The sequence below is a fragment of the Micromonospora sp. NPDC005215 genome (genome assembly GCF_040607915.1).
In the GTDB taxonomy this organism is placed as follows: Bacteria; Actinomycetota; Actinomycetes; order Mycobacteriales; family Micromonosporaceae; genus Micromonospora.
On the sequence record NZ_JBEXHQ010000019.1, the window covers coordinates 56,859 to 114,529 of the forward strand.

Consider the following 57,671-nt stretch of genomic DNA (forward strand, 5'->3'; position numbering starts at 1 on the left):
GTGCCGAAGAACCCGTCACCCTTACGGATCATGGCACCGTTCGAGATCTGGATTGCTGACGTGCCGGTCAAGGCCTCGTGGACTTCCCGGATGTCGCACATGGTGTCACGGATGCCAGCCACGATCGTGAACGGCTTGTCGCGTAGCTCGTACTTCACGGCCTTGTCCTCGAGCCGCTCCCGTAGCCTGGCTGCGGAATCGACAGCACCGCCGATCGCCGCGCCATTGACCACGATGTCGTCGTCGGCGCAGATGCGATAGCCGGCGGGCAGCGCAAGGAAACGGACGTCGATGTCAACGGCTGCGCTCCGGTACACCGTTCCGGGCACACCATGCTCGACGGGCAACGCGGCTGGATCGTCGCGCAGTTGGGCGATCGTCTTGTCGATCCAGGCGACGAGCGGGCGCATCCGTGGGGCGCGGTCCCACCTTCGGATCTCCACCATGATCGAGTGAGTGGTCAGCGTCAGCCGGGTGTTCAGGTCATCGACCAGCACGGCGTGGCGGCGCTGTTCCGCGGTCCAGTCCTCGCGCAGCGTCAGTGTCAGAACCTCCACCGCCCCCACGTAGGAGCCGTCGGCCGCGTAGAGGCGAAAGTCGGGACGGGTGCCGGTGCCCTCCTCGTAGCTCACCCGGTACCGGCGAGACAGCAGGTCGTGCACGAATAGCTCGTCGAGCGCGCTGTACAGCCGCGTGTCGTCCGGCGCCCGCAGCTCGGCGTGCAGCCGCCCATCCCGGTCCGGGAACCGTGAGTACATATCGTTGATGATGCGCCGCCCCTGCGCGGCCTGCGGCCGGGTGCACTCCAAGAACCAATTCACCGTCGGTTCCGCTGGGCTGATTCCACGCTCTCGAGTGATACGCGGCTCATCGAACACCCTGCCCATCATGGCCGCGACCCTAGTGGCCAATTGCTCTGCCGACCAAGCCAAATTGACGGCGCGTCACCTGCGGCGACGCTACCCATCTAGACGGCGGCTCGCCTGACTCATCAGAGCTGAGGACCTGAACGCTCGGTCACCTTCCTTCGCGCCTCGGTGCTCACGATGAGAAGCATGGGCAAGCCGGGCACAGGAACAAGGGAGAGGGGGAGGTGCGCAGCGAGTGCCTCACCCTTGCTTCCAGGCGGTCCACGAGACAACCCATTCCCGTACCGGCCGGACTGCGGGCAGTTGTTCTCGCCCCAGGAGCACTGCTTCGACAGCTTCGACGGCTGCCCGCTGTTCAGCTTCGCGGTCGCCGAGTGACTCGCACGCCACCATCAGCAGGTCGTCGTGTACGAAGGTCCGACACGGCTGGCCCGTCTGCTGCTTGATCAGCAATCGAATGGCTTTGCGCAGTGCAGAAAGTTGGTCGCCGGGCACCCGCCGTACCTCTGCGTACCCGTGCTGCCGTACCAGGTTGACGACCAGTTGCGCCACGACCGGCACTCGTTCATCGACCGCAGGCTCCGGGAACAGACGGTCCATCAACGCCAGACACCGTCGACACGTTGGCGCAAACGCCGGCTCCCGGTACCGGCTGACTTGTCCGCCATCACCGCCGGCCATCACCAACCAGGCCCGACCGCACGTCGTCGTCTGCGCCCAGACCGCTTCCTCAAGCGCGGCGAGGTCGTATCGTCGTTTGACCAGTTCCCGGTCGCTGTCCGCCTGGTAGAAGTGTGCCTCGGACAGGGCGCCGCGGCCTGCTTCAGGCGGGTTGTTACGGCGTACGAGGTGAACGGCCTCACCTCCACTGACCACGGCGAGGAGAAGCTGCGACGTTCCGGCCGTGATGACGTTCGGTCCGTGTAGCCCTTCAGGCATGCCAGCATCCCTCACGTCAGGAGGTGTATCGGACCGACCTACCGGTAACGGAGGCATCCTGCCAGACAGCAGCAGGCCCCAGGTGGGGCTGTCGACGCTGATGCGGTTGCGCTACGGCCGTTTGTCGGGATCGAGGGCGTGAATGAGATGTCCGATCCTTTGCTGGTCGGGTGCCGGCCAGTACAGGTAGCGCGGACCGAGGAAGCAATGGAAAGCCCGGCAGGCGAACAGCTCCTCGAACAGGTCAGCGGGCGTCGCGATGAGCAGACCAAACGGCCGCAACGCGTCCGTGGCTTTGAGGATCCCGACGTCGCGCGTCAAGAAGACGTTCGCGCCGACCTGGAGCGCGTCATGCACCAGCCGGCGGTCGTTTCCGGCTGGAACAGCCGTCAAGGCACGCCTCATCTCCCGCTCGGGCAGGACCAGCAGCCCTTCGCGGGAGGGGCGCTCCTCCGGTTCCCCCCAGCCCAAGAGTTGTAGCGCGGCGGTGAACTCCTCGAAGGCAAGCAGCCGCTGCACACGACGCTCCTGGGACAGAGTCTTCTTCGCATCGTCGACGGACGCCGCGAGCATGATGAAGCGAATGTCCCGAACCGCCCACAGGGCGAGAACAAGTTGCAGCGATTCCAGGTCTGTCGCGTAATCCTCGCCGGACACAAGACCAACGACGCTGTCGCCCGTCCAGATCCGATGCCCATACGTGAAATAATCGATCAACAGATTCGTGTCCCAGGCGACATGCAGGGGACCCCGCCCTCGTCGTCCCGTGAAGAGCCGCACATTGTCCTCGTACACGAAGTGCGGGCCCTCAGGAGGAGCAAACAGCGCGGCCCGTTCCAGCATCCGCGTCACCTCATCAGCGCCGACGGAGACCCGCAGCCGTCGGGCCATCTCGTTAGCCAGGTGGAAGCCCCACCTTTCGTCGTCGCGGTACGCGGCAGTGGCATCGACGTAGAGCAACACCACCTCATCGTCTCAAGCGCCCACCGCCGATCCAAGCCACTAACGTGCGGGCCGTAGGCGTGTCGGCAGTCGGGACGTTGTGTCGTCATGACACGACCTACCCGAGCCCTTGAGCGCCTCGTTCGTCCGCTCATCCCTGCTGCCTCGCCCGCGCGGCCGAGCCCACGACCGATGCCGATGCCAGTGCTACCCGCCCGCGTTTGCCCGCCGGCAATCATCGACGCCCCGGGGCTGCTGCTGTGGATGGCTCTCCCCGCTCGCTGCGGCCGGGTGAGCGCCCAGCACCTCCTGCACGCGATCGGCTGGGCACCGGGACATCGCCTCGACATCCAACTGTGCCACGGCATGCTCGTCATCACCTCCGCGCAGGACGACCGGTACCAGGTGGGCAACCGAGGCGAACTGCCCCTGCCGGCGAGCGCCCGGCAGATGTGCCGGATCGAGCCCGGCCAGCCTGTCCTCCTGGCCGCCTTCATCACGCATGACCTGCTCGTCGTTCATCCCGTCAGCACCGTCGCCCGCCTCCTCACCGACCTGCACCACCAGATGTCAGGGGGCGACAGTGACCGCTGACCCGTCTGCTGTCGCCGCCGCACACCAGGTCCTTGCCCACCTGGGCGTCACCGTGGCCGACCTCCAAGCCCACCCTTGCGCTCGGGCCGCCCTACCCACGGTCGCGGAGTACCTACCGCGCGTTCTCGCCGCAGCCGGGCCTGGAGCACGCCGCACGTACGGCACCTACTGGGAACGAATGGCCGCCACCTGGCCCGACCGACCGTTGGACGGCGTCGTCGCCAGCGACATCGAGGCCTTGAAACAACTGATGATGACCAGCGCGGTGTCGCGGCGCAACAGCCGCAACGGCCGGCACGCCGGCGAGCACGTCGTCGCCGCCGCCCGCGCCTTCTACACCCGGGCCATCGCCGATGGCCTGATCGACGCCTCCGCCAGCCCCGCCCACCGGGTCGCGAAACCCCGCCGCCTGCCCAGCACCCGCCGCGCCCTCACCACACACGAGCTGGAAGAAATCAATATCGAGGCTCGTACCAGCGGCAACGACGTCATCCTCGACGCACTGGTCCTGCGCCTGCACACCGAAACCGCCTGCCGCCGCGGCGGCGCACTGGCCCTGCGCCTGGTCGACCTGGACACCATCAACGGACTCGTCCGCCTGACCGAGAAGGGCGCCACCATCCGGTGGCAACCGATCACCCTCGACCTCGCCGAACACCTGTACGAACACGCCCGCGCCCGCGGCGCGGTCCTGCTCACCGACGCGCTCCTGCGCAACCGTGCCGGCCAACCGATCACGAGCCGCCGCTACGACCACCTGTGGAAACGCCTCGGCGAGCGCCTGCCGTGGGTCGCCGTGCACGGCGTATCCACACACTGGCTACGCCACACCACGCTCACCTGGGTGGAACGGCACTTCGGCTACGGCATCGCCCGCGCCTACGCCGGTCACACCGACAGCCCCGGATCCTCCACCACCACCTACATCAAGGCTGATCTGCACGACGTGGCCAACGCACTGTCGGCCATGACCGGCCAACCCCATCCGCTGGCCCGTCTGATAGATCGCGCCGACCGGTGTTCGCAGGCGAGCGGCGCCGTCTCACCCACGACCAAGTAAGGGATGGGGGCCGCGTGCGGCGCTCCGGGCCAGACGGCTCCGGGGTCACCGCACGCGGCGGGGCCCCGCGAGGCACGCTCAACTGAACACAGCGTCGAATCCCGCGGCTCCCCGCAGCGACGACGCACTTGGCCGCCGGCTGCTGTAGAAGCCATGGCGCGCAGTAGGAGTTTCCGTACCCGTTTCGGTCTTGCACCTGCACAGGTGCCTGCCGCAGCCCGCGACGTCGCTCGCCGTCAGGACCCCTGTGCCGATGGCACGGCTCGTCAAGGACCATGACGAAGGCGTGGGGACCTACTGGATGGTTCCCTGTTGCGAGATCATCCTTGCCGGCTAGGTCGGCAAGTGCGAGGGTCATAGGTGGGCTTCCCGGCGTCTACTATGCGCAAGGTGTAGCCCTGCAGGTGCAGGTTAGGTGACCGTCCTCAAAGGTTCAGAACGGGCGAGAGGGCTGCGGACGATGCATGTTGCGAGTCCTTATTCGACCAGCGGCGGGGGTGTGACATTCGAACATGATTACGGCGGCAGGCTGCTCGCGGATCTTCTCCTGGGTCGTCCTACTGCCGGGCTCGGTGACGGTTTTGTCGTCCAAGAGGTTTGGTTCCAGCAGGCAGCGACGAGTCCAGTCGATGACATCGTGGTTGTTGGTGCCTCATCAGCGGGACAGCGCATTCTGTCAATCGGAGTGCGCAGAAACCCGGTTTTCAAGCAGAGCGACCCGAAGCTGCTCCGGCTTGTTTCGCAGTACCTGCGAATGGTCGCAGAGTTCCGCCAGGAACTGGACAGCGGCGAACGCCGTCTAGGGCTCGCCGTCTCGGCGACGCAAAGTCATGTCGCCGATTTAGTCGACCTCGTAGGGGTGGCAAGAAGCCAGAATAGCCCTGCCCGTTTCCAAGAAGCGGTTTTGGCGCGCAGCAGGACGATGCGCGCTGAATTGCAAAGAGTTACGCACGTTGTCAACGCAGCAAGGCGACTCGATGCCGAGTCGGCCAAAATCTCTTCTGACGAACTTTCCTGGAGATTCCTTGCAGCGCTGCACGTTATTCGCGTCGATTTGGATGGTGAGGATTCAGGCGGTAAGGCGGATCTTGTGACTAGCCTTACCCAGCTGACCAACGACGCTGTTGTCGCTGACCATTTACGGCTGCATCTTAGTCGACTGGCTGCGACATTTGCGCAACGTGCCGGACGTGTCGACACTGCAGTTCTGAGCCGTGAACTCTACGGCCGGTTCGATCTAGGTCTACCGGTTTCCAGACGACGGCCGACGCCATACCGTGCGCTCTTCGAAGACTACGCAGCCCGCTGCCCCGAGCTGAAGGAGCGCGATAGTGAGTTCGCGCAGTTGGGAGAATTTGCCAACGAGAGCCGGGGATACCTCCATCTTCGAGCGGGTGCATGGGCAGGCAAGACGGCCTTGGTCAGCCATCTCGCCGTTGACCCGCCGCCGCTGGTAGACATTGTCGGATTCTTTATTTCACGTCGTGGTGGAACCGTAAGAGCAGGTCAATTCCTCCACGCCACCTGCTTGCAATTAGCAGCGCTGGTAGACGAGATTGCACCGGCGGAACCGAGTCGCGCCGACTTCCTCGACTTGTGGGCCCGTGCGGCGGCGGCAGCGCGGCGTCAGCAGCGGTCAGTACTGCTCATTGTCGATGGGCTAGACGAAGATGATGCACGTCAGCTGAACGAGCCGAGTATCGCCTCGCAGCTGCCGCATCGCATCGAGATGGGCGCGAGCGTCTTGGTTACCAGCCGCAGCAACACCGACCTTCCCTCGGATGTTGATGCTCATCATCCGCTCCGTACCTGCGAAGTCTGGAACCTCTATCCATCACCCGCCGCTGCGGCGATTCAAATCCAAGCTCAACACGAGCTCGATCACATCCTTGACGAAGATGAGTTGCGCAAGATCACAGCGGTCATCGCGGTCGCCCGCGGTGGACTGACGATCCGTGACCTGGGTGAAATCCTAGGGACGAGTACCGGCCGAGTGCGAGGTTTGGCCAAGGGCCGCCTCGCTCGCGTCCTCGATCGACGAGAAGATCGGCCGCGCTCAACGACGCACTACACTATCGCCCACGACACACTTGTCGAACTGCTACGCAACGAACTGACCAGTAACGAACTCGCGTCGGCTCGATCAATGATCGACCGATGGGCGCAGGGCTGGCAAGAAGACGGCTGGCCTGCGAATACCCCGGAATATCTTGTTGAGTCTTATCCGTCGATGCTCGCCGCCGAACGAGACGGCCGCACCCTGGCCTTGCTCGCGTCCGAGAGCAGACAAGCACTACTGAGCTGGCGGACCGGTGGCGAGACGGCCGCTCTCGCCGAGTTCGCGGATGCCGCCGCGCTGCTTGCTCAGGATTGCAATTCCGACTTGCAGCTTCTGGCACGAGTCTCAGTTCTGCGTCACAACATTCATGATCGAGCCGACGCGGTACCGTCGGAATACGTTTTGGCCCTCGCCCGGATCGGGCGGCTCAACCACGCCGTGCAGCTCGCCCGCACCATCCCGTATCCAAATCTCCGATCGCACGCACTCCTGCAGATCGCGCGGCACCTACTGCCCGACGCGCCAGGTCAAGCTGCCGCCGTAGCCGCGGAAGCCGAACACGTCCCGGGCCGCCTTGACTTCGATGACCTCGTAGAACGAGTGGGCGCAGCCGTCCTGCAGGCGCTTGCCGGGGACGACGCGGCAGCGGCCCGTGCACAGGCGGCGGCGGAGGCGCTGCTCGCCGAAGCCGAGGAGGGCGACGAATGGCGGCTCTCCGCGCTTAGCGCGAGCTTCGCCCGACTCGACCACGACATGGCACGACGACTGCTCGCCAAAGCGCTGGAGGTCACCGACGAACCTGACCACCTGCTCGCGTCGAGCGCAGACGTCCTGGTCCGCCTCGACGAACTCTTTCGATTAATCGAAAATCTGGAAGGCGCCGATCCAGCCACTCGCCTCGGCGCCGGACTCAACGCCTGCAGCGTTCTCTTGAAGGATGGCGAACGCTGCTTACCCGAGGACCTCACGTCAGCGCTCGGTCAAGCGGCAGCGACCATGGCCGCACAGCTTGCACGCTCCTCAATAGAGGACGTCGACGGCGAGGACTTGCAGCTCCTCGCCAAGTCGGCCCGCTACATAGATGCTCATACCGCCCAAGTCATCATCGATCTCGTAGCGCTGCGCCCCCAGGCGGACCGTGATGTGGTCGTCGCGCTCGCCGGTGCTTACGCCGCACATGGCGTGGACCCGCGTCAAGTCCCTGACCTGGCCCTCGACGATGACATGCTCGCCGAATCGGTCGAGATCGCCTGTCAGGTCGGCGTGCTCCGCCATGCCCCTGGTATGGCCTCAGAAATCAGCGATCCGCAGCTGCGTGTAGATGCCTTCGCGCAGTGCGCGCTCGCCATGCTTGACCGGGACGACGCGGATGGCGCCCGTCACATGCTCGATAGCCTGGCAGCCGCCCTTGCTGAGGTCCGAAGTAAAGCGCAACCTGTCCTCGTCGCTGCGCTATCTGCCGCCGCCCACGAGTGTGGGCAGGGACAAGTGTCGGAAGACCTTCACCTCCAGACCTCCTATCTCCTCCACTTCAGACGGTTTGATTGGGACTTGGCCTGGGGCACGCGATTTCTTGCGTCCTGCGCCTTGCGTCATCCGGCGGGCAAGTGGTTCGACTTCTTCGATGGGGTATCACCGCATGCGCGGTTCGAATCGATTCTGGCGGCAGCCCGACTACCAGCACCGCCATCCACACCGGCTCGTCTTCTTGATCATCTCGGTAGCTTGGTAGAACAGACGGAGAGCCCGCTTCACGCGGCGGAGTTTGCTGAGTTCGCTATCGAGGTCGGAGAGCCAGCGCGCGCGCTGGCAATTCTTGCTCACAACGCTGAGGAACCAGGTTCCCTAGCCGAGCGTGTAACCGTCGCCAAGTTCAAGGCGCTACTGGCACTGGGCATGAGCAGAAGCGACGCACTCAGTTTTTATGCCGACGCGGCTGGCCGAGAGGCTGATCTAGGCCCCATCCTCGCCGTCGCGATGGCCGATGCGGGCCTCGTTGCCGAGGCCGGGACTTGTGTCCGGCTGCTTTTGCAGACCGCTGACCCCGATGCCACGCGATCCGACGGCAGATGGCCGAACGCATGGCTAACGCTCGCCTGCCGGCAGGCGGGGCTCCGAAAAGAGGCAGAACTTCTCGGCGGAGGACTTACTGGAAAGCATCTTGTCATTGTTGACCGTGATTCTTGCGGCATGGAAGATTTACCGGCCATAGTCCGGCTAGGGCTTTGGGACACATTCGCGCGCGACCTGTTGGACGCGAACGCTGCCTTCGCCATGATACTGATGGAAGATCTGGTCGACGAGATGCTCAAGCAGGGTTTCGTAGACCAGGCGGTCGGGCTGCTGGAGCACCTGCATCACGGCGAGGGCAAAGCCGTGATGCTGGCTAAGTGCGCCGCCAGAGGCGTCGAACTAGTAAGGACACGTCAACTGGTGGCGCAGTCGATGAGCCTGGAGCTTGTGCCGGAAGTGATACTCCCCGCTATCCAGCTATGCCCAGATATTCTTTACGAGATGGCATCGCTACTGCTGGGGCGGCCGATACCGAAACCACGACTCGTACCGTCCGGAATCGATAGTACCTAAGCTTTGCCGGTAAGCGGATCCACGCCTTGGGGAGGCGGGCCGGCAGCAGTGGTCGGGTGGAGGTCGTGCACGTCGAGCCAGTTGAGCAGGCCGAACAGGGCGACCAAGCGGGCTGCTCCGTTGGTCAGCACGGCGACTCGTCGGACGCTGCCGAGTGGAACCTCTCCGGTCACCGCATGTCGAGCGGCGAACGGGCGCGGCTGACCGCCCGTGCGCGGTCTGGCGCCGCTGGCCTGACAGGGGCGCGACGCAAGGAGGCCGGGTTGCCATTGTAGGTGGGTGGTGAGATGCGGTCAGGTCAGGCTGTTGAGGAGTTGGCCGGCCACGGCGTTGCCTCGACCGTGGAGGCGGGCGAGGACTTGCCGTCCGTTGTCTGCGGTAGGGCCGGAGCCGCGCAGCGGGTTCGGGGTGCGAGTGGAGATGGTAACCAGGAACTCGATGACCGCGGTGTCCAACCGCTCGCTGGTGGGGTGAGAGGAACGTTCGTGATCGGCGAGCCAGCCGACGGCGTCGTGGACGAACCCTGCCGCGGCCGGCTCCCGGAAGAAGCGAACGGCCGCGTAGGCGAAGTCGTCGTGGCCCATGTGCTCGCCGAACCACGTCGACCACGCTGGCACGGCTGCGCGGAGGGCGGCTGTCTGCTGCTCGCTGACCGGCGAGTGCCCCCACTCGCTGAGGCCGGCGACGGCGAGCGCCAGGACGCCGGTGCCGGAGTAGCCCTGCCAGGTGTTGGCGGTGGTGGCGAATCCCAGCATGTTTGCAACCAGGGCGGGGAACGCTGCTGGACACGGGTCCTTCGTGCAGGCGGTTTTCCAGACCTGGCTGAGGTAGTTGCCCACCCAGGAGGAGGCGGTGGTCCCGAGGGCGAGGATCGGCTCCCAGACCGTACGGGCCTCTGCGGCGTCGGCGCTGATCGTGACGTCGGCGAGAAGCCCACTAGCGCGACGTTCCTCGTCGTAGGGGTAGTGGGAGGAACGAGTGGCGGCCTCTGTAGAGGTCAACCCCGAGGCGAGGAACGTCGCGAGGTCGGCGGCGAACTCAACCGCCCGGGCTCGCGTGCGCGTATCCGCCGCAGCAGTAAGGGCTGTGAAGTGCGGGCGGGAGGCGACGAGGTAGCCGAGGTCGAGGGTGCGCAGTGTGCGGGAGCGGGCGTCGCGGCCGTCGGGGAAGCTGGTCGCGGCGGTGGCGGTGATCCACTCCGCCAACCGGGGCACCTCGGCGGGCAGGCTGCCGTCGGCGAAGGCGTCGAATGCGGCCTCGGCGGCAGCCTCCAGCTCCGGGAGGCCGTCGATCGGGCCGTGGCCGGGCTCGTCGTCCTCTTGGCCCACGTCGAGTCCAGCGGCTTCCTCCGGGTCGGTGTCGAAGTCGAAGTCGAGGTCGGCTTCCTGAAAGTACGGGTCGATGTCGTAGTGCGACATCGACAGCCGCGCGCAGTGCAGCGTCAGGTGCTCAAGCCGGCGCAGGTCGTCGGCGAGGTGGGGGTGTGCGGCGGCGAGGCGCATCACGGTGGTGACGGTGAGGCGGCGGGCACCGAGCAGCAGCCGCGCGATGGCCGCGCGAACAGTGACGTCGTCGGGGGTCTCGGCCCACAGTGCGGTGAGCGCTTCGGCGCAGAAGACGTCCCATTCATCGTCGGAAGGGCTATCGGGGTATGCGTGGGACCACGTGGCGGCCGAGTCGGTGAGGGGACGCATGAGCACGGCCAGGCACCACTCATCGCGGTCGGGGTGGTTCCGCAGCCAGTCGCGGGCGCACAGCACCAGCCACGCCGCGTACCCGCACCGCAGGTCCTCCACACCGCTGATGGAGCTCGGCGACTCAGCATCCGGGACGAGAGCGTCGAGTTGGGGCTGGACGGTGGCCCACTGCTCCTCGAGCTCCGTGTCGCTGGGGCGGACATGGTCGGTGATGTTGCGGCGCATGGTGTAGGCGAACGTTAACCAGCCGCGATCGCGGTCGAGGTGGTCCCGCATCTCGCGGGCTTCTTCCTCAAGGGCCGCTGGCGGGTTGTACACGAGGTAGGTCCTTCCGTCCGTGGCGCGGACGGCGTGGTAGTTCGCAATGTCGGTCGCAGCGAGCATCACCCGCCACCGGTGTGCGTCTGTCGTGGCCCAGTGCTCTCGGGCGGTAGTGAGCTGCTCGGTGAGCCGGCCGGTGACGAATGCGCCCAGGTGCACCAGGTCCAGGAGCGGGATCTTGCGGTGGTCCATCGTGTGCCACGTGCGGGCTCGCTCAGCTCGGGTGGGTTCCATGACGAGCGGGAGCACGCTGAAGGAGCGCATGTGCACGCTCATCCGGTCGTCGTCGAGTAGGTCGGCGCTGGTGACCAGGGGAGCAAGCGGGCCTTCCAGCAGTGCAGGAGTGTGGCGGGCGATGTCGGCGAGCAGTCCCCACGTCGCGACCGATCGGCTGCCGGTGAGCTGGACGAGGAGCGCGGTGATGTCGCGGCCGTCGTCGAGGGCCTTGTAAAGGTGGGCCTCCAGGGCCATCATCGCCGCCGCCAAGATGTCCGGAACCCGGTGGCCACCGTGGCTCCAGGCCAGGACGGTGGCGTCACCGACCAGCGCGACAGGCGCGCCGTCGACGAGCAGCTCGAACGCCGGCCGCTCCTGCGTGGGTCCCTGGCCGCCTGACACCGGGGCGCTGCGGGTGCGTCTCCAATGGGCGGTCGCGTGCTCGACGAGGGCGAGCACCACGTCGACGCCCTGCGGTTCGGCGTTGACGAGCATCGCCCGGAACGGCCCGCACTCGGGGATCGGATCGAAGGAGCGCGGGGCGCTGAAGATGCCGAGGCCATCACGCAGCCGGTCATGGACGTAACGGCGGTGATGGCGGTCGGAGTCGACGGCAGCCCGCAGCACCAGGTCCCGGGCCATCTGCGCGGACGCCGGCAGCAACGGCATCACGGTGTCGACGTCCAGCAAGGCTGCACGGAGTCTCGTCTGGCCGCGACGCTGGCGGCCAATGACCCGGCCGCTGTGCTCAAGCCGGCTATCAACAGGGGGCAGCAGCATGTCGAGGAAGGTGGCGACGGCGTCGGGTTCGACCGCGCCGGCGGCGATGACGCACCGCCACAGCACCGGCTCGACCGTGTCGTCGAAAAAGCCTCCACCGTCGATGTGCGTGACGATGTGCCGTCCGACCGCCAGGCCGATCACGGCAGCCTGATCGCGGGCCGGCCACGTGTCGGGGGCGTGCCGCAGCCACAGGTCGGCGATCGCGGCGACCTCCGGGGCGGCCGAGGCGACTGCGGTCTCATGCTCCGCCGCCAGGACGCGTAGGACCGGCATCCACAGCGGCCATACCGGCAGCCGCGACTGGGCGGCGGCGTACACCGCTAGGTCTGGCTCGTCGGCGAGCACAGTGATCCAACCGGAGTCCGGCACGGTCGCGGAGAACCTGAACCTGCGCAGTAGCCGTGCCAGCAGAGCGCTGTCGGCGGCGAGGCGCGACCACAGCTCGCCCAGAAGCCGGTCGGCGTCGTGGGCGTAGAACACCGCGTCGAGGTACAAGTCCGCCACGAGCGGCTGGTCAGCGGCGTCCAGAGCAGACCGGTCGGCCTCCCACCGATCGACGCCCTGCTCGCGGAGCACGCCGGCGGCGTACAGGCGAATCGCTCGGTGCCACGACGGCAGCGCCGCCTTCTCCGCGATCACGCCGATGACGTCGTCACGGGAGCGCAGGTAATGCAACAGCGTCCAGTCGTCGAACAGATCGTGGGCGAAGGAAACCCGGCCGTCGACCTCGGCGAGGATCCCGTCGACGCGCAGCTGGTCGACCAGCCCAACGGCGTCGACCGGGAGGTCGTCCAGGGGAGTCTGGGCCCGCAGACGGTCGGCCTGCTCGACGGCGATCCGCCGCAGCAACGTCTGACGGGCGGCGCCGTTCGGGCCCGCTCCGGCCAACCGCTGCCACCACAAACCAGCGATCGACGGCTCGTCACGGATAGCGGCAACCGTAGCCCCGGGCACCCGCAGCACCAGGTCGAGGACCTTCGGGCGCCGGACGACACCACCGAGCCCACCAGCGACGATCACCGCGGCCAGGTCCGGGTGCCCGCGCAACACCAGATTGACGTCTGCGTCAGACAGGTCCCCCATCACGAGCGGGACGGCCTGCGGGCCGTTGGCCTGCACCAAGCGCTCCGACACTCGAGGGAACTCCGACTGCTGCGAGGTGATCAACAACCGGATCCGACCGCCGATGTCGGCCGAGAGGCGTGCCAGGGCGGCCGTCGCGGCGAACGGCTCGTCGGTGTAGACCCGGTCGAGGCCGTCAACGACGACGCGGACCTCCCCGGGGGCAAGCGTCAGGACTTCCTCCAGGCCCCGGGTCAGCCCGAGTCGCGCGCCGACGCCGGCCTCGAGGTCCGCGGCCGACAGCCAAACCGTCCGGTGCATGCCCGGAGCAGCCAGCCACCTCTTGGCCGCCACGGTCTTACCGCAGCCCGACGGCCCCGACAGCACGTTAACCGCCCCGGCCTTGGCGAGCACGGCGGTCACGTCCTCACGGACCAGGACCACGTCGTCGCCGAGCCGGTCCCGGACCCGGGCCATCATGCTGGTGGTGTGCGCGGTGAGAAGGCCCCAGTCCGGGGCTACATCCGGGCGCAGCTGGAACGCAAACTGCCCGCCCAGCCGGTCAGCCAAAAGCTGCCACGTGACTGCCCCGCCTTTGGGCCGCAGGTCAGCGACCACCTCGAGCAGCGCCGTCCACAGATCCACAGCCCTCCCGGCCTGCTGCGGGACGAGCGCGGCCCGGCACCAACGGATCGCGTCCGCGATCGCCTGGGAGGTAGGAGTGAGGAAATCTAGACGCAGAGGCAGAAGCAAGGCCAGCAGCCGGGCGGGAGAGGAGTCGACGTCGATCCCGTGCTGCTCGGCAAGCTCCGTCGGACACTTCGCCGACTCCCACAGCGAGCGCTTCGCCACGTTGAACGCGCCAGGCACGCCGATCCGCGAGGCGATGCCAGCCTGGTCGGCCGCGGCCTCCCCGATCAGCTCCGCGAGCTCGACCCAGGTGCCCTGCGCCGCCGACCCTGACACCAGACCGACCCGGTCTGCAGCGCGCCGGAACCTGTCGGCAAGGATGTCGCGCCAGGCGGCCTCCACGAACTCCGTGTGCAGCCTGGCGCCGGTCAACATGTCGAACGACTTCACCGACGCCGACCACCGCGGCCCACCGGCCGCGTCACCGGTGACGACCATGTCGTCGAGGAAAAACCCCGACGCACTGCCCTGGAACCGCACCTCCACCGGGACCGCGACCCCGACGCCCAGCGGCATCTCGCCAGCGGCCATCCCAGCGGCGAACCACGCACCAACACGGTCTTCGAAATTGAAGCCGCCACCGCCAGTGATGAACGCCGTCGCCACCAAGCGCCCGTCCGACGCCTCTCTGCTCGACATCGCCTGAGGCTACCGGCCCGCACCCCACCCGGCCGCTCCACTGCCCGAGACGAGCCAGGCCACTTCGGACCGACGTGGTGTTGGGGCATTAGCGGGCGTTGCGGCGGCACCAGCCTCATTGCGATGCACCTGGTAGCGGACCAGGCCGACGTCTCTTCACGCTGCCTGGATGCCCAGAGCGGCGGCGAGGTGCACCAGGGATGAAGGTCGGCCGTGTCGGCGGCCCGCAGTCGCCAGCGAGCACCGTTGGCCGCCCCGGCCGCAAAGTCGGCTGTCGGATATGCCCATTCCTGCGGATGGCACAATTGGCACAGCTTTCCTGGATGGCACTGTGCCATCTGTGCCATCGTCAGTTCATGACTCCGATCCCGCTGTCCCAATGGGCCGACCAGAACGGCGTGCCGCGCCGTACCGCCTACAACTGGGCCAAGAACGGCAAGCTCAACGTGCCGATCCATCGCACCCTCACCGGCCGCCTGGTCGTGCTCGACGACGACGAGACACCCGGTGATGCCCATCCGTTCGTGGCCGCCTACGCCGAGGCGCTGAGCCTGCCCGTCGGCGTGCACTCCGGCGACCTGCACCACTCGCCGGTCCTCGAGGCTTGGGGTGTGGACCTGTACGACACGGTCGCCGACGACTTGCGTCCCGTGGTGCTGCAGCTGGCCCTCGCGGCGGCGTGCGCCCGCCCGAAGCGGGACGCGTGGTGGCGACTGACTGACTGGCTCGGGCGCGTCGAGCTGGCCGACTGGTACACCTCGACCGGCTTCCCTGAAGTAGCTGCGCTCATCAGTGGGCGGCAGCCGATCACCGACCAGGACAGTTACCTCGACTGGTGGCCGTGTGGCGTCGGCTCGCACGAGTTCTGGCAGGACTTCGACGCCGCCGCGGCGCAGGCCGTCGCCGGCGCCGGGCTCGGCCCGTCCGAGCACAATGACGCGGTCTCGTGGCTCACCGAGTCGGCCCTGACGGACAACATCGCGATCGCCGGGCGCCGTGAGAGCCTGCGCAACCGGCTCGACAAGCTGGCCGGTAGCACCACCGACCACGAGCAGATTCCCACCATCCCTGACCGCAGCGACCTGTGGAGCCTGCGCGGTATGTATCCCGAGCCGGCCTGGGCCATCGCCCGTCCCCACGCCCGGCGCACCGCGCAGAGCATCTGCGCCATCGTTGGCTGGGATCCCGAGAGCCCGGCACCGCCCGACGGACACCCGCTGCGCGAGATCGGCTACCGGGCCTGCCTGCACGCCAGCGAGGCCGCTCTCGTCCCTTACGTGCACGACGCCCACCTGCGCGAGATCGACGCCTTCCGTCGCGTCGCCTTCGGCAAGCCATGGCACCTCATCACGACATGAGGAGGCTGCGACGGTGGGTGTCTCGGTCAGCCACAGGGAGAGCAGCACGCCGCAGTGCAATCCATCGGTTTCGCGGTGCCGCTGATCGAGATCCGGGCTTAGCCACGTCAGGGGGTGTGAGTCCAGTCCCGTCCATGGTTGGTGTCTCTGTCGGCTATCCGCCACGCGCTGGCGAGCAGTGCCTTCTCGTAGTGCGATGACCATGTGGGGCGGGCACTAAGGGAGTACCGTCGCGAGTCCGGTGCCCTGCTGGGCACGATCGCCGTCGGCCTGGCTATCAACGTCGTGACGGCGCGCACGGACAGCTGGCGTGGGCCGTGGCGGTTTGTCCTTGACTACGCCTACCTCTGGCTCCCACTCTGCGTCGTCCTGTGGCTCAGCTGGCGCTTCTTCGTCCATCGCCGCACAGCGGTCACGTGGCGCGGCACGGAAAGCCCATACCCCGGCCTCGCCCCGTTCACGGCGGAGCGCGCGGGCGTCTTCTTTGGGCGCGACCGCGAGGCAAGGGACGTACTGAACCGACTGGAGCGCTCGGGGCCGGCGCCGGCGACCCGGATAGTTACGGTCGTCGGCCCGTCGGGAGTGGGTAAATCCTCGCTGATCCGCGCGGGTGTCCTCGCTCGACTACCACGGCGTTGGACCGTAATGGGTCCGCTACGTCCGGCCACCGACCCGTTCATGAGCCTCGCCGCGGCTCTAGAGGATGGCCCAAAGGCTGTACTGGAGACGGCGCGACTGCTGCGGGAAGAAGCAGCCTCTCCGGAAGCCCCACTCGGCGTTGTGCCAAGCTTCCTCGCCGCCGCCCGCGGCCCTGTACTGCTCGTTGTCGACCAGGCCGAAGACCTGTACACGATGACCGGCGAGCATGACCGGGCCCAGTGGTGGAGCCTGCTGACCCGAACGCTGACGGTGCTGCCGGAACTGCGCCTGCTGGTGGCGATCCGGCCCGAGTTCCGCCGCCGGCTCACCGATCAGCAGGCTGGCTTCATCACCCGACCGGTGGCCATCGGTCTGCTGGATCCGGCCCGCATCCGACAGGCCATCGCGGGGCCTGCCCGGGCTGCCGGACTCACGTTCGAGGACGACCTCATCGACCGCATGACCGCCGATGCCACGGTCGGTGACGCGCTTCCCCTGCTCAGCCACCTGCTGCAACGTCTGCACCTACAGTCCGATCGCCAACACATCACGGTGGCCCAGTACGAACAGGCGGGGGAGGTGGGTGGTGCCATCGCAGCTCACGCCGAGCAGATCTACGAATCCCTCACCGAGCGGTACCCCCAGCGCGCCGTCGACTCTGCTCTGCTGCGCGGCATCGCTATGGAAGGTAAAGAAACGGTACGAAGGACGATCGAACGATCTGACCTCGATACCACCGCAGCGAGCATCCTTGAGGAGTTCAGGGCAGCCCGTCTGATCATCGACGTCGAGGACGGCACCTGCCTCGAATTGACCCACGACGCCCTGTTCCGCCAGTGGCGACGACTCGCCTCTCTGATCAGCGCCAACGAGGAGCGCCTGCACCGCATCACCAGGCTTGAGCACCGCGCGGCAGCATGGCAATCGGACCCACACACAGACGACCTCTTGCGCGGCCGAACGCTCGCCGATGCCCTCGCGCTCGCAGCCGAGGCACCCCTCTCCAGCGCAGCCCGACGCCTGCTCGACGCCTCTCAAGAGTTCGATCACCAGGACCGTGTCCGACAGTCCGAGCGGATTGCCGAGTTGGCGCAACAGGTGCGCCGGCAGGACCCCGAACTGGCCGTGGCACTGGCCCACACCGCGCTACACGAGTTGCCACCCACCCCGGCAGCGACGACGACGCGCTGGGCCCTAACCGCCACGTCACGAACACGGCACCTCACCATCGGGCACACCACCGGCATCACCTCCGCAGTCTGGCTGCCCGACAGGGAGGCCCTGCGCACCGCCGACAAGACGGGGCGCGTCTGCACCTGGGACGACGCCGGTCGCCTTGCCGAGGTCACCTTTGCCGCTGACGGGGATGGGTACGGGCACACACTGCTGAGTGCCAGCGGCACCCTCGCCCTCACCCAGCACGATCGAGGTGCCACGCTCTGGCGCGTCGCGGATGGCTACACCCTGGGCAGCCGAAGGGGGAGTTTTGCAGCATCGCTCGACTCATTTTCGTGGCGCGACGATGTCTGTTTCGCGGGCCAGTTCGACTACCGGACCGTTGACATCTGCCGCTTAGACGACGACGTCCCACAGTTGGTCACCAGCATCCCGGCCGCACACGTTCGCGCCACAGCATGGTCTCCGCAGGGTGACCGGCTGGCCATCGCCTCAGACGACCTGCTGCTCGTGGTCAGCGTTGGCGAGCAGGCGTCGGAGGTCTTGCGACGGCAGGTAGCGTGGTCAGACCCGGTGGTGTGTTGGGCACCCGACGGAATCCGACTCGCCGTCTCAGCCGCTCCGGCATTCACAATGCGCCGCACTGAGATCGTCGCATCGACGCGCCGCACGCTGTGGATTTACAACACCGACACGGGCCAGGCCGCCGAAAGCGCACCGCCGGGCATGACCGAAACCATTGCATGGTCACCTGTCGAGGATGTCATCGCCTACGCCTTGCGTCGAACGCGAGACCATAATCGTGTGGCTTTGTTCGACGTCGGAAGCGGCAGGACCGTTGAGCGGCGGGCGCGCCCTCACCAGATCAGCACGATTGCCTGGTCTTCCGATGGTAAACGAATCGGCTTGGGAACCTCATTTCACAATGTCGAGATGTGGGACGTGAACGGCCGAAGCTTCCGCCGCCTGCCCACCGGAAGCCTACGAGATATTTCTTGGTCGCCGGACCTCAGGCGCGTCACTGTAAAGCGGCTCGGAACGACACCAGAGATCATCGAAGTGGACGAGGTGATGCCGCCGCTGCGGCTCGGGGACGACGATTGCCTGTCGATCGCGTTCTCACCACTAGGTGACCTGGTTGCCACCGCGATGCAAGAGCAGGTCACCGTGTGGGACTCGCGATCCGGTGTCTCTCGGATGCAGTGGGGCGCGCAACCGCGACAAGCTCAGAGACATATAGCGACATCGACGCCACTACCATGGGTTTATGGACTCGCCTGGTCCGGCGACGGCTCGCGGCTGGCTGTCCATACGCATTGCTTTTTCGGCAGAACACCACCCGCTCTCTCGGTCTGGGACGTGGCCAAAGCGCAGCGCCTAGCAGTTCTCGACGGAGGTGAAGACAGCACAGGAACGATTTGCTGGTCCCCGGATTCAAGCCTCATAGCTGCAGTCGCCGGCAAACACAACGTGAGCTTGTGGCGAGGAGACGACTACACCCTCGTCCACCAGTGGCGAACCGAAGGGCCCGACGAGGTAGCAGCCCTGGCCTGGTCGGATGACTCCACCAGACTCGCCGCCGCCGTCAGCAACCACGTCGAAATCTGGAACGTAGCGCAGAAGCAAGTCGGCTCACGCTGTCTCGGCCACACGGGCAACGTCGAACACCTCACCTGGGCAATCGACGGGCACCGTCTCGCGACCATCAGCGATGACTACATGCTCTACATCTGGCGCGCTCAAGAGGGACGGCCTCTCGGCGTACTTGACATACCTCGTGGGGTAGTGCGCAGCCTGTCGTGGCAAGACGCCCTCATCATCGCCTACGACGACGGCACGATCATGAGCTGGGACGTATGCAATAACCCTGCGCAGGTTCCGGCTGAAGGCAGTGAGCCCCGTGCGATCAACAGTGAAGAACGCGAACGATATGGCTTGCCACGAAAGCCAGTCGACTGAGAGTTCACCAGCGTCCAAAACGGCTCTCCTGGTGGCCCGCCGATGTCAGACAGAGAGGCCGTGGCGGACTGAGTCCAACTTATCGGCTGTACACTTACACATGGTTATGGCGGCCAGTATTGAGCTAGTCCTGGCCGTACCGTAACCTATGAGCATGTGCACCCCAGAATTGTGCACATATGATGCGTACAAGAGTTCGAATCCCCCCTCGGACACAGATTTGAAGCATCCCTGCTGCACTTGACGTACTGGTGGTCAAGCTCGCTTGACCACGCGGGTCGCATCTTCGCGACAGTCTCGACGGATGCGACGCTCGGCGGTGGTGGTCGCCGTGGTTGAAGTGACCGTGGCTCCGCTCATCCCGCCGTTGATGCCTCCCGAGCAGGGCGAGGGGAATGGTCGGCGGCCAGGCGTGCTGCGGCGTCCTCCATTGCCCTTACCCGACCTCCCCATACCCCGGGCAGGCTCGTCGGTCTACGGCCTGGCTGCTATCGATGTCAGTGGTCGGATCGCTGATCGTATGATCGTCCGCGCTCTCGGATGGGGCGGCGGTACCCGTCTTCATATTTACGAGAGCGCCGGGCTCATCGTCGTCCGTCTGGACCCGCAGGGCGTCTTCACCCTGACGGGTCAAGGTCATCTACATCTGCCGGCAGCCGTTCGAAAATGGTGCGGCCTCAAGCCGGGCGACCGGTTGCTGCTGGCGGCGGACCCCGATGGTGGCGTGCTTGTCCTGCATCCACCCGCGGCCTTGGATGCGGTGGTCGCTCAAATACACGCTGCTGCTCTCTGCGGTGAACAGCATGAGTGACACGGCGAGCCAGGCCGAACTGGATGCCGCTCGGTTGTTGCTCGCGAGGATGGGCATCTCGCCCGCTGACCTCATTGAGGCGGCGACGAAGCGTCCGCAAGCGCCGACGTTCGCAGATTACATACCGATCGTGTCGGCGGCGGTCAGCGATGGACCCGGCGTGCCTACGGATCGTATTGGAAGCGGGTCTTGGAACAGTGGGGGCCGAGGCGACTCAATGAACCGACCCCGTCGGAGATCGAGCAGCTTGCGGAGTACGTGAAGACGCACGTGGTAGCTCGGCGAAACGCACGAGGTGGCCGAAGTGCGGCAGAGCACCTGATCGCCGCGCTGCGGTGCCTCTACCGGCGGGCCGTCGCTGACGGACACATCGCTGCGGCGGATAACCCGGCTCTCAAGGTAGCCAAGCCACGGCGCTTGCCCAGCACGCGGCGAGCAGTGGCCGACACACGGTTGGCAGAGATTAATGCCGTCGCGGCGAGTACAGGTGATGATCCGGCATTGGACAGCCTCCTGCTTCGGCTACACACCGAGACGGCATGTCGCCGGGGTGGCGCGTTGGCACTTCGGCCGGTCGACCTGGACCCGGAACAGTGCCTAATCCTCCTGCGGGAGAAGGGCGACACGGTGCGCTGGCAGCCGGTGTCGCCAACCCTCATGAGGCACTTGCAGTCGCATGCCGAGGAGCGAGGTGCGACGGGGGCAGGTCAATTGCTGCGGTATCGCAACGGGCAGCCCATCACGTACCGCCGCTACGACCACCTGTGGGTGCGGATCGGCGAGCATTTGCAGTGGGTGTATGTCCAGCAGATCAGTACGCACTGGCTGCGACACACGACGCTGACGTGGGTTGAGCGGAATTTTGGCTACGCTGTGGCCCGCGAGTACGCGGGGCATTCCGGTGGTGGCAGTGACGCCGGCACCACCACCACGTACGTTCGCGCGAGCCTCCACGAGGTTGCCGTCGCCTTGGCGGCTCTCACGGGCGAGCCTCATCCTCTAGCCTGAAGTGAGCGGGTGGGTGCGCCCGGTTGCGTCCACGGAAGTGGTGTACGACTTGCCCGTGTTGGGCGTGTTGCGTAGATGAGAGACGGCCATCGCGTCGATCCTTCAAGACGACCAAGTCAGAGAAGGAAGAGAGAACGCGATGGCCGCATCAGAGAGTGTAAACCCTGTTGACCTGCTGCGCGAGCAGATCGAGAGCGCGTCGCCGGACGTGTTGCAGGCGATGATCAAGACGTTCGTGCAGGCGGTGATGTCCGCGGAAGCGGACGCGATCTGTGGCGCCGGCTATGGGCAGCGCAGCGACGAGCGGGTCAACTCCCGCAACGGTTATCGGCCGCGAGAGTGGGACACCAGGGCGGGCACGATCGACCTGGCCATCCCGAAGTTGCGGCACGGCAGCTACTTTCCGGACTGGCTGCTGACGCACCGCCGTCGGGCCGTCGAACAGACCATCGCCCTGCTGCACTGGTTCCGCCGTCTGCGCATCCGCTGGGAGATCCGCGACGACATCCACGAAGCCTTCCTCACCCTCGCCTGCGCCATCATCTGCTGGCGCCGACTCCAACACTCAAAGAGTTAGGAGTTCTTAGCCTGGCGGGTCAAGAAGCCGGAGCCTGCCAGACCGTGATTGTCAGGGTGTCGTACTTGCTGATCAACGACGCGGTGACCGTGATGCTAGCGACGACGTTGTGACCTACGTAGCAGAACGATGTGCCAGCCTTGGGAAAGCTGAGGTATCGGGTGAAACGTGTGCTGTTGACGCAGCGGGAGTAGGTGGGAGAGCCAGGATCAAGGATCGCCAACGTTCCCTGTTCATCGGAGTTGTACTGCTGGCTCATGAACTGGAGGAACGGCTCGGTGCCGGTGCTCACATCGACAGGCCGGGAAGGGCTTGCCCCGAAGGTGAGGCCGTATCCACCGGGTAGATCGACGTTGAACTGACTCAACATGCTGCCGGGTTCGGAAGCGCCGTGGCTAGCCTTCGAGGTGGCGTGTGTGGCGGTTGTCGGACTTTCGGCGATCGGGGTCTGCGTCTGTGGGGTGGGCGCTGGTGTACTGACTTGAGTCGCGAAGAAACCGGCGGCAGCCAGGGCTCCGACGAGAGCGGCGATCAGCGTGGCGATGGCGGTGATCCAGGCCGGGCCGAGTTCGGCGAGGGTCGGCCTCTTCCTGGGGGTGCCGTCGGTTGTCATCATTCCGCCGGTTGCCAGTGCAGGTGGGTGGGCCGCTTACAGGTCGCGATGAACTCCGTCCCGGCTCGCCGGGCGTGGATTGGGCTCACTCGTAGCTCGTTAGGTTCGGGGTAGACCGGGTGTCCGCCGTAGTCGAACCGGAGTTCGGTCGGTCCGGGCTCGCGATACGGCTTGTAGCCGTACCCGCCGCCGTCGCCCATCCAACGCACGAACGCCCGATCCGGATGGCCGAGCCCGACTTCGAGGCAGTCCGGGAAGTCCTCGTCGAACGAGGACAAGTGCTCGCTGCCAGCCGGTAGGACCGTGACGACGAACGAGCGCACGGCATCGGCGGCCTGTGCGGCGATGCCATCAAGCGCGATGTCCACCTCGGCAACGGTGGCGACCGTTCGGCTCTCGCCGGTCCAGATCATCCGATAACTCACGCTGCGATCGCCTTCCCGGTGCCCTCGTACGTGCGGTGGAATCGGGGTCCGTCTGCTTCTACCACCTACACGGTAAGGCTGCTTTTACCACCTACACGGTAAGGCGTGACCCAGCCGGGATGACATGAGGGAGTAGTTCGTCGCAGCCGAACGGCCGATCATCGCACGGCGCCAGCGACGCCTGACCTACCCGCCTGGTTGGGGTTACTCCTCCTCGTCCTGCCGCGTCTCGTTGCGATCTGCCGGCTTGGTCGGCGCGGTCGGGGAATCCGTTTTGGGCGGTCGGCGAATCGGGCTCGCGCTTGGCCGCCACGCGGATCCGGTCTGCCGCGTCGCGGTCCATCGGATTTTTCTTCGGCATGGTGTCGCCGTCGCAGGGCTCCGCCGCATCGGCCACGCAGCCTGGATCACCGCCGTGCTGCCGGTGGAGGACACGCTGCCCGCGGCGGCGCCGGCACGATCGTGATCACCACCCGCACCGCCGGACACTGCTACCACCGAACTCGTCGCCCGACTCGCTGGGGTCGTCTCTGACGAGCCGAGGGAAGCAATCATCCGCTCACCGCCCTCGCAGCAACCGCCGAACGCACCATGCGGCGTAACCTGAGCGGACACTGCCACAGTCCGATCGGCAGCTCGCCCAAGTCGGGCCGGACCAGACGATATGGCTGCTTGCAGCCGTCGACAGCCGCGATGGCTCCGAGCAGCTGACCGCCACCGAGTAGGGGCCGGCTGCGTAAGCCACAGACTTGGCTACCGGGTCGCCGGCAAATTGCTGGCCGCGAGCGCACGGGAGCTAATCAACTCTGCCGTCGCTCGCTGACCACCCGCGTTGCGGCAGTCGTTGCGTATCTCAGGCCGCTGCTCCGGCAATAGTTCATCGCGTGAGAGCAACCGCATGTTTTACGGGCAACGCACACCCAGTCCGGTGCCGCCGATCATTACAACCCGGAGCGCGACGGCCCCCTGGCGTCACCCTTTCAGCGTCCTCACCAGTGGAACCCACGAGGTTGATCATGCAGGCGTCCCCAGTGCACCCACCCGTCCATGGCGTCACCGCCGCGAGGCCCACCCGTCACCCGCGTGCTGCTGCGACGGCGGCGTGGTCATGAACCTGGGCATCATCGGTCAGGCGGTGGCCCTGTTCGCTGTCACTAACATCGACGACATCCTTATCCTGGCCCTGTTCTTCGCCCGAGGTGCCGGGCGCCGGGACACCACCCGCAACATCGTCGCCGGGCAGTACCTCGGGTTCGCCGGCATCCTCGCCGTCGCTGTCGCGGCCGCCTTCGGCGCGACGTTCCTCCCCGACGAAGCCGTGCCCTACCTCGGACTGCTCCCGCTCGCCCTGGGCATCAAGACCGCGGTCCAAACATGGCGACCCCGCACCGACAACGCTGACGACGAGACCAGCACCGGCGAAGACGCGCCAGGCATCGCCGCCGTGGCGGCGGTGACGCTCGCCAACGGCGGCGACAACATCGGCGTCTACGTCCCGGTCTTCGCGACTGCCGGCGTCGGCGGCATGAGCGTCTACGTGATCGTCTTCCTGCTCCTGGTCGCGGTCTGGGTCGCCGCCGGCCGATTCTTCGCCACCCGCCCGATCATCGCCAAGGCACTCAGCCGCTGGGGTCACATCCTGCTGCCCGTCGTCCTGATCGGCATCGGACTGCTCATCCTCATCGAAGGCGGCGCCTTCGGCCTGTGACACCGTGCATCCCGACGGCGCGGCGATACCCATCCGAGTGTCGCCGCGTCACAATGGAAGAACCGCTCAACCCGACACCAGAACGCTCCCGCGCTGAGCCCCGCACCCAACCCGGCCCTGGACCCAGAACCCACGAACACTGAAACCTCGTTTATGAACTGGCCGGGCGCCCGTTATTCGTCGTCTGTGTCGTCGCCGCTGACGTCGAGCCAGAGGTCTCCGGGCAGTGCCAGCAGGCGTTGCAGCAGCGGCCGGTCGAGTTCGGCGGCGTGCTCGGTGGCGTGTGAGGCGATGTAGCAGAACCAGTTCGCCTCGTATCCGGTCTGGACCAGGTCCCATAGGAGGTGGGTGACTGGTTCAAGGGCGGTCAGGAGCCGATTTAGCTGGGTGGCCAGTTCGACGTCGGACTCCATGCCGGGGCTGGAGTTCAGCAGCCATAGGGAGGAGTCTCGGGTCCGGGTTGATCGGCGGCTGACGGGCGTGCCGGACTCGAGTGCTGTGGTCGGTTGTAGGCCCAGTCGCTGGGTCACCGCTGCGGCGGTCAACCCTGCGCTTCCCCACAGGCGAAACGTCGCAGTGGTCTGCACACCGGTCAGTGTGCGTGTCTCGGCCTGGTTGGCGCCTGCGGTTTACCTGCCCGGTCGTCATCGCGGCGGGCCAGTCGCCGGGTCATTATGATGATCATTGACCACTGGACGAACACGGCGTGGTGGGCGGGCAGCCGCCCGTAGTCGCGGCAGGTTCGCCGGCAGCGGGTGATCCACGACAGGGTACGTTCCACCACCCATCTGCGGTGATGGACCTGGAAGCCGACTTGGCCGGCATCCCGAAGTTCGTGGTGCCCTACGCGAGTCGGCCGACGAGCCAGCTGTGACCGATTCCTCGACCCGGATCTGTACGTGTCTGGCGCCGGTGTGCGGGTCAGGAACATCGACCCAGGTCAGCGCTTTGGGGCCGCCGTACATGGCGGTGGCGGCTCAGAGTCCGGTCTGGCGTTCGAGGTGTTCTGGGTAGCGGGCGCCCTGGATCTCGATCTTGTCGGTGGCGTCCTGGATCTCGGTGAGGTCGGCGTCGGACAGCTCGATTTCGGCCGCGCCGAGGTTCTCCTGCAGGCGTTCGATCCGGCGGGTGCCGGGGATCGGCACGATCCAGGGCTTGCGGGCGAGCAGCCAGGCGAGCGCGATCTGCGCCGGGGTGCTGCCTTTGCGCACGGCGACGCGGCCGAGCAGGTCGACCAGGTCCTGGTTCGCCTGCCGGGCGTCCTGTTCGAAACGCGGGATCGACGCGCGGATGTCGCCCGCGGTGAACGTGGTGCTGGTGTCGATCTTCCCGGTGAGGAAGCCTTTGCCGAGCGGGCTGAACGGCACGAACCCGATACCCAGTTCCTCCAACGTGGGCAGGACCTCGGCCTCCTGGGTGCGGGTCCACAGCGAGTATTCGCTCTGCACGGCGGTGACCGGCTGCACGGTGTGTGCGCGGCGGATGGTGCCGGCGGCGGCTTCGGACATGCCGAAGTGCCGCACCTTTCCGGCCTCGATGAGTTCCTTGACCGTGCCGGCGACGTCCTCGATGGGCACATTCGGGTCGACGCGGTGCTGGTAGTACAGCTCGATGGTGTCCAGGCCGAGCCGCCGCAACGACCCTTCGACGGCGCGTTTGATCACCTCGGGCCGGCTCGACGTGCCGACCGGCTTGCCGTCCTCGGTGAACTCGAACCCGAACTTCGTTGCGATCACGACCCGGTCCCGGATCGGGGCGAGGGCCTTGCCGACGAGTTCCTCGTTGACGAACGGCCCGTAGACCTCGGCGGTGTCGAAGAACGTGACCCCGCCGAGGTCTACGGCATCGCGCAGCACCTTGATCATGGCTTGCTCGTCACCGGGGTTCGGGCCGTAGCTCTGGCTCATCCCCATGCAACCGAGCCCGATCGCGGAGACCTCAAGGCCCTGGCCGAGCATTCGCATCTTCATGCCAACTGTTCCTCTCTGATGGCGCGGCGGCGCCCTGGGCGGGGCTGAGCAGACGACGCCCATATCGGGCTCGTCGTCGCCGCGGCTGATCGACTACGTGTCTGATTCCTCGCCCACCTGCGACGTCGTGGCGTCGTGGGTGGCCGACCAGTTGGCCAGCATTCGCAGCCCGTCGGCCGACAGCGTCGCCCTGCTGTGCACCGAAGCCGGCCGTGACCCGTACGACAAGAGCCTGTCCGACCTCGTGGGCGAGTTGTCGACCCGCAATGAGGCGTGTGAGCGCCTCCGCCTTCGCGGTCTCGCTGGTCGGCCGCCGAGGAGAACTTGCACCAGCCACCCGCGTGACGGTCTGAGTGTTGCGGACGATTACTTCGCTACGCCGGGTCGACGCGCATCGTGGTGGCGGTGGCCGGCGGGCGGGTCATCGTCTGGGTGTACGACGATCGGCCGTACTTGCTGCGGTAGACGTCATCGATCCGGGCGTTCAGATCCGGATCGTCGGCGGCGGTGAAACGGACCTCGTGCCGTTGACCGGCGGCAACGACCGAGCCGGTGCCGTACCGGTGGGCGCGCCGGAACCAGATGCCGGCGTGCCCTTTCCAGGACCGCACGTACAGATCTCCGTCGACGGCCACGATCCAGATCGGGGTACGCACTTCGGGCCGATCCGGCGCCGGTACGACGATGTCGATCTCCCCGGCTTCGGCCAGGTGCCGGGCGGAGGCGGTGTCCCATGCCATGACGTACCCCTTTCATGAGGGTGGGTGGGTCAGACCTATTCGGTCGGGGCGTCGGCGGGGGTGGTCGTCGCGGCCCAGCTGGCGAGCAGGCGCAGGGCATCGCCGGCGGGGGTGCCGACTGTCGCGCTGTAGGCGGTCAGGGTCAGGCCGGGGTCGGCGGGCAGCGGCATGGCCTCGAAGGCGAGGTCGAGCCGACCGACCACCGGGTGCTGGAAGCGTTTCACGCCGGTGTGGTGCAGGCGCACGTTGTGCGCGGCCCACCGGGTCCGGAAGTCGTCGCTGCGGGTCGCGAGCTCGCCGACCAGGTCGCTGAGCGCCTTGTCGTACGGGTCGCGCCCGGCTTCGGTGCGCAGCAGCGCGACGGTGGTGTCGGCGGCCTCGTCCCAATCGGGGTAGAACTCGTCGGCGGCCGGGTCGAGGAAGCAGAACCGGGCCAGGTTGACCGGCCGCGCGGCCGCCTCGAACGCGGGGGAATAGAGCGCCTCACTGAGCCGGTTGGCGGCCAGGATGTCGAGACGCCCGTTGCGCACGAATGCGGGGGCCTCGGTCATCGCGTCCAGCAGGCTCTGCACGCCCGGCCGGATCTGCTGCTTCGCAGGCCGTCGCCGCACGCGGGGGCTGGTGTTGGCGGCGCGGGCGAGGTCGTAGAGGTGGGAGCGTTCTGCGTCGTCGAGCTGCAGGGCTCGGGCGACGGCGTCCAGGACGCTGTCGGAGACGCCGGAGAGGTTGCCGCGCTCGAGGCGGGTGTAGTAGTCCGGGCTGACCCCGGCGAGCATGGCGACCTCGGCGCGGCGCAGCCCGGCGACGCGGCGGGTGCCGCCGAAGGCGGGTAGTCCGGCCTGTTCGGGGGTAATCCGGGCGCGCCGGGAGGCCAGGAACTCGCGAACATCGTCCTGCGTATCCATGACAACCACGCTACGGCCACGGCCTCGGGGCATGGGGGTTCTGTCATTACCTGCTACGGCAAACCCTCCCACCGGCGCCCGGCGCGCGCTTACCTGGGTTCATGGAACTTCTCCCCGTTCGTCCGACCGTGAAGACGCCCGCGCAGACGTTCACCGGCGACGTCTACATGACCCCGATCTACAACGGCTCCGGGCCGTCGAAGATGACCGCTGCGCTCGTGCGGTTCACGCCCGGGGCCCGTACCAACTGGCACTCGCACGCCGTCGGGCAGACCCTGCACGTCACCGAGGGCGTCGGCCTGGTCGGCACCCGCGACGGCTCCGTCGTACGCATCCACGCCGGCGACACGGTGCTCTGCCCACCCGACGAACAGCACTGGCACGGCGCCGCCGCCGACACGTTCATGAGCCACCTAGCCCTGCTCGAGGCAAAGGCCGACGGCAGCGACCCGACCACCTGGCTTGAGCCGGTCGCCCAGGACCTGTACGAGAAGGCGAATCAGCAGTGAGCGACCTCACTTCACGACAGCAGGCGACAGCGACCATCGGAGCCTTCACCGCCGCGGGCCAGCTCCCGCAACTGCGCGACGCCCTTGCCGACAGCCTGGACGCCGGTCTGACGATCAACGAGATCAACGAGATCCTGATCCAGATGTACGCCTACGCGGGCTTCCCGCGCAGCCTCAACGGCCTCGGCACGTTCATGGACCTGCTCGAACAGCGCCGCACCAAGGGGATCACCGACGAGGCCGGCCCCGAGCCGACCCCGCTAATGAACGACAAGAGCAGTGTCGAGCTCGGCACGGTGAACCAGACCAAGCTGTCCGGCAAGCCGGTGACGGGCCCGTTGTTCGACTTCGCGCCGGCCATCGATGAGTTCCTCAAGGGACACCTGTTCGGTGACATCTTCGGCCGCGACAACCTCGACTGGCAGAGCCGCGAGATCGCCACCGTCGCCGCCCTGGCCACCCTCGACGGCCTCGAGTCGCAGCTGCAGTCGCATCTCGGCATCGCCCTGAACACCGGGCTGACCGAGACGAACCTGCGCGGCCTGATCACGATCCTGCGCGAACGGGTCGGCGAGCCCCAAGCCGACCGCGCCGCCGCGGTCCTCGACAAATTACTGAACTGAGACTGGAGACAACCAAAATGCGTGCAACCCTCATGTACGGCCCGGGCGACGTCCGCGTCGAAACCATCACTGACCCGACCATCGAGCGACCCACCGACGCGGTCGTCCGGGTCGTGCGTGCCTGTGTCTGCGGCAGCGACCTGCACCCGTACCACTCCATGCCCGCCTCCGACCAGGGGCAGCAGATGGGTCACGAGTTCCTCGGCGTGGTCGAGCAGACCGGCTCCGACATCGCCACGGTCAAGGTCGGCGAACTGGTCGTGGCATCTTTCTCCTACCAGGACAACACCTGTGAGTTCTGCCGCGCCGGTTTCCAGACGGCCTGCTCCCACCCTGAGTTCGGGTTCTTCAGCGCCGCGCAGGCCGAGCTGGTCCGCGTCCCGCTGGCCGACGGCACGCTGGTTAAGCTGCCCGTCGGGACCGACTCCGAGTTGCTGCCGTCGCTGTTGACCCTGGCCGATGTGTACGGCACCGGCTACCACGCCGCCAAGCGCGCGAACGTGAGCCCGGGGGACACCGTCGCGGTCATCGGCGACGGCGCGGTCGGCCTGCTCGCCGTGCTGTCGGCCAAGCAGCTCGGCGCCGAGCAGATCATCCTGATGGGCCGCCACAAGGTCCGCACCGATTTGGGCATCGAGTACGGCGCCACCGACGTCGTCCCCGAGCGCGGCGAGGAAGGCATCGCCAAGGTCCGCGACCTCACCAAGGGCGGCGCGCTCAAGGTTTTGGAAGCCGTCGGGCACCGGCCCGCCTACGACCAGGCCGTCGGCATCGTCCGAGCGGGCGGTGTGATCAGCCGGGTCGGTGTGCCGCAGTACGAGGAGGCGCCGGTCGGCTTCGCCAGCCTGTTCGGCCGCAACATCACCCTCAACGGCGGCCCGGCACCAGTGCGCGCGTACATCGACGAGCTGCTGCCCGGCATCCTCGACGGCAGCGTCGACCCCGGCAAGGTCTTCGACCGCACCGTCAGCCTCGACGAGGTGCCCGCGGCCTACCGCGCGATGGACGACCGTGAGGTCCTCAAAGCCCTCATCGCCTTCTAGGTCACACCAGGGCTGCACCACACGCTGCGGGCGATTGTCGCCGGTCACCCGCAGGTCTCAGGGAGCCAGGAGCAAGCACAGACATGACACAGACATCCGAACGCCCGGCCGCGGGTCGCACGCTGGCAGTCGCGGCGGCGGGCACGACGATGGTGCTGATCGCCTTCACCACCCCGCTGGCGACGCTGCCCGCCACGGCCGCAGGTGTGCACGCCGGCCCCGGGGGCCAGGCGTGGATCCTGAGCGGGATGAGTGTCGGCTGCGCGGCCGGGCTGCTCTGCAGCGGTGCGCTCGGCGACGACTACGGCCGCCGCCGTATGTTCCTGGCCGGCGCGATCGTGCTCGCGGTCGGCTCGTTGCTCGGTGCGGCCGCCCCTGATGCACTGGTCCTCGTGCTGGCCCGCATCCTGCAGGGCCTGGGCGGTGCCGCGATCGTGGCCTGCAGCCTCGGCCTGATCGGCAACGCCTACCCCGACGGTCCCGAGCGGGCCCGGGCGACTGGTGTCTGGGGCGCCGCCCTCGGCGCGGGGGTCGCGATCGGCCCCTTCTTGGCGCTCGGCCTGCAAACCGTCGCGGGGTGGCGCCTGCCGTACCTGGCCGTGGCCCTGCTGACCGCCGTACTCGCCGTAGCCGGGCACCGGACGCTCGCCGAATCCCGGGCCGCCCGGCCAAGCCCGGTCGACGCCGCCGGGACAGTGCTGCTGGCTCTGGGACTGTCCGCGCTACTCGCCGGACTGGTCGAAGGCCGCACCGGCTGGACCCAGCCCGCGACGCTCGGCCTGCTGCTGCTCGGTGTGGTCCTGGTAGCCGGGTTCGTGACGGTGGAACACCGCAGCCGGCACCCGATGCTGGACCTGACGTTGCTGCGCCGCCCCGACTTCGCCGGTGCGCTGATCGCCGCGCTCGCCACCGGCGCCGGAGTGCTGTCCCTGACCTCCTACACCCCGATCATCGTCCAACAGGGCCTAGCCGGCTCCGCCCTAGCCGGGGTGTCAGCGATGCTGGCCTGGTCCGGGCTCAGCGCGCTCACCCCGCTGACCGCCCGCTGGCTCTCCACCCGGGTCACACCGCGCATCCAGCTGATCGCCGGGCTGCTCGGCTGCGCCGCCGGGCAACTAGCCCTGCTCGGGCTGCACCGCGGCGACCACGTCTCCCGGATGCTGCCCGGCCTGCTGGTCGCCGGAGCGGCCAACGGGGTGCTCAACGCCGCGCTCGGTCGCCAGGCGGTCTCCAGCGTGCCGGCCGAACGGGCCGCAATGGGCAGCGGCGCCAACAACACCGCCCGCTACGTCGGCTCCGCGATCGGCCTGGCCCTGGTCTCGATCACCGTCGCCGGCGGTAGGCACGAGCCGGCGGCGGTGCTGCGCGGCTGGAACACCGCCGTCCTGATCACCGCCGCGTTCTCCCTGGCCGGCGCGCTGATCGTCCTGCTCGCCCGTGACCGTGCCCCCGTACCGGTCCTCGGCTGACTCCGAAGGAACCGCTCTATGCGAATCACCCTGACCGTCGGCGCTACCGTGCTGACCGGCACGCTCGCCGACAACCCGACCAGCCGCGATTTCGCAGCGCTGTTACCCCTGACCTTGAGCCTGAGCGATCACAACAGAACCGAGAAGATCAGCTACCTGCCGCGCAAGCTCACCACCGAGGGCGCCCCGTCCGCGACCGCCGCCACTGCCGGCGACCTCGCTTACTACGCGCCCTGGGGCAACCTGGCGATCTTCTACCGCGACTTCCGCCGCTCCCCGGGACTGATCACGATCGGTTCGCTCGACGGGGGCCACGAGCTGCTCCCTGGCCAATCCGGCGACTTCCCCGTGACGATCGCCCACGCCGACTGACATTTGCCCACCGGTTACCGCGTGGGACACCGCCGTCGCGGCGACTCCATGTGCAGCAGGCCGCTGCGTGGGTGAAGCGTCACCTGAGGAGGTGGGGGGTGCTCGCTCTGGTCCTGGTCGTCACGCTGGGGGCGGTACAGCTCGCCTCCAGGTTGCTCGCGCGCTCGCTGCGGATCGCCCCACCGGTGCTGCTGCTGGTGTGCGCTGTCGTACTCGGTTTCGTGCCGGTGTTGCGCAGCGTGCAGCTGCCGCCCGAGATGGTGCTGCTGCTGTTCCTGCCGGTGCTTCTCTACTGGGGAAGCCTGACCACCTCACCGCGCGAGATCCGTGACAACCTGCGGACCATCCTGCTCAACAGCACCGTTCTGGTGCTTGTCACCGCCGCCGTGACGGCGCATGCCCTCGGGTTGGGGTGGGGGCCGGCGTGGGTGCTCGGCGCCGCGGTCGCCCGACCGACGCGACCGCGGTGGGGGTGCTGGCCCGGTCGCTGCCGCGGCGCACCGTCACCGTGCTGCGCGCGGAGAGCCTGGTCAATGACGGCACCGCACTGGTGATTTACGGCTTGGCCGTCGGTATCACCGTCGGCGAGGAACATCTGAGCGTGCCGCACGTCGGCGGGTTGCTGCTGCTGGCTTACGGCGGCGGAGCGCTGGGCGGGATCGTGGTCGCCTGGCTTGGCGTACAGGTACGCAGGCGTCTCGACGACCCGCTGCAGGAAAGCGTCACCGTCCTGCTCCTGCCGTTCACCGCCTACCTGCTCGCCGAGGCCGTGCACGCCTCCGGTGTCCTCGCGGTCGTGATCTGCGGGCTGATCATGAGCCAGGCCGGGCCACGTATCGGGCGTGCAGCCGCCCGGGTACAGATCCAGCCGTTCTTCACGCTGGCGGCCTTGTACCGTGCCAAAACTGTGCTTCGCATTCGTGACCTGGGGATTTGCGAGTGGATCAAGCGGCTCGGCGGTATTCGTTGATCGCGCCACCGAGAACCCGTCGCCGGCGGATCGGCCTTTCGATCGCGATGACCGCGCCGGGGTCGTAGTCGGGTGGATGCTGGTTCAGGCTCTGGTGTGGCCGGTGCCGGTCGAAGTGGTCCTCGTAGGCGCGGAGCACGGTGCAAGCGTGCTGTTCGTTGTAGATCAGTACCCGGTCGGTGCACTCGGCCCGGACGCTGCGCACGAAGCGTTCCGCGAAGGCGTTCGCCCGAGGCGTACGTGGAGGAGTCTTCACCACCTTGATGCCTTCGGCGGCGAATACGGCGTCGAACGACGCGGTGAACTTGGCGTCGCGGTCGCGGATCAGGATCCGGAACCGTGTCATCCGATCGCCGAGGTCCAGCACCAGGTTGCGGGCCTGCTGGGTAGTCCAGCCAGCAGTCGGATGTTCGGTGACGCCGAGGATGTGTACCCGCCGGGTCGTGATCTCCAAGCCCGCGGCGCCGTCGCACCGACTGATGCACTCCTTCGCTATCGCAATGGCCAACCGGCCACCTATCGGCGCTACGACCTGATGTGGAGACGCATCGGCCGACAGCTGCCGTGGGTCGCCACCCAGGGCATCACCACCCACTGGCTGCGCCACACCACTCTCACTTGGGTGGAGCGGCATTTCGGCTATGGTGTGGCCCGCGCCTACGCCGGACATTGGGCCTGCCCCGTTTTGACGGACATCCGAGATCAGGGGACCTGGGGTCTCCGGGAGGATGTCCAGCATCATGGAGAACGTGGGGAAGAAGCGGTCGCGGCCTCGGCGGTCGTTCACGGCGCAGTTCAAGGCCGAGATCGTCGAGTTGTGTCAGCGTGGTGACCGCACGGTTGGGCAGGTCAGCCAAGATTTCGACCTGACCGAGACCGCGGTGCGTGACTGGGTCAAGCAGGCCGAACTCGACAGCGGCGCCCGTACTGACGGGCTGACCTCGGATGAGCGAGACGAACTCGCGCAGCTTCGGCGTGAGAACCGCCGGCTGCGTGAAGACGTCGATATTTTGAAGCGGGCGACGGCTTTCTTCGCGAAGGAGACCCGGTGAACGTGTACCCGTTCATTGAGGCGGAGCAAGCCGGCAAGCACAACGTCAAGCGCGCGTGCGAGCTACTCAAGGTCTCCCGGTCCGCCTACTAGCAGCAGCAAAGCGGCGTCCAGTCCCAGCGGCAGCGCGTCGACGCACAGCTCACCTCGAAGATCACGCAGGTGCACGCGATGTCGAAGGGCACCTACGGAGCACCGCGGGTCCACGCCGACCTCGCCGACGCCGGGCTGCGACACGGCCGCAAACGCGTCGCCCGGCTGATGCGATGCGCCGGGCTGGCCGGCAAGAGTCCACGCCGATGGCGAACGACCACCGTGCCCGACCCGAACGCCAGCAGACGACCTGACCTGGTCAACCGTGACTTCGACACCGACCCGGCCGCGATCGACACCCGCTGGTGCGGCGACATCACCTACATCAACACCTGGCAAGGCTGGCTTTATCTGGCTACCGTCATCGACCTGGCCTCGCGCCGGGTCGTGGGCTGGGCGGTCGCAGAGCACCTGCGCACCGACCTGATCGACGCCGCCCTCACCGATGCCCTCGTGCGGCGCCGCCCGCCGTCCGGACTGGTGTTCCACTCCGACCGCGGCTGTCAATACACGAGCGACCAACACGCCCGCCTCGCCGCTGCCCACGGCATCCGCCTATCCGTCGGCCGGCGCGGGCAGTGCTGGGACAACGCGGTCGCCGAGTCGTTCTTCGCCACCATCAAAACCGAACTGCTACACCGCCAGCCCTGGCCCACCCACAGCGCTGCCCGGCAGGCAATATTCGAGTACATCGAAGGCTGGTACAACACCCGCCGCCGACACTCCACCCTCGGCTACCTCAGCCCCGCCGCGTTCGAGGCCACCGATCTGCACCGGGTACCGACAAGCCACGCAGCCTGAATAAGATCAACACATCGACCCTGTCCGTCAAAACGGGTCAAGCCCACATACCGACCGCCGCGGACCCGCCACCACCACCTACATCAAGGCTCCGCGCCGTAGCCGCAGGGGGTCGGGACTCACCGCATCGGGTGGCGCTCGGCGAACTCCCACACGATCGCGCTGGCGTCCGGGCCCGCGTGATCGGTGTAGCGGCCATCGCCGTCCGGTCCCGGCCACGCGTGCCCCATGTCCTGGACGCGGTACGCCTCGACGATCGACGAGCCGTCCGGCGCCGTGATCGTCGAATGCGTGTACGCGTGCCGACCCTCGGCGGCTGGCACGGACACGGTCTCCTCGGTCGGGTCGAGGCTGCCGTTGGGCAGCCCGTCGTCGACGAGATCGCCCACCGCGGTCCAGTGGGCGACGAGGCGGGTGGCGACCAGGGGTGGCACGACCTCGTCCCGCTCGCCCTGAATGATCAGCAACGGCACAGGGCGAGCCCGCTCACCCATCTGGGCCCAGGCCTGACGTGCCGTGTCCAGCGGCGACGTCGATTCCGGGTCGTCCGGGTCGACCTGGTTGAGGCCGTACTCTCCGCCGGCCACCGAGGTCACCGTGGCAAAGACGTCGGGGTGGGTCGCGGCGAGGATGACGGCGGTCCCCGCACCCCAGGAGGCTCCGGCGACGTGCACCCGCGCGGGATCCGCGTCGTACTCCTCGACCACCTGGCGGGCGACACCGGCGAGCAGTGCCGGCTCGCCGGTGTGCCGCTGTTGGTCGCGGGGATCGGAGGAATTCCAGCAGGCGATCACGTTGCGGGAGATCAGTTGCGTGGGATAGACGACGATGAAGCCCTCCCGGTCGGCCAGGCTGTTGAACTGCGTCGTGGACTTCATGGAGTTCCACCCGTAGCCGGTCATTGCGCAGCCGTGGATCGCCATGACGACCGGCAACCTGCCCGTCCCGTCCAGGTGGGGCGGGACGTGGACCTGGTAACGCTGCGACCCGGCGTCACCGTTGTAGACGTGGTTGCGGTCGCCCTCGCCCATCTGCCAGGGCAGGCCGAGCTGGAGGCCGGCGACGCCGAGGCTGGCGGCGGCCACGACGGTGACGAAGATGCCGGAGACGATCCGGAGCCATCGCCGTCGTGGACGACGCGGCGAGTGCGGCGGCGCGGTCACACGGGCCTCCTTTGCGGTATGGGATGGGCGTCAGACGGATGTCTGATCCAGTTCTTGTGCAACAGGGCCTAGCTTCGAGGAAGCACGGTGATGGCCGCGATGGCGCTGTTGACGACGGTGGCTGTCACGGTGCGGGTCACGGCTTCCGCTGCGGCGTCGGCACCCCAGTCGCCCTGCTCGAGTTGCTTGGCTCGGCTGATTACCGGTGACGTCCATGGGATCTCTCTGTGGAACTGTGGGAGCGTTCCGCTCGCCGAGAGCAGCGCCGCTAGGGCGGCGACACGGGCGTGCGGCTCGGCACCGTCTACGAGGACCTGCCGAACGTCGGCGAGCAGGCGGGCCCGTCGTTCGGTTCTGCCGTCGCGCAGGGCCGTCGTCCGGAACAGGCCGAGCACCTTGCGGGGCTCCTGGTCGATGTCGCCTCGCGCGATGAGCCGTTCCAGCACCGGCTTGCGCAGAGCGGGACCGATCGCGGCCAGGGCCGTCTGCACGCCCCTCGGTTTCTCGGCGAGGTAGTCCCACGCCGGGCGCAGAAGTTCGTCCGACGGTGGGTGGTCCGCCACGCTGCTGACCCGCCCTCGGGCCGCTGTGGTCAGGTGATCGCCGAGGGCGAGGTCCGCGAGGACGGCTCCGCCGAGGACGTAGAAGAGGGTGTTCTCTCCAGCGATGGTCCCGGACGTGGGTTGGAACAGGAGCAGTAGGAGATCTTCTACCAGGGTTGGGGTGTGCGACTGGGGTTCGGTGGTCATCGGCGGGGCTCCCAGCGGAAGAGTCGGGTGGCCAGAGCGACGGCGATGACGACCCAGCCGAGCGTGGGCGCGAGCAGCAGCAGGGAGTCGGTCACGGCGACGCCGCCGTTCCAGGCGTTCATCGTCAGTTCGGTGGCAGCGCCGCCGGGCAGCAGCCGCTTGAGCCAGGCGAGGTTCTCGGTGCCGGAGATGCCCACCCAGCTGGCCATGGCGATCACCCCGAGGGTAACGGGCAGGGTGGTGACCTGAGCGTGTTCGGGGGAGTTCGTCAGCCCGGCGGTGGCCAGCGCCAGGCCGATCATCATGGCCACTGTCGCGAGGACCGCCACCACCAGCAGGGCGAGGTTCGCCGGTGCGCCGGCGACCATGGCCAGGGCGGTCAGAATCGCTGTCACCTGCACCCCGGCGAGGACGACCACTGGCAGCAGGAGCCCGCCGAGGATGCCAGCGTCGCTCTCAGCGGTGGAGCGCAGCCGCTTGAGGAAGAGATTCTGCCGCCGGGAGGCCAGGGTGGTGACGGCCGTGGCGTAGAGCCCGAACGCGGCGATCGTGAATATCACGATCGCGGCGATGTAGCCGAGGCTGCCGAGGGCGGCGTAGGTCTCGTGCTGGCGGACGAAGAACGCGCTGACGACCACCGGGACGATGAGGCTGGTGATTAGCACCAGTCGGTTGCGGAAGATCTGGATCAGTTCGCTGTACGCGATGGACAACACGGTGAGGCTCCTCTCGGAAGATCGAATCAACTGTTGATGGAGCGGAAGACGTCGTCGAGCCGGGTCGGTCCTGCCGCCAGGTCGCGCAGCTCCACCGCGTGGTCCTGCGCCCAGCTGAGCAGGAGGTGCAGGTCTTTTTGCAGCTCGAAGGTCCTGACCATGACCTTTCCGTCCCCGTCGACGGCGGCCCGCACCGGCAGCGTCGGCGCCGGTGCCGGGAGGGAGAAGCGGATGACCGCGGGCAGGGTGCGGGTCAGCTCGGAGACGGTGCCCTCCCGGTGCAGGGTGCCCTCGTGCATGAGCCCGATCCGGTCGGCGCGCTGCTGTGCCTCCTCCAGGTAGTGCGTGGTGAGCACGATGGTGGAACCGTTCTCCCGCAGTCGGTCCACGGTCGCCCAGACGGCGTCGCGGGACTGGATGTCGAGGCCGGTGGTCGGCTCGTCCAGGAACATCAGTTCCGGGGTGCCGTAGACCGCGGTGGCGAAGTCCAGCCGCCGCTTCTCCCCGCCGGACAACTGCGACACCTTGCGGCCGGCCCGGCCGGTGAGGTCGACCAGGTCGAGCACCCGGTCGACGTCGTCGGTGCGCCGCGTGAGCCGACCGACCAGACCGACGGACTCACGGACGGTGAGATCCGGGGAGAAACCGCTCTCCTGGAGCATGACGCCCATCCGGGGACGTACCGCTCGCCGGTCGGCGGGGCTGTGCCCAAAGACGCGTACGGTGCCCGAGGTCGGCCTCCGGTGCCCCTCGACAACTTCCAAGGTCGAGGTCTTCCCGGCTCCGTTGGTGCCCAGCAGTGCGTAGAGCTCTCCGGGCCGTACCTCGAAGGAGAGGTCCTTCACGGCGTGGAAGTCGCCGTAGGTGAGGTTCAGCCGTTCGACTTCGATAACTGGTGTGGTGGACATGCACCCATGACAGCGCGGACGCGGCCGTCCCGTCAGTGCCACCACGTCATCACCGCATGTGACGTGGTGTCACTGCTGGGCGCCGGCCCCCTGCCGGATACTGGGCTGGTGACTGCGAGATCGCCGCGCTTCACCGAGTCGACGCAGGGAAGGCTGCGCCGGCTCAACCTCGCCACGTCACTGCCGCCGGTGGTGTTCGCCGCGGTGGTCCTGCTCTGGACCGACGCGCGTACGTGGTGGCACTTGGTCGTCCTGGCGCCGGGGGCCGTGGCGGCCCTGGTGGCCTTCGAACGGTGGACTGCCAACGACCTCGCCCGGGTCGCGCTGCCCTGCCTGGTCGTAGCGGCAGCGGTCTGGCCGCTCGGGGTCCTGGTGAGCGGCAGCCCCAACGCCTACTGGGGTTTCTGCGCCGTCGGCTCGCTCGCCCTGCGCGAGGTGCGACGACACCGGAAGCTGGCGATGGCCGGGCTGTTCACCTACGTCGCCGCCGTCGGCGCGGCGCGGCTGCTGGTGCAGCGGGACGACATTGGTCACGTCCTGGTCACCTATGTCCTCATCCCGACCGTCCTCACCGTCGTCGTGACGGTCTTCACGGTGGTGGGCGAGCGGTTCTACGACCTCATCCGGGAGCTCGAACAGACCCGGGAACGCGAGGCGGAGCTGGCCGTGGTTCGGGAGCGCGTGCGGTTCGCCAGCGACCTGCACGACATTCAGGGCCACACCCTGCACGTCGTCAAACTGAAGATCGCGCTGGCCCAGAAACTGCTGCTGACCGACAGCGACCGGGCAGAAAAGGAACTAAGGGAGACATACGCGCTGGTCAGCGACACCATCGCGCAGACCAAGGAACTCGCCTACGCCCAGCGGCGGCTCAACCTCACCGCGGAGATCGAGAACGCGAAGAACCTGTTCGAGGCAGCCAGCATCCGGGTCCGGGTGACTCGGGAGGCCGAGGTCGACGCCCGCGCCGGCGAACTGCTCGGGCAGGTGCTGCGGGAGACGACCACCAACATCCTGCGGCACGCGCAGGCCACCCAGGTGCAGATCACACTGACGGCGTCGGGCATCACCATCGTCAACGACGGCGCGACCGCCACCACGCCCCCCGAGCTCAGAGGACTGGCGGCACTGAGGCAACGGGTGGCGGGCGACGGAGGTGAGCTGACCGTGGAACAGAAGGACGACCAGTTCCTGACCGCGGCGGTCTTCCCACCCGCCCGGGCCGAAGCGGCCCGGACCGTTACGGGGAAGGACGGCCGATGACCACCATCGTGCTCGCCGACGACGAGGCGCTGCTGCGCACAGCCCTGGCCGCGCTGCTGCCGATGGAGGGCGACATCACCGTTCTCGCCGAGGCCCAGGACGGCCGAACAGCGATCACCGCCACCCTGCGGCACCGGCCCGACGTGCTGGTCATCGACCTGGAGATGCCGGGCGTGGACGGCTTGGGCGCGGTCGCCGAGATCCGCCGCGAGCGACCGGAGCAGGTGATCCTCATGCTGACCCGGCACGCCCGCCCCGGCGTGCTGCGCAAGGCGTTGAAGCTCGGCGTCCAGGGCTTCGTCAGCAAGTCCGCCGAGCCGGCCCACATCACCTCGGTCATCGCCACCCTGCACTCGGGGAAACGCTGGATCGACCCGGACGTGTCCGCGCTCGCCGTCACCGAGGACAACCCCCTCACCGACCGGGAAGCCGACGTCCTGCGGGTCACCGGCGAGGGCTACTCGGTCGCCGACATCGCCGCTCGGCTCCACCTCGCCCCGGGCACCGTCCGCAACTACCTCTCCAACGTAATGCGCAAGACCCAGACCCGGACCCGCCACGAAGCGGCCCGCTACGCCCGCGAACACGACTGGCTGTAACCGGCGGGCCGGCCAGCCCTCACCGGGCGCGACCGTCCCACACCAATCGATGAACCGAGAGCATGACCTCCACCTGGATCATCACCCCGATCACCACGAACCTCCTGCGCGGCGCACTCGACGTGGAGCGCACCGCGCGCGGGGTGCTGCCGCACCGGCTGCCCGCCTGGGCCCGCGCCCAGTACACCGACGGGCAACTCGCCATGGCGGAGGCTCAGCCCGCCGGCGTGCGGCTGGCCTTCCGCACCCGCGCCACGGCAGTCGAACTTGACACGCTGCCCACCCGACACACCTACATCGGCCTACCGTCCCGCCCCGACGGCGTCTACGACCTGCTCGTCGACGGTCACCTGATCGCCTGATCTCGATCAGGGCCATCCGCGCCGCGCCGGCGATGCCACATCAGCATGAACATCGTCAGTTCCGTCTTCGACCGCATGCCAAATCCTTGCCAGGGTCGAGTCCTGTCCGACCGGACGCGGGACCGTGCGGTAACGGTCACCGCGTCCACCGCCACCGACCGGGACCATGAGTTCCGGCGTCTGGAGGAGGACTTCGACGCGCGGCTGGGGGTCTACGCGATCGACACCGGCACCGGCCGGACGGTGGGATACCGGGCCGACGAGCGGTTCGCGTACACGTCGACGTTCAAGGCGTTGGCCGCCGCCGAGGTCCTCGACGAGACCACCGACGCCGAGTTGGACCGGGTGGTCCGGTACTCGGCGGACGACCTGGTGACCTATTCGCCGATCACGGAGCAGCACGTCGCCGAGGGCATGACGCTGCGCGCGATCGCCGACGCGGCCGTGCGGTACAGCGACAACACCGCCGGCAATCTGATGTTGCGCCAGCTCGGCGGACCGCAGAAGTTCGAGAAGGAACTGCGCGAGGTGGGGGACAAGGTCACCGATCCGGCGCGCTACGAGACCGAACTCAACGAGGCGAGGCCGGGTGACCGGCGGGACACCAGCACCGCGGCGGCCCTGGCTCAGGACCTGCGGGCGTACGCCGTGGGAGACGCCCTCGAACCCGCGGACCGCGACGTGCTCAACGGTTGGTTGAAGGGCAACACGACCGGCGGCGAGCTGATCCGCGCCGGTGTGCCCGACGGCTGGGTCGTGGGGGACAAGACCGGTGCCGGTGGCTACGGCACCCGCAACGACATCGCGGTGATCTGGCCTCCGGACCGCGCGCCGATCGTCCTCGCGGTGCTGTCCAGCAGCGACCAGAAGGACGCCGACTACGACGACGCCCTGATCGCCCAGGCGGCCGAGGTCGCCATCACCGCGTTGTGACGGCGTGTCGGCCCGCCCCGGAAGCGTGCTGACGCCCGCTTGCCTGCTGCACCCGTGTGAATCGAGGTTGCCCCAAATGCCCATGCCTCGGCGCAGAATCCTGAACAACACCCTGTCGCTGATCGTCTGTGGCCTGCTGGTCGGCGTGGTGGTCGCGGCGGCTGCCTTCCCTCCGTTGGCGCTGTCCGGCATGGGGGCGAAGGCCGGCGCGGGGGCTTTCGGTGCGTTGCCGAGCGAGTTGACGGCGGCCCGCACGCCGCAGCTGAGCTACCTTCTCGCGGCCGACGGCAAGACCCCGCTGGCCACCATGTACGACGAGAATCGGCGCGACGTGAAACTGGGCGACGTGGCGCCGGTGATGCGCGCGGCGATCATCGCCGCCGAGGACCACGACTTCTACCGGCACAATGGGGTCGACCTCGCCGGCGTCGCCCGCGCGTTCGTCAACAACTCCTCCGGCGCCCGGGACCGGCAGGGCGCCTCGACTCTCACCATGCAGTACGTGCGGCTCGCCCTCGCGTATTCGGCGGACCACCCGGCCGACGTGGTCGCGGCGACGGAGGACACCACCGCCCGCAAACTTCGTGAGGTGCGGTACGCGCTCCAGGTCGAACAGGAGTTCTCCAAGGACTTGATCTTGGAGCGCTACCTGAACATCGCCGCCTTCGGCAACGGTGCGTACGGCGTCTTCGCCGCCAGCCAGGTCTACTTCGGCGAGCCGCCGAGCAGGCTCGGCATCGCGGAAGCTGCACTGCTGGCCGGCATGGTGAAGGCACCCACCACCAATGACCCGACCACCAGCGGCGGCCGTCCGCTGGCACTGGAGCGGCGCAACTACGTGCTCGACAACATGGTCACGACCGGCGCCGTCGCGCAGCCCGAGGCCGACGCCGCCAAGGCGGCGCCGATGGTGGTCAGGGACCAGCGTTCTCCGAACGGTTGCGTCGCCACGAACGAGAGGCGCTGGGGCTTCTTCTGCGACTACTTCTACCGCTGGTGGATGTCCCAGGACGAGTTCGGCGCCACCGCGTACGACCGGGAGCGGCGGCTCAAGGGCGGCGGCTACCGGGTGGTCACCACCCTCGACGTCCAGGCACAGCGCGGTGCCGACCAGCAGGTGCGGCGGCAGCCGCACGGCCGCGCAGGTGAAGGTCGCCGTGAACGCCCCGGTCGCCGGTAAGACCGGCACCACCGACCTGGAGAACTACGCCTCAATGGTGGCGATGACGAAGCAGTACGCGGTGGCCGGGATCCTGACTGACCCGGACTGGCCGCAGACTACCGCGAAGATGCGGCACCAGCAGCGCGACGGCATCAATCCGCCGGTCTACGAGAGCCTGGCGGCGGCGATGCACGGCAGACCGCCCATCGACTTCCCACCCGCACCGGCGGACCTCGCCCGCTGAGGCGGTCGGGACGCGTACCTCGAAATGTCACGGTGAGCTGGTGACACGGTGGCACTGCACGCCGGCTGCGGTCCGCGCTGGAATGGGATGTCCAGCATCTTCGAAAGGAATCTCCCCGATGAGCGCGCCACGATCCGACGGACCCTGGGTAGGAGCGGAACGCCCAGGCCCCTCTGCCGCAAGAGGCTCGGGTGTCCTGACGTCGGAGCAATCCGGGCCGGCCGTCGACAGCTCCCGGCCCTTCGGCGCCCACCTGCGCATGAGCTGGTGGAAGCCGCTCGTGGTCATCCTGGTGCCGCCGCTGGTGATGCTGCTTCTCCAGGTGGTGCTCTACCAGGTCGTGGGCGTCATCGAGGGCAGCGACGACCCGATGTCAGCCGACTTCACGCCGTTGAAGTTGTTGGCCATCAACATCAGCATCGGCGCGGCGGGCGTCTTGGCGATCCTGCTCCTGGTGTGGACCGCCAAGGTGCCGTGGCGGAGCCTGATCAGCTTTCCTCGAGCCTTCGACGCCCGCCGCCTGGCGTATTACCTGGTCGGAGCGGCGTTGCTGGTGGGTGCCGGGATCGGTGTCGTGGCGCTTGTCGCGCCCGACTCCCCGGGCTGGACAGCCTTCGGTGTCACCGGCACGACGATCGGGGTGCTGGTGGTCACCGTGCTGAGTACGCCGCTGCAGTCCGCCGGCGAGGAGTTGATGTTCCGAAGCGCCGTGCTGCCCGCCGCGGCGTCCTGGGTGCGTGCGGTGCGCCCCGCTCTGGTCGTCGGGCTCGTCGTGTCCGGCCTGGGCTTCGCCGTGGTCCACGGGTCGGCCGACCCCTGGTTGTTCGGCTACTACACGTTCATCGGCGTCAGCACCGGCGTGATGGCGATCATCAGTCGTGGTATCGAGGCGCCGGTCGCCTTCCACGTCGCCAACAACGTCCTGTTCGGGATCGTCAACGCGGTGATGGCGGACGGCGAGCCCTACGCGATCGACCGGTCCACCGACTCGGGTGACGCGACGCTGCTGATCCTCGGCGCGGTCAACGTCGCCATGGTGGTGCTGGTCTGGCTGCGTGAGCGGCGAGCCCGGACCAGCAGGCGCTAACCCCACCAGGGCAGGGTGCCCGTCCGCAGGTGGTCGTGCAGGCTCCGGGCGACCTGGGCCATCGTCGCCTCGCTGCCGGGCTGCGCGACGGCGGGCACGCGGGACGCGGTGAGCGCGGCGATGGCGTACGACTGCCCGTCAACATGATCCACCACCCCAATCTCGTGGCGCAGGTGCAGCAGGGTGCCGGTCTTGGACGACCAGCGGGATGCGTCGGAGGTGAAGTCGGGGGCGAGTCGCTGCCGGTGCAGGTTGTCCGCCAGCAGCGCCCGTACGCGGGCAGCGGTGCTCTCGTGGATCGTTGAGGGTCGCCAGAGCGCGTGCAGCAGGTCGACGAAGGCCCGTGCCGACCCGGCGTTGGCGCGGGTGACGTCGAGCTGGGCGACGGGATGGCCCTGCCCGGGGGTAGCCGCGCCGATGGCGAGGGAATGCGCCAGGTGCACGTCGTCGGGGCCGAGGCGTTCCGCCGGCGTCTCGGCGAGGTCGCCGACCCGTTGCCGCACGGCGATGCCCTCGATCCGCAGTCGCCGCAGTTCGGCGGCGACCGCGGCCGGCGGGACGAGGTCGAACAGGGCGTCGGCGGCAACTCCGTCGCTGACGGAGGTGCTCAGGTAGAGCAGGTCGTCCACGGAGATCCGCGCAGGATGGCGGAAGCGGCTGAGCCCGGTCGGGCCGGGAGTGGTGATCCGACCGGGCGCGACGTCGACCGGCGTCGCCGGGTGGAGTTCCCCGCGCCCGACCCGCTCCAGAACGGCAACCGCCAGCGGCACCTTGACCAGCGACGCCGTCGGGTACAGGGCGTCGGCGTCGAAGCCGATCTCCTGGCCGGTGTCGAGGTCGCGGACGAGGAAGGCGCCGCGCAGTCCTGCCTCGTCGAGCAGGTCACGCGCGTTGCGTACGACAGCGGTGGCGCTCATCCCGCATCTCCTGTCGAGCTGGCACCGGGTGCGCCATCCCCGGTCGCGCCCAGGCATCGCGCGACGTCCGCGTACAGGAGTGTGCGGAGGTGGGCGAGGTCCTCGGGTACGCCGGCGGCGACGTCGTAACCCCGGAGGAGTTGTGGGCCGGCGAGGGGGCACCAGTGCAGGGTGAAGTCCTCGGCCTGCTGGCGGGAGCAGAGCAGCAGGTCGGGCGAGACGAGGGCCGCCGCGGCGGCGTCGACCAGGGATGGCGCGATAGACACCTGGGCCGGTGCCAGGCCGGCCGACTGGCCGGCGCGGGTCAGCGGGTCCCGCAGTTGCGCGACGTCGTCCTCGGGCTGGATCAGGATCCGCCGGCGTGCCTGCGCGCGGGCTCGGCCGCTGCGCAGCGTCTCCAGGAACACCGTCGGCGCCGGGAATGGAGTCCGGGCGGCCAGCCCGAGCGGCACCCGCCAGAGCGCCGTCGCCTCTGGAACCGCCACGATCCCGGCTCCGACCTCGAGGGTTTGGCAGAGCCGTTCGCGCTCCTGCGGACCGGCGGGCCGTACCTCCAGGTGGATCCGCTGCCGTCGGGCCGCGGCCACCAGGGCGGCGAGGCGGTGCGGCGGGCAGATTTCGGGTACGGCGACCCGCAGCGGCCGCAATCGGGCCCGCTCGGCGTCGTCGGCCATGGCTTCGGCGAGGTCGACCAGGCGTCGCGCTGTCGGCAGCATGTCCTGCCCGAAGGGGGTCAAACGGACCGCGCGGGAGGTCCGGTCGAACAGCCGCGACCCGAAGTGCTCCTCCAGGGCGGCGATGCGGCGGCTGGCCACCGACTGGGGGATTCCCGCCGCTGCGGCACCGGAGGTGAAGCTGCCGTGGCCGCTGACGGCGACGAAGGCCCGACACGCGGCGACGATGTCCATCCCACCAAACCTATACCCGTAACGCATGGGCGAGGTCGCAGGGATCAAAACCGCCATCGTTCGTCGGCGGCCCGAGACGCCGCCGGACTGACCGACACCCGCATGGCCGGCATGGCGCCCAGGGTCGGCCATACGATTCAGGGGGCGCCCAACCTGAGGACGGTTCAGGATGCGGCAGACAACGTCGGCTGCCGCGATCCGGGTGCTGGTGACCGGCGTACGCCGCAAGACGGGCGCTCCACTGGCGGAACTGCTCGTGGCACGGCGGGGCGTCGAGGTGCGCGGCGGCACCAGCGATCCGTCCGGTTCCGGCGTCAAGGGCGTCCACCCCACCGCCTTCTCGTGGGACGAACCCGTCCGGGTGGGCGGCGGCGACCGACGGTGTCGACGCGGTCTACGTGGTCCGGCCAGAGGGCGCGGACGCGCCGGAACTCGTCGGCGCGCTGCTGGCCCAGATGTCGCCCGGACCGAGATTGTGCTGCTTCCGACAAGGACGGCGGCCACCAGGCGCTGACCAGCCGGGACCCGTCGCCTGGGCTCCATGCGTCGAGCGCGCGGTCCGCGACAGCGGGCGCCCCTGGACAATCCTGCGGCCGGGCTGGTTCAGGCAGGTCTTCATCGACCCGCGCTTCTACCGTGACCAGATCAACGGTGCCGGAGAACTGCCATTTCCCAGCGGCGACGCTTTGGTGGCCTGGACCGATGCACGGGACATCGCGGCCGTCGCCGAACGGGCTCTGCTCGATTTCGGGCACGCCGGTCAGACGTACCAGATCTCCGGTCCGGAGGCCCTGTCGTTGCCGCGTACCGCAGAGTTGCTCTCCGTCGCGGCGGGACGTCCCGTGACCCACTTGGACGTGACCATCCACGAGGCAGTTGCCGGCTCCGAGGGCTTCGAACGAGACCTCTCCGCTCTGACGTTCGAGCGTGTCCGCGCCGGCGGCTTCGCCGACGTGACCGACACTGTCGAACACGTCTCCGGAGGTCCGGCGCGTACGCTGCAGAACTTCCTTCGCGAAGCCTTTCCGGTAGACAGGAAATGGCGTCCGTTCGCGGCGCGCTGACCGTCGGATTGGCAGTGCCGGGGGTTGCGTCTCAGCGTCGGTACGGGTCGGTGATTTCCTTGGGGCGCAGCGCGGGGGCGGCGAGGTCGCGCAGTGTCGGTGAGGTGAGGTAGAACCTGCCTCGGGTTTCGCCGTGTTGTTCGAGCATGTCTGCCCGGACGAGGGAGCGTAGGTCGCGGGTTGCTTGGTCGTCGGTGAGGTTCTCGTCGCGTTGATAGAGGGTGCGGCGTACTCGGCCGCCGGTGGCGGCGAGGTGTAGGGCGCTGACGACCCGCTCGGGCAGCCCGTTGCGCCGGACCCAGGTGTCGAGTAGTTCCCAGAGCTGCGCGGCTTGGTCGAGGCGTTGCCGGACCAGTTGGGCTTGTTGGTGGTGGGCGCTCAGGCAGAATCGGATCCACCTGCTGGTGTCGTTGTCAGGCTGCCAGGTTGGGCCACCGATTTCACCGAGCGCGTCGTAGTAGGCGTAGGTGTTTCGGCCGACGCCGAGCCACTCCTCGATCGAGGAGAACTCCGGGGCGAGGACACCGTCGCGGGCGAGTACGAGGGTGTGTAGGCACCGGGACATTCGGCCGTTTCCGTCCCGCCAGGGATGGATCTTGACCAGGTTGGTGGGCCATGGAGGCCCGGACGAGCAGCGGGGTTTCCGGTTCGTCGTCGGCCAGCCACGGTCACCGTGTCGTCATCGGAACCCGTGGCGGCAGCGGTAGCCGGGTCGGCTGTGTACCCAGTGGGAGTCCATGATCCGGCCGCACACGCCGCAGCAGATCACTCCGGCGAACAAATAGCGGCGGGGGATGCCATGGGCTGGGGTCGGCGCGGTATGGATTGCCTGGACGGCGACGAAGTGTTCTTCGCTGACCAGCGGAGTATGCGCGATCTCGCGGGAGATGACCCAGTCTGTGGAGGCACTCCACCGTTGAATCTCGTGGTGTCGATCGACGGTTCCCTTGTCAGGGAGGGCATCGCGGTCGGTGCGTTGACGGTTCCAGACCTGCCGCCCGATGTAGCGGGGGTTGGCCAGGATCGCCGCGACTGTGGTGAGCATCCATTGGTGGCCGCTGCGGTGGGGGTTACGCGCTGGGTCGGCGCCGGACGGGCACGGGACGCCGCTGTCGTTGAGGGCGCGAGCGATGCTTGCCACGCTCCGGCCGCCCCGAGCCCGGCATCGCACGACCGCGGTACGAAGAGGGCGCGGATAGGGGGCGAGCCAAGGTGCCCGCTGGGGTGGGGCCCGCAGCAGGAAGGTCGCACCGCCGACCCTTGGTGAACGGGGTCGATCCAGAGAGCACTCTCACGATGATCGGACGACGAACGACGTCTGTCAATAGATGTTGGATTATGTGCTGCTTAGTTATTTTGGGCTTGACAGTTAAGAAACCTATCTGCAAACTTCGATGCTGAGAGCGCTCTCTCCCTCACCGCCTCTCCCAGGTTTGCCTGCCCGTGCCTCCCGTCCCGGGGGTGGGCGCGGCGTCGGCAGCCGAGAAGGATTTCGGATGTCACGTACGTTCAAAGTGTTGGGTGTCGCCGCGGTCGCGGCGACCGCCGTCGGGCTGACGCCGTTGCTGAGCTTCGCCGGAGACCGCCCGACCCCTGCCACCGCAGCTACTATCGCCCCTGGTCACGGCCTCGAACCTGGTATGAAGGCGGCGATGCGGCGCGACCTGAAACTCAGCGACGCCCAGATCGCCGGGCGGCTGCGCACGGAGGCCTCCGCACCAACCGTCGATAGACGGCTGCGGGCGAAACTCGGCACGAGCTTCGCCGGGGCGTGGATCCCCGCCGGCTCCCCACGCCTCACGGTCGCTGTGACAACAGCGGCCGCCGCGGCCGTTGTTCGCGGCGAGGGAGCCGATGCCAAGATCGTCGCCCGTAGCGCCGCTCAACTCGAAACCACCAAAGTCGCACTCGACAAGCACCGCACGAGGGCCACACGCGACATTCACAGCTGGTACGTCGATGTCGCCACGAACACCGTCGTGATATCCGCCGACCCGGCTGGAAAGGCGGTGGCCGAGGCGTTCATCAAGGCCAGCGGCATCAGCGCTGGCACGGTACGGATCGTCGCGTCGGCGGCGGCACCCCAACCGGTCTACGACACCCGCGGTGGCGACCAGTACGTCATCAACGGCAACACCCTGTGTTCAATCGGGTTCCCGGTCCAGGGCGGCTTCGTCAGCGCCGGACACTGTGGCGGCGTCGGCAGCGCAACCTTGGGCTACAACAACATCGCCCAGGGCACCTTCGCCGGATCGTCGTTCCCGGGCAACGACTACTCCTGGATCCGGACCAACGGCGACTGGACATCACGTCCCTGGGTGAAGGACGCCTCCGGTGGCAACGCACTCGTCGCCGGGTCGCGGGACGCGGCGGTCGGCAGCTCGATCTGCCGCTCCGGGCGAACGACCGGATGGCGCTGCGGCACCCTGCAGGGCCGCGACGAAACGGTGAACTACTCGGCCGGCGCGGTCCAGGGCCTCAGCCGGATGAGCGCGTGCGCGGAACCCGGCGACTCCGGCGGCTCGGTGATCTCCGGAGACCAGGCACAGGGCGTGACCTCAGGCGTCACCGGCAACTGCACCACCGGCGGCACCACCTGGTTCCAGCCGGTCAACGAAATCCTCAGCACGTACGGTCTGTCCCTGACCACCTCCGGCGCTACCTCCGGCAGCCGGCTGATCAGCGACTTCAACAACAAGTGCCTCGATGTCCCCGGCTACAACTATGCCGACGGCCAACCGGTCGACGTGTGGGACTGCAACAACGGCGCCAACCAGAACTGGGACTTTACCGCCGGCACCGTCCGCACCCAAAACAACAAATGCCTCGACGTCACGGGCAACAGCACCGCCAACGGGGCACCCATCGAAATCTGGAACTGCAACGGCGGCGCCAACCAGCAATTCGTTCTCTCCGCAGCCGGCGACCTGGTCAACCCCCAAGCCAACAAATGTGTCGACGTCACCGGCTACCACAACGCCAACGGTGCCACCCTCGCCCTCTGGGACTGCAACGGCGGCGCAAACCAGAAATGGCACCGCGGCTGACCCTCCAGCGGCCATCCCCTGATCGATCGGAGACATCTCGATGACTGTGTTGCCCAAGTTCGGATGGAAGCGCCGAGGCGCCGTTGTCACCGCGTGCTCAGCGCTGCTGGCCCTGGTGGTCGGAGGTGTCGTCGCCGTGCCACAGAATGCGTCAGCGGTTGGGGCACGCGACGCAGAGGCCATGTACACCGCGTTCAACAGCGCCTTTCTGGTGCGCTCCGGCAGCGATGTCTTCTACAAGAGGGCGCTGAATGACGGACAACCGGACGGAACGTGGTCAGCTTCGCTTGACATCCTCGGGGCCGAAGACGCCTACGAGCGGACCGGCGACCCCGCAAAGAAGGCTCTGGTCAACGACCTGTTGAACACCTGGCTGAAGAACACGCCTCCGCCGTGGAGCTGGGACGGCTGGAATGACGACATCGGCTGGTTCACGTTGGCGCTCATCCGCGGCTACCAGATGACGGGCAACCCCACCTTCCTCACGCAGGCAAAGTACGGCTTCGACTATGCGTTCGGCCGCGGATGGGACACCAAGTACAACGGCGGTGGCATCTGGGAGGAAAACCCGGAGTACACGGCCCGGTACAACCCTCCGAAGGTCCCGAACAAGGATCCCCTGGCGAACGACAGCCTCGGCAAGGTCGCGTGCATGATTTACCAGAGCACTCACGACGTGGGCTACCTGAACAAGTGCCAGCAGATCTACGACTGGGTGTGGAGCCACCTCTACAACCCCAGCACCGGCGCGGTCTACGCCAGGATCGAGATGGACGGCACCCTGAACAAGGATACGGCAGCCTACAACCAGGGAACTTTCGCGGACTACGCCAATCTGCTCTGGGAGATCACCGGCAACGTCAACATCTACAACGATGCGAAGCGGGCGATCGACTACGCCCGGAATAACCTGACGTGGAACGGCGTGTTCGCGAACGGCGCGCCTTGGCTCAACACTTGGGCGGACGAGATGGCTCGCGGTGCCGGGCATTTCGTGCGGGACAACCGGCAGTGGGACGGGTACTACTCGTGGATGGTGCAGAACGCCGACGCCATTCAGGCCAACCGACGCACCGACCTCGGCATCACCTGGAACGTGTGGGACAGAAAAACTCCCAACGACAATACGCTGTCGGCCAACCAGTTCGTCAGCGCGATGGCGTGGCTGCAGTTCACCCCCGCCAGTCGACCGAACAGCATCGGTGGCATCCATGTCATCACCAACCAGAAGACCGGCCTCGCCATTGACAGCGCCGGCACCTTCGGCAACGGCAAAAGCGTCCTGCAGTGGGGTACGAACTCCGGGCAGAACCAGCGATGGCTGTTCACCCAGAACTCGGACACCTCGTGGAATATCGTCAACCTGTCGACCTGGGAGGCCCTGGACTCTCCTGGCGGCTCGACCGCAGATGGCCTGGCGATGGTTCAGTGGCAACCCAACCGCGACTCCAACCAGCGCTGGTGGGTCGACCAGCAGCCGGACGGAACGTACAAGATCTGGAACCAGGCCAGCGGGAAAGCGCTGGACGGCGCCTCGTCGGTCACCAACGGCGCGCCGCTGATTCAGTACGGCTGGAACGGCGAACCGCAACAGCGCTGGGTCCTCCAATAGCCGTCAACGACAACAACAGATCCGCCGAGTGACGCTCCGGTCCCGGAGTGAGTCCGGAGCCTCACTCGCGCCAACACTCGTACGCGCGCGCCCTCGCGTGTCGTCGGACAGGCCGTTCGGCTGGCGGCAGGTCGACTCAATGGGTACCGCACGGTCTTCGGCGTGGAATCTGGCACGTGCCTCGACGCCGTCGCGCACGGCACCGCCAACGCCACCGCACCAGACCTCTACCTTCGACGGCGCAACCAACCAGAAGTGGACGCATATCCGACGTGGGAGGGAGCCCCCCGGTCGGCGGTCCTCTCCTTTCCTCGGTCGACATCCCCAACAAAACCCGAAAGGACCAGCTATGCGATCGAACCTCAAGCGCCTGGTATCGGCGGCCCTCGGGATCGCCCTGGCCGCCTCGGTGGTGGTCACGGGCGGCACGCCGGCGCAGGCCGAGTCGAACGGCGGCGTACGGATTATGCCGCTCGGCGACTCCATCACCGACGGGCTCAACACCCCCGGCGGCTACCGGATCGGACTGTGGCAGCGGCTGGCGAACGCCGGCCGGCTCACCGATTTCGTCGGCAGCGCGTACAACGGGCCGTCCAACCTGGGTGACCACGACCACGAGGGTCACTCGGGCTGGCGCATCGACGACATCGACCGGAGCATTACCGGCTGGCTGCGAACGGCCAACCCACGCACGATCCTGCTGCACATCGGCACCAACGACATCGGCCAGAACCACGACGTGGCCAACGCCCCGGCCCGGCTGTCCACGCTGATCGACCACATCCGGGCGATCGAACCCAACGTGGAACTCTTCGTCGCGCAGATCATCCCCACCGCCAACGCGGGCAACGAGGCCAAGACCCAGACATTCAATGCCGCCCTGCCCGGCATCGTCGCGCAGAAGGGCCGGAGGACCCACCTGGTCGACATGCACTCCGCCCTCACTACCGCCGACCTGGCCGACGGCCTGCACCCGAACGCGGGCGGCTACGACAAGATGGCGGCACGGTGGTGGTCCGCGCTGCAGTCCGTGCCGGGCAGCCTCGACACGATCACCACCCCACCGACCGGATCGGCTGCGCTGCTCTCGAACCCTCAGTCCACCCGCTGCCTCGATGTGTCCGGGGCCGGCACCGCCGACGGCGGCCAGGCGCTGATTTGGGACTGCCACGGCCAGGCCAATCAGAGCTGGACCCGCACCGCTGCCGGCGAGTTGAAGGTTTTCGGAGACCGCTGCCTCGACGTCAACGGCGGTGGCACCGCCAACGGCACCAAGGTGCAGAGCTGGACCTGCAACGGCACCGCGGGACAGAAGTTCACCTTCGCCGCCGCCGGAACGATCGTCAACACCGCCTCCGGTAAGTGCATCGACGTCAATGCGAACGGCACCGCGAACGGGACGCTGGTCCAGCTCTGGGAATGCAACGGCACCGGAGCCCAGCTCTGGGCCACGCGGTAGACCAGGTCGGAAGCCACCCGCCAGCGGCACGTTACCGCAGCACGTTCCGCGAAGGCCACGGTCGACGCGAGGGAGCTGCTCCGTCGATGTTCAGCACAGAACTCATGACCTGTACGCATGTCCAGAGAACCGTTCTCTTTCCGGAGGTCATCGTGCCCTTCACTTTCGGACGCCGGCACTTGTCGCCCGTCCTCGCCATCGGCACCGGCAGGTCACTGCTGGCGTGACCTCGACCGCGACGCGGCACGAGAACCCAGGGTGTGGCTGATCGCCTGGACGCAGTGGCTCGTCGACCGCTACGGCCTCGCCCAAGACCTCGGGTCGTGCTGGCCAGCGCACCCCGCCCTGGTGCAGGAGTTGACGGCGCTGGCCGAGTCGTGGCACCACGCCTACTCCCGCAAGGCCGACCCGGACACACCGGTGCGTTGGCACGAGGCGCTGCACCCGGCCCGGCACCGCTGGCAGGGCTGGGACATCACCCGCTGCCGCCAGGGCCAGCACACACCACCTGGCAGCGCCGACACCGTCTGGTCGCCGCCGTGGCCGCGAGACGCCGAGCGGGCTGTCACCGACGACGTCAACGCCCGGCAGCGTGCAGTGGCGGCACGGACAGCAGGAGGTGTGCTGCTGGTTGGCTGGTCATGGCCGAAATGGGGGCCTGTCCGGGGTTGCTGTTGTCGAATTTGTTGATCCATGCCCGGTCTGGGCGGCGGGGCGGTTGTGGGCGGCGGCGCCCGAACCGATGCGGGTGCGCGGTCCAGGCGGTGTCGAGGGTTCGTTGCCGTTGTTCACGAATCTGTCCGGCGGTGCGTTGGGGACTGATGCCGGGGTGTGCAGGCCGATTTCCGGAGTCTGGCCGGGAACACCATTAGATCCACAGACCCGGCGGACCCTCAGGGGATCGCGGGCACGACGACCTCGCGGACGAGGACATCCTCGGCGGACGCCGTGAGGTGGGCGTCGGTGACGCGTAGCGTGACGAAGTAGCGGCTGGGCTGGGCGTAGCGGTGGCTGGGCGTTGCGCCGGTGCCGGTGGTGCCGTCACCGAAGGTCCACGACCAGGAGGCGACGGCGCTGCCGGCGTCGGCGGATGCTCGGGCATCAAAGCCGACGGAACACGGTTGGCTGCTGCTGGTGGCGGTGAACGACGCGGTGGGTGCGGCATTGCCGCTCAATGCGGTTCCCGTGCCTAATACTCCAACGTCACTTGGCTTCGGCGTTGGGCGTGGCGCAGGCATGAAGACGGCCACCGCGTTGATCATCGATGGTTTGTGAGGACAACCGAAGATCGTGCGATGGCCGCGTGCCACAGCGTAGACCTTGGTCGGTGGCGGGTCATTCTGGACGAGGCGGCGGCGCGTGTCGCTGGCCGGTTCGTGCGGGCAGAGCCACGCCGGACTGCCGGGCAGTTCGTGGAAGGGCTGCTGTCGGGCGTGGAACGCAAGTCCTGTTGGTCGTTGGCGGAGCGGGCGGGTCACGCTGATCCGCAGGCGATGCAGCGGCTGCTGCGCACAGCGGTGTGGGACGCCGACGCTGTCCGCGATGACGTGCGGTCCTGGCTGATTGAGCAGCTCGGGCACCCCGAGGGGGTGCTGGCCGCCGACGAGACCGGGTTCCTGAAGAAGGGCGTGTGCTCGGTCGGGGTGCAGCGGCAGTACACCGGCACGGCCGGTCGTGTCGAGAACAGTCAGGTCGGGGTGTTCCTGGCCTACGTCACCCCGCACGGGCGGGCGCTGATCGACCGTCGGCTCTACCTACCCGAGGCAACCTGGTGCGCCCAGCCCGAGCGTCTCGCCGCCGCCGGCGTGCCAGACGAGGTCGAGTTCGCGACGAAGCCTGCGCTGGCCCGGCAGATGATCGCCGCCGCGCTCAACGCCGGTGTTCCGGTCGGCTGGGTGACCGGCGACGAGGTCTACGGCGCCGACCCCGGACTGCGCGGCGACCTTGAGCACCGCGCAATCGGCTACGTCTTGGCCGTCGGCTGCGACCGACGCGTACACGTCAATGACGGCCGCACTCTCGTGCGGGTCGACGACCTCGCCGAGCGGATCCCCACCCGCACGTGGCAGCAGCACAGCTGCGGACCCGGGGCGAAAGGACCCCGCGAATACCTGTGGGCCTGGATCACCACCGCCACCCGCCCCGGTGAGCACCGGTGGCTGCTCATCCGCCGCAACCGCAGCACCGGCGAGCTGGCCTTCTACCTGTGCTGGTCACCCCGACCAGTGCCACTGCACACCCTCGTCCGGGTCGCCGGTTCCCGCTGGAGCATCGAGGAGTTGTTCCAGACCGGCAAAGGCCAGGTCGGCCTGGACCACTACCAGGTCCGCAGCTGGACCGGCTGGCACCGCTTCATCACCCTGGCCATGCTCGCCCTGGCCGTCCTGACCATCCTCGCCGCCACCGCGCAGCAGCCCAACGCCGACTCGGAGATCATCGCGTTGACCGTCGCCGAGATCCGCCGACTCCTCAACGCCTTCGTCCTCGCCGTGATGCTCCCACCAGAGCACATCCTGCACTGGTCAATCTGGCGACGAACATCCCAAGCCCGAGCCCGACGATCCCACTACCAGCGCAGACAGGCCAAGTGACGTTGGAGTACTAAGGCGTGTTTTAGAAGTCGTGGTGGCCGGTGAAGGTCCCGGCGTGGCGGCGATCGACAACCGAAGAGGTCTCCGGTATCTGGTTCTGCGACCAAGCAAGAACTTCATACCGGAGACCTCGTGGCCACCTTAGCGGTGACGAGGCGACACGACCTTACCGACGCTCAGTGGCAGCGGCTCGCCGCACTGCTGCCTGCCGCGTCGGTGAAGGGTCGTCCGCCGAAGTGGGAGAAACGGCAGCTCATCGACGGGATCAGGTGGCGGATCCGGATCGGGTCGCCCTGGCGTGACGTCCCGGTCGAGTACGGACCATGGCAGACGCTCTACGGCCTGTTCCGTCGCTGGCAGCGCGATGGAACCTGGGACAGGATCCTGGCCGCGTCACAGGCCACCGGAGACGCGGAAGACCGGATCACCTGGACGATCAGCGTGGACTCGATGACCAGCCGCGCCCACCAACACGCCGCCGGCGCCCGCAGAGACGGCCACCTGCAGAAAGAGCCACCCGGCGGCGTGCACGACGAACCCGCCGATCACGGCCTCGGACGATCTCGCGGCGGTCTGACCACGAAGACGCACCTGGCCTGTGAGCAGGGACAGAAGGTCTTATCGATGGTCGTGACCGCCGGGCATCGTGGTGACAGTCCGCAGTTCATCCCGGTCCTACGCCGTATCAGGGTGACCCGTCTCGGAGTAGGCCGGCCCCGCACCTGCTCCGACCTCGTCCTGGCGGACAAGGCCTACACCAGCCGCGGCAACCGCGCCTACCTGCCTAAGCGTGGCATCAAGGCGTGCATCCCGCGCAAGAAGGATCAGGACGCCCACCGCAAGGCCAAGGGCAGCCGCGGCGGACGCCCGCCCACGTTCGACCGAGACCTCTACCGGATGCGACATGCCGTCGAGAACGGCATCAACAGGCTCAAGCGCCACCGCGGCGTGGCCACCCGCTACGACAAGTTGGCCGTCCGGTTCCAGGCCGTCCTGACCGTCACCATCATCTGCGAATGGCTCTGACCGGGCTTATGAAAAACGCCTTAGTTGCAGTATTAGGCGGCAGCTGGTTCGGACATGATTCGCAGCCAGCGAGACCGGTGGAAGATTGGGTCCTCGGCGAGGACCATGCATTCCCAGCTACCGTCGCGTCGTCCGGAGCGGCGGTCCGGTCCGTTGAACTGGCTGAGCCCGGTGGGCCCCCCATATCGGTGAATGTCCTCGTTGGTGGCGACCTCGTTGCCGCACCACGTCAGCTCGTCACCGGCCTCGTGCAGGGCGGTGGAGGTGCCTGACATCACCAGCGTGTGGGCATGTTCGGCGACGAACAATTCCTGCAGCGCCGGGTTGTATGTCCGGCCGGCCGGCGGGCGCGGAGCCGGTGCCGACATTGTCGCGGGGGCTCCGGGGCCACGGCGTAGCGTCGCACGGATCGTCGGCCAGGCCGACGGTCGTAGCGGCACATCGCGGCGCACGATGAGGAGGTCGGCCAATCCCTGGCTGTCACGCCAGGACGCGGCGGTATCGCTGGGTTCGTTCATCCGCAACGGCAGAAACACCGCGCTGTGTGGGCTGACCGCCGCCAGCCGGAACAGCGCCCCGAGGCG

Annotated in this window: 50 protein-coding genes and 3 pseudogenes (2 of these 53 cut by a window edge); 31 read left to right on the plus strand and 22 right to left on the minus strand. The window is 67.7% G+C overall.

Going from position 1 to position 57,671, the window contains the following annotated elements; translation table 11 throughout:
* The 3 genes from ABZU25_RS16515 to ABZU25_RS16525 form a co-directional block, all read right to left on the minus strand.
* Positions 1-890: the 5' portion of a hypothetical protein gene (locus tag ABZU25_RS16515; protein ID WP_355030179.1), read on the minus strand. 238 nt of this gene lie to the left of the window's left edge; only the first 890 of its 1,128 coding nucleotides appear in the window; it begins with the start codon at positions 888-890; its stop codon lies off the left edge, out of view.
* A gap of 219 nt (positions 891-1,109) precedes the next feature.
* Positions 1,110-1,808, minus strand: coding sequence for a hypothetical protein (locus ABZU25_RS16520; protein WP_355030180.1), 699 nt, complete (start codon positions 1,806-1,808; stop codon positions 1,110-1,112).
* 111 nt (positions 1,809-1,919) lie between these two features.
* Positions 1,920-2,771, minus strand: a complete 852-nt coding sequence (locus ABZU25_RS16525; RefSeq protein ID WP_355030181.1) for a hypothetical protein — start codon at positions 2,769-2,771, stop codon at positions 1,920-1,922.
* Positions 2,772-3,014: 243 nt separating this feature from the next.
* On the opposite strand from ABZU25_RS16525, the gene ABZU25_RS16530 reads away from it, so the two are divergent.
* From ABZU25_RS16530 to ABZU25_RS16540, 3 genes are all read left to right on the plus strand, one after another.
* The gene (locus ABZU25_RS16530; protein ID WP_355030182.1) at positions 3,015-3,344 is read left to right on the plus strand and encodes a hypothetical protein; all 330 of its coding nucleotides are present in this window, start codon (positions 3,015-3,017) and stop codon (positions 3,342-3,344) included.
* The gene (locus tag ABZU25_RS16535) at positions 3,334-4,404 is read left to right on the plus strand and encodes a site-specific integrase (protein WP_355030183.1); all 1,071 of its coding nucleotides are present in this window, start codon (positions 3,334-3,336) and stop codon (positions 4,402-4,404) included. The genes ABZU25_RS16530 and ABZU25_RS16535 overlap by 11 nt, the downstream gene beginning before the upstream one ends.
* A gap of 415 nt (positions 4,405-4,819) precedes the next feature.
* Positions 4,820-9,049, plus strand: a complete 4,230-nt coding sequence (locus tag ABZU25_RS16540; RefSeq protein WP_355030184.1) for a hypothetical protein — start codon at positions 4,820-4,822, stop codon at positions 9,047-9,049.
* Between the two features lie 293 nt (positions 9,050-9,342).
* Here ABZU25_RS16540 and ABZU25_RS16545 read toward each other — a convergent pair whose 3' ends face one another.
* Complete coding sequence (locus ABZU25_RS16545; protein ID WP_355030185.1) at positions 9,343-14,457, minus strand: hypothetical protein; 5,115 nt, start codon at positions 14,455-14,457, stop codon at positions 9,343-9,345.
* 356 nt (positions 14,458-14,813) lie between these two features.
* On the opposite strand from ABZU25_RS16545, the gene ABZU25_RS16550 reads away from it, so the two are divergent.
* The 5 genes from ABZU25_RS16550 to ABZU25_RS16570 all read left to right on the plus strand — a co-directional run bounded on the left by ABZU25_RS16550 (position 14,814) and on the right by ABZU25_RS16570 (position 21,985).
* Positions 14,814-15,815, plus strand: a complete 1,002-nt coding sequence (locus tag ABZU25_RS16550; protein ID WP_355030186.1) for a hypothetical protein — start codon at positions 14,814-14,816, stop codon at positions 15,813-15,815.
* A 204-nt stretch (positions 15,816-16,019) separates the two neighbouring features.
* Positions 16,020-19,589, plus strand: a complete 3,570-nt coding sequence (locus ABZU25_RS16555) for an NACHT and WD repeat domain-containing protein (protein WP_355030187.1) — start codon at positions 16,020-16,022, stop codon at positions 19,587-19,589.
* Between the two features lie 304 nt (positions 19,590-19,893).
* Entirely contained in the window at positions 19,894-20,400 is a 507-nt protein-coding gene (locus tag ABZU25_RS16560) for an AbrB/MazE/SpoVT family DNA-binding domain-containing protein (RefSeq protein WP_355030188.1), read from the plus strand.
* A gap of 438 nt (positions 20,401-20,838) precedes the next feature.
* The gene (locus ABZU25_RS16565; protein ID WP_355030189.1) at positions 20,839-21,408 is read left to right on the plus strand and encodes a site-specific integrase; all 570 of its coding nucleotides are present in this window, start codon (positions 20,839-20,841) and stop codon (positions 21,406-21,408) included.
* Between the two features lie 139 nt (positions 21,409-21,547).
* On the plus strand, positions 21,548-21,985 hold the full coding sequence (locus ABZU25_RS16570) for a transposase (protein WP_355030190.1): 438 nt from the start codon (positions 21,548-21,550) through the stop codon (positions 21,983-21,985).
* Between the two features lie 19 nt (positions 21,986-22,004).
* Here ABZU25_RS16570 and ABZU25_RS16575 read toward each other — a convergent pair whose 3' ends face one another.
* Together ABZU25_RS16575 and ABZU25_RS16580 are read right to left on the minus strand one after the other, a co-directional pair.
* Complete coding sequence (locus tag ABZU25_RS16575) at positions 22,005-22,598, minus strand: hypothetical protein (protein WP_355030191.1); 594 nt, start codon at positions 22,596-22,598, stop codon at positions 22,005-22,007.
* Complete coding sequence (locus ABZU25_RS16580; RefSeq protein ID WP_355030237.1) at positions 22,598-23,011, minus strand: Imm1 family immunity protein; 414 nt, start codon at positions 23,009-23,011, stop codon at positions 22,598-22,600. The genes ABZU25_RS16575 and ABZU25_RS16580 overlap by 1 nt, the downstream gene beginning before the upstream one ends.
* Before the next feature lie 1,120 nt (positions 23,012-24,131).
* On the opposite strand from ABZU25_RS16580, the gene ABZU25_RS16585 reads away from it, so the two are divergent.
* Positions 24,132-24,731, plus strand: a complete 600-nt coding sequence (locus tag ABZU25_RS16585) for a cadmium resistance transporter (RefSeq protein WP_355030192.1) — start codon at positions 24,132-24,134, stop codon at positions 24,729-24,731.
* A gap of 173 nt (positions 24,732-24,904) precedes the next feature.
* Here the strand turns inward: ABZU25_RS16585 and ABZU25_RS16590 are convergent, their stop codons facing one another.
* From ABZU25_RS16590 to ABZU25_RS16610, 5 genes and pseudogenes are all read right to left on the minus strand, one after another.
* Positions 24,905-25,318, minus strand: coding sequence for a DUF4279 domain-containing protein (locus tag ABZU25_RS16590; RefSeq protein WP_355030193.1), 414 nt, complete (start codon positions 25,316-25,318; stop codon positions 24,905-24,907).
* 140 nt (positions 25,319-25,458) lie between these two features.
* Positions 25,459-25,563: pseudogene (locus tag ABZU25_RS16595) on the minus strand (IS5/IS1182 family transposase); the annotation flags it as partial.
* Positions 25,564-25,708: 145 nt separating this feature from the next.
* Positions 25,709-26,701, minus strand: coding sequence for an aldo/keto reductase (locus ABZU25_RS16600; protein ID WP_355030194.1), 993 nt, complete (start codon positions 26,699-26,701; stop codon positions 25,709-25,711).
* A 374-nt stretch (positions 26,702-27,075) separates the two neighbouring features.
* Entirely contained in the window at positions 27,076-27,441 is a 366-nt protein-coding gene (locus ABZU25_RS16605; protein ID WP_355030195.1) for a DUF2255 family protein, read from the minus strand.
* Between the two features lie 35 nt (positions 27,442-27,476).
* On the minus strand, positions 27,477-28,346 hold the full coding sequence (locus tag ABZU25_RS16610; protein ID WP_355030196.1) for a helix-turn-helix transcriptional regulator: 870 nt from the start codon (positions 28,344-28,346) through the stop codon (positions 27,477-27,479).
* 101 nt (positions 28,347-28,447) lie between these two features.
* Between ABZU25_RS16610 and ABZU25_RS16615 the strand changes: the two genes are divergently transcribed.
* The 7 genes from ABZU25_RS16615 (at position 28,448) to ABZU25_RS16645 (ending at position 33,332) form a co-directional block, all read left to right on the plus strand.
* Positions 28,448-28,855, plus strand: coding sequence for a cupin domain-containing protein (locus ABZU25_RS16615; RefSeq protein ID WP_355030197.1), 408 nt, complete (start codon positions 28,448-28,450; stop codon positions 28,853-28,855).
* Positions 28,852-29,478 carry a carboxymuconolactone decarboxylase family protein gene (locus tag ABZU25_RS16620; protein ID WP_355030198.1) on the plus strand — a complete coding sequence of 209 codons (627 nt, stop codon included), beginning with the start codon at positions 28,852-28,854 and terminating at the stop codon, positions 29,476-29,478. Before ABZU25_RS16615 ends, ABZU25_RS16620 begins: the two co-directional genes overlap by 4 nt.
* 17 nt (positions 29,479-29,495) lie before the next feature.
* Positions 29,496-30,521 (plus strand): alcohol dehydrogenase catalytic domain-containing protein, encoded by a 1,026-nt coding sequence (locus tag ABZU25_RS16625; RefSeq protein ID WP_355030199.1) that lies wholly within the window; start codon positions 29,496-29,498, stop codon positions 30,519-30,521.
* An 83-nt stretch (positions 30,522-30,604) separates the two neighbouring features.
* A complete protein-coding gene (locus ABZU25_RS16630) occupies positions 30,605-31,990 on the plus strand; it encodes an MFS transporter (RefSeq protein ID WP_355030200.1) in 1,386 nt (461 codons plus the stop codon).
* 18 nt (positions 31,991-32,008) lie between these two features.
* The gene (locus ABZU25_RS16635) at positions 32,009-32,362 is read left to right on the plus strand and encodes a cyclophilin-like fold protein (RefSeq protein WP_355030201.1); all 354 of its coding nucleotides are present in this window, start codon (positions 32,009-32,011) and stop codon (positions 32,360-32,362) included.
* A 98-nt stretch (positions 32,363-32,460) separates the two neighbouring features.
* The gene (locus ABZU25_RS16640) at positions 32,461-32,916 is read left to right on the plus strand and encodes a cation:proton antiporter (protein ID WP_355030202.1); all 456 of its coding nucleotides are present in this window, start codon (positions 32,461-32,463) and stop codon (positions 32,914-32,916) included.
* Positions 32,829-33,332, plus strand: coding sequence for a cation:proton antiporter (locus ABZU25_RS16645; protein ID WP_355030203.1), 504 nt, complete (start codon positions 32,829-32,831; stop codon positions 33,330-33,332). The genes ABZU25_RS16640 and ABZU25_RS16645 overlap by 88 nt, the downstream gene beginning before the upstream one ends.
* Here the strand turns inward: ABZU25_RS16645 and ABZU25_RS16650 are convergent.
* On the minus strand, positions 33,307-33,840 hold the full coding sequence (locus ABZU25_RS16650; protein WP_355030204.1) for an integrase core domain-containing protein: 534 nt from the start codon (positions 33,838-33,840) through the stop codon (positions 33,307-33,309). The genes ABZU25_RS16645 and ABZU25_RS16650 overlap by 26 nt on opposite strands.
* A gap of 220 nt (positions 33,841-34,060) precedes the next feature.
* On the opposite strand from ABZU25_RS16650, the gene ABZU25_RS16655 reads away from it, so the two are divergent.
* Entirely contained in the window at positions 34,061-34,384 is a 324-nt protein-coding gene (locus ABZU25_RS16655) for a transposase (RefSeq protein WP_355030205.1), read from the plus strand.
* 122 nt (positions 34,385-34,506) lie between these two features.
* Positions 34,507-35,277, plus strand: a pseudogene (locus ABZU25_RS16660) (IS3 family transposase); the annotation flags it as partial.
* Positions 35,278-35,396: 119 nt separating this feature from the next.
* On the opposite strand, the gene ABZU25_RS16665 reads toward ABZU25_RS16660, so the two are convergent.
* From ABZU25_RS16665 to ABZU25_RS16680, 4 genes are all read right to left on the minus strand, one after another.
* Positions 35,397-36,440: a PHB depolymerase family esterase gene (locus tag ABZU25_RS16665; protein WP_355030206.1), complete on the minus strand. Its 1,044-nt coding sequence runs from the start codon at positions 36,438-36,440 to the stop codon at positions 35,397-35,399.
* A gap of 68 nt (positions 36,441-36,508) precedes the next feature.
* Positions 36,509-37,189: a GPP34 family phosphoprotein gene (locus ABZU25_RS16670; protein ID WP_355030207.1), complete on the minus strand. Its 681-nt coding sequence runs from the start codon at positions 37,187-37,189 to the stop codon at positions 36,509-36,511.
* On the minus strand, positions 37,186-37,905 hold the full coding sequence (locus ABZU25_RS16675; RefSeq protein WP_355030208.1) for an ABC transporter permease: 720 nt from the start codon (positions 37,903-37,905) through the stop codon (positions 37,186-37,188). The genes ABZU25_RS16670 and ABZU25_RS16675 overlap by 4 nt, the downstream gene beginning before the upstream one ends.
* 26 nt (positions 37,906-37,931) lie before the next feature.
* Entirely contained in the window at positions 37,932-38,813 is an 882-nt protein-coding gene (locus ABZU25_RS16680) for an ABC transporter ATP-binding protein (protein ID WP_355030209.1), read from the minus strand.
* A gap of 108 nt (positions 38,814-38,921) precedes the next feature.
* Here ABZU25_RS16680 and ABZU25_RS16685 point away from each other — a divergent pair, with 108 nt between their 5' ends.
* From ABZU25_RS16685 to ABZU25_RS16710, 6 genes and pseudogenes are all read left to right on the plus strand, one after another.
* Positions 38,922-40,076: a histidine kinase gene (locus ABZU25_RS16685; protein WP_355030210.1), complete on the plus strand. Its 1,155-nt coding sequence runs from the start codon at positions 38,922-38,924 to the stop codon at positions 40,074-40,076.
* Positions 40,073-40,675, plus strand: a complete 603-nt coding sequence (locus tag ABZU25_RS16690; protein ID WP_355030211.1) for a response regulator transcription factor — start codon at positions 40,073-40,075, stop codon at positions 40,673-40,675. The genes ABZU25_RS16685 and ABZU25_RS16690 overlap by 4 nt, the downstream gene beginning before the upstream one ends.
* A gap of 62 nt (positions 40,676-40,737) precedes the next feature.
* Positions 40,738-41,037 carry a hypothetical protein gene (locus ABZU25_RS16695; RefSeq protein WP_355030212.1) on the plus strand — a complete coding sequence of 100 codons (300 nt, stop codon included), beginning with the start codon at positions 40,738-40,740 and terminating at the stop codon, positions 41,035-41,037.
* 75 nt (positions 41,038-41,112) lie between these two features.
* Positions 41,113-41,970, plus strand: coding sequence for a class A beta-lactamase (gene bla, locus ABZU25_RS16700; RefSeq protein WP_355030213.1), 858 nt, complete (start codon positions 41,113-41,115; stop codon positions 41,968-41,970).
* Between the two features lie 76 nt (positions 41,971-42,046).
* A pseudogene (locus ABZU25_RS16705) lies at positions 42,047-43,364 on the plus strand (biosynthetic peptidoglycan transglycosylase); the annotation flags it as partial.
* 271 nt (positions 43,365-43,635) lie between these two features.
* The gene (locus ABZU25_RS16710) at positions 43,636-44,463 is read left to right on the plus strand and encodes a CPBP family intramembrane glutamic endopeptidase (protein WP_355030214.1); all 828 of its coding nucleotides are present in this window, start codon (positions 43,636-43,638) and stop codon (positions 44,461-44,463) included.
* Here the strand turns inward: ABZU25_RS16710 and ABZU25_RS16715 are convergent.
* Together ABZU25_RS16715 and ABZU25_RS16720 are read right to left on the minus strand one after the other, a co-directional pair.
* Entirely contained in the window at positions 44,460-45,380 is a 921-nt protein-coding gene (locus ABZU25_RS16715) for a serine hydrolase (protein ID WP_355030215.1), read from the minus strand. The genes ABZU25_RS16710 and ABZU25_RS16715 overlap by 4 nt on opposite strands.
* Complete coding sequence (locus ABZU25_RS16720; protein ID WP_355030216.1) at positions 45,377-46,288, minus strand: LysR family transcriptional regulator; 912 nt, start codon at positions 46,286-46,288, stop codon at positions 45,377-45,379. The genes ABZU25_RS16715 and ABZU25_RS16720 overlap by 4 nt, the downstream gene beginning before the upstream one ends.
* A 689-nt stretch (positions 46,289-46,977) precedes the next feature.
* Here ABZU25_RS16720 and ABZU25_RS16725 point away from each other — a divergent pair.
* Positions 46,978-47,352, plus strand: a complete 375-nt coding sequence (locus ABZU25_RS16725; RefSeq protein WP_355030217.1) for a hypothetical protein — start codon at positions 46,978-46,980, stop codon at positions 47,350-47,352.
* Positions 47,353-47,383: 31 nt separating this feature from the next.
* On the opposite strand, the gene ABZU25_RS16730 is transcribed toward ABZU25_RS16725, so the two are convergent.
* Positions 47,384-47,917 carry a hypothetical protein gene (locus tag ABZU25_RS16730; RefSeq protein ID WP_355030218.1) on the minus strand — a complete coding sequence of 178 codons (534 nt, stop codon included), beginning with the start codon at positions 47,915-47,917 and terminating at the stop codon, positions 47,384-47,386.
* A gap of 114 nt (positions 47,918-48,031) precedes the next feature.
* On the minus strand, positions 48,032-48,523 hold the full coding sequence (locus tag ABZU25_RS16735) for a recombinase family protein (protein ID WP_355030219.1): 492 nt from the start codon (positions 48,521-48,523) through the stop codon (positions 48,032-48,034).
* 325 nt (positions 48,524-48,848) lie between these two features.
* Between ABZU25_RS16735 and ABZU25_RS16740 the strand changes: the two genes are divergently transcribed.
* The 4 genes from ABZU25_RS16740 (at position 48,849) to ABZU25_RS16755 (ending at position 54,160) form a co-directional block, all read left to right on the plus strand.
* A complete protein-coding gene (locus ABZU25_RS16740; RefSeq protein ID WP_355030220.1) occupies positions 48,849-50,399 on the plus strand; it encodes an RICIN domain-containing protein in 1,551 nt (516 codons plus the stop codon).
* Positions 50,400-50,439: 40 nt separating this feature from the next.
* Positions 50,440-52,011 carry an RICIN domain-containing protein gene (locus tag ABZU25_RS16745; protein WP_355030221.1) on the plus strand — a complete coding sequence of 524 codons (1,572 nt, stop codon included), beginning with the start codon at positions 50,440-50,442 and terminating at the stop codon, positions 52,009-52,011.
* 349 nt (positions 52,012-52,360) lie between these two features.
* The gene (locus ABZU25_RS16750) at positions 52,361-53,470 is read left to right on the plus strand and encodes an RICIN domain-containing protein (RefSeq protein WP_355030222.1); all 1,110 of its coding nucleotides are present in this window, start codon (positions 52,361-52,363) and stop codon (positions 53,468-53,470) included.
* 258 nt (positions 53,471-53,728) lie between these two features.
* Positions 53,729-54,160, plus strand: a complete 432-nt coding sequence (locus ABZU25_RS16755; protein WP_355030223.1) for a hypothetical protein — start codon at positions 53,729-53,731, stop codon at positions 54,158-54,160.
* A 203-nt stretch (positions 54,161-54,363) separates the two neighbouring features.
* Here ABZU25_RS16755 and ABZU25_RS16760 read toward each other — a convergent pair whose 3' ends face one another.
* On the minus strand, positions 54,364-54,645 hold the full coding sequence (locus tag ABZU25_RS16760; RefSeq protein ID WP_355030224.1) for a PKD domain-containing protein: 282 nt from the start codon (positions 54,643-54,645) through the stop codon (positions 54,364-54,366).
* A 120-nt stretch (positions 54,646-54,765) separates the two neighbouring features.
* Here ABZU25_RS16760 and ABZU25_RS16765 point away from each other — a divergent pair, with 120 nt between their 5' ends.
* Together ABZU25_RS16765 and ABZU25_RS16770 are read left to right on the plus strand one after the other, a co-directional pair.
* Positions 54,766-56,061: an IS701 family transposase gene (locus tag ABZU25_RS16765; protein ID WP_355030225.1), complete on the plus strand. Its 1,296-nt coding sequence runs from the start codon at positions 54,766-54,768 to the stop codon at positions 56,059-56,061.
* Positions 56,062-56,193: 132 nt separating this feature from the next.
* Positions 56,194-57,087 carry an IS5 family transposase gene (locus ABZU25_RS16770; protein ID WP_355030226.1) on the plus strand — a complete coding sequence of 298 codons (894 nt, stop codon included), beginning with the start codon at positions 56,194-56,196 and terminating at the stop codon, positions 57,085-57,087.
* Positions 57,088-57,119: 32 nt separating this feature from the next.
* On the opposite strand, the gene ABZU25_RS16775 is transcribed toward ABZU25_RS16770, so the two are convergent.
* Positions 57,120-57,671, minus strand: the 3' portion of a protein-coding gene (locus ABZU25_RS16775) for a hypothetical protein (RefSeq protein WP_355030227.1). It continues 96 nt past the right edge of the window; 552 of the gene's 648 nt are visible here — the last part of the coding sequence; its start codon lies beyond the right edge, outside the window; it ends in the stop codon at positions 57,120-57,122.

Bases quoted from the DNA above. Each gene is read 5' to 3' on its own strand.
- ABZU25_RS16520 (WP_355030180.1), bottom strand. From the start codon at position 1,808: ATGCCTGAAGGGCTACACGGACCGAACGTCATCACGGCCGGAACGTCG.
- ABZU25_RS16530 (WP_355030182.1), top strand. From the start codon at position 3,015: ATGGCTCTCCCCGCTCGCTGCGGCCGGGTGAGCGCCCAGCACCTCCTG.
- ABZU25_RS16545 (WP_355030185.1), bottom strand. From the start codon at position 14,457: ATGTCGAGCAGAGAGGCGTCGGACGGGCGCTTGGTGGCGACGGCGTTC.
- ABZU25_RS16550 (WP_355030186.1), top strand. From the start codon at position 14,814: ATGACTCCGATCCCGCTGTCCCAATGGGCCGACCAGAACGGCGTGCCG.
- ABZU25_RS16560 (WP_355030188.1), top strand. From the start codon at position 19,894: ATGCGACGCTCGGCGGTGGTGGTCGCCGTGGTTGAAGTGACCGTGGCT.
- ABZU25_RS16570 (WP_355030190.1), top strand. From the start codon at position 21,548: ATGGCCGCATCAGAGAGTGTAAACCCTGTTGACCTGCTGCGCGAGCAG.
- ABZU25_RS16575 (WP_355030191.1), bottom strand. From the start codon at position 22,598: ATGACAACCGACGGCACCCCCAGGAAGAGGCCGACCCTCGCCGAACTC.
- ABZU25_RS16580 (WP_355030237.1), bottom strand. From the start codon at position 23,011: ATGATCTGGACCGGCGAGAGCCGAACGGTCGCCACCGTTGCCGAGGTG.
- ABZU25_RS16585 (WP_355030192.1), top strand. From the start codon at position 24,132: ATGAACCTGGGCATCATCGGTCAGGCGGTGGCCCTGTTCGCTGTCACT.
- ABZU25_RS16600 (WP_355030194.1), bottom strand. From the start codon at position 26,701: ATGAAGATGCGAATGCTCGGCCAGGGCCTTGAGGTCTCCGCGATCGGG.
- ABZU25_RS16605 (WP_355030195.1), bottom strand. From the start codon at position 27,441: ATGGCATGGGACACCGCCTCCGCCCGGCACCTGGCCGAAGCCGGGGAG.
- ABZU25_RS16610 (WP_355030196.1), bottom strand. From the start codon at position 28,346: ATGGATACGCAGGACGATGTTCGCGAGTTCCTGGCCTCCCGGCGCGCC.
- ABZU25_RS16615 (WP_355030197.1), top strand. From the start codon at position 28,448: ATGGAACTTCTCCCCGTTCGTCCGACCGTGAAGACGCCCGCGCAGACG.
- ABZU25_RS16625 (WP_355030199.1), top strand. From the start codon at position 29,496: ATGCGTGCAACCCTCATGTACGGCCCGGGCGACGTCCGCGTCGAAACC.
- ABZU25_RS16630 (WP_355030200.1), top strand. From the start codon at position 30,605: ATGACACAGACATCCGAACGCCCGGCCGCGGGTCGCACGCTGGCAGTC.
- ABZU25_RS16635 (WP_355030201.1), top strand. From the start codon at position 32,009: ATGCGAATCACCCTGACCGTCGGCGCTACCGTGCTGACCGGCACGCTC.
- ABZU25_RS16655 (WP_355030205.1), top strand. From the start codon at position 34,061: ATGTCCAGCATCATGGAGAACGTGGGGAAGAAGCGGTCGCGGCCTCGG.
- ABZU25_RS16670 (WP_355030207.1), bottom strand. From the start codon at position 37,189: ATGACCACCGAACCCCAGTCGCACACCCCAACCCTGGTAGAAGATCTC.
- ABZU25_RS16680 (WP_355030209.1), bottom strand. From the start codon at position 38,813: ATGTCCACCACACCAGTTATCGAAGTCGAACGGCTGAACCTCACCTAC.
- ABZU25_RS16690 (WP_355030211.1), top strand. From the start codon at position 40,073: ATGACCACCATCGTGCTCGCCGACGACGAGGCGCTGCTGCGCACAGCC.
- ABZU25_RS16695 (WP_355030212.1), top strand. From the start codon at position 40,738: ATGACCTCCACCTGGATCATCACCCCGATCACCACGAACCTCCTGCGC.
- bla (WP_355030213.1), top strand. From the start codon at position 41,113: ATGCCAAATCCTTGCCAGGGTCGAGTCCTGTCCGACCGGACGCGGGAC.
- ABZU25_RS16710 (WP_355030214.1), top strand. From the start codon at position 43,636: ATGAGCTGGTGGAAGCCGCTCGTGGTCATCCTGGTGCCGCCGCTGGTG.
- ABZU25_RS16715 (WP_355030215.1), bottom strand. From the start codon at position 45,380: ATGAGCGCCACCGCTGTCGTACGCAACGCGCGTGACCTGCTCGACGAG.
- ABZU25_RS16720 (WP_355030216.1), bottom strand. From the start codon at position 46,288: ATGGACATCGTCGCCGCGTGTCGGGCCTTCGTCGCCGTCAGCGGCCAC.
- ABZU25_RS16730 (WP_355030218.1), bottom strand. From the start codon at position 47,917: ATGTCCCGGTGCCTACACACCCTCGTACTCGCCCGCGACGGTGTCCTC.
- ABZU25_RS16740 (WP_355030220.1), top strand. From the start codon at position 48,849: ATGTCACGTACGTTCAAAGTGTTGGGTGTCGCCGCGGTCGCGGCGACC.
- ABZU25_RS16745 (WP_355030221.1), top strand. From the start codon at position 50,440: ATGACTGTGTTGCCCAAGTTCGGATGGAAGCGCCGAGGCGCCGTTGTC.
- ABZU25_RS16750 (WP_355030222.1), top strand. From the start codon at position 52,361: ATGCGATCGAACCTCAAGCGCCTGGTATCGGCGGCCCTCGGGATCGCC.
- ABZU25_RS16765 (WP_355030225.1), top strand. From the start codon at position 54,766: ATGGCCGCGTGCCACAGCGTAGACCTTGGTCGGTGGCGGGTCATTCTG.